45 protein-coding genes (1 of these 45 only partly in view) are annotated in these 57,009 nt (G+C 65.5%); 27 read left to right on the forward strand and 18 right to left on the reverse strand.

Annotated features, from left to right (window positions below):
* The 9 genes from RT460_RS07940 to RT460_RS07980 all read left to right on the forward strand — a co-directional run.
* On the forward strand, positions 1-919 hold the 3' portion of the coding sequence (locus RT460_RS07940) for a sialate O-acetylesterase (protein ID WP_313318324.1). The gene continues 986 nt to the left of window position 1, outside the view; only the last 919 of its 1,905 coding nucleotides appear in the window; its start codon lies beyond the left edge, outside the window; it ends in the stop codon at positions 917-919.
* A 39-nt stretch (positions 920-958) separates the two neighbouring features.
* Positions 959-2,662, forward strand: coding sequence for a DUF5597 domain-containing protein (locus RT460_RS07945; RefSeq protein ID WP_313318258.1), 1,704 nt, complete (start codon positions 959-961; stop codon positions 2,660-2,662).
* 55 nt (positions 2,663-2,717) lie between these two features.
* Complete coding sequence (locus RT460_RS07950; RefSeq protein WP_313318259.1) at positions 2,718-5,582, forward strand: TIM-barrel domain-containing protein; 2,865 nt, start codon at positions 2,718-2,720, stop codon at positions 5,580-5,582.
* Between the two features lie 61 nt (positions 5,583-5,643).
* Positions 5,644-8,061, forward strand: a complete 2,418-nt coding sequence (locus RT460_RS07955) for a glycoside hydrolase family 95 protein (RefSeq protein WP_345785082.1) — start codon at positions 5,644-5,646, stop codon at positions 8,059-8,061.
* A gap of 28 nt (positions 8,062-8,089) precedes the next feature.
* The gene (gene xylB / locus RT460_RS07960) at positions 8,090-9,580 is read left to right on the forward strand and encodes a xylulokinase (RefSeq protein ID WP_313318260.1); all 1,491 of its coding nucleotides are present in this window, start codon (positions 8,090-8,092) and stop codon (positions 9,578-9,580) included.
* Between the two features lie 35 nt (positions 9,581-9,615).
* Positions 9,616-10,950 carry a xylose isomerase gene (gene xylA, locus RT460_RS07965; RefSeq protein WP_313318261.1) on the forward strand — a complete coding sequence of 445 codons (1,335 nt, stop codon included), beginning with the start codon at positions 9,616-9,618 and terminating at the stop codon, positions 10,948-10,950.
* A 42-nt stretch (positions 10,951-10,992) separates the two neighbouring features.
* The gene (locus RT460_RS07970; RefSeq protein WP_313318262.1) at positions 10,993-12,402 is read left to right on the forward strand and encodes a sugar porter family MFS transporter; all 1,410 of its coding nucleotides are present in this window, start codon (positions 10,993-10,995) and stop codon (positions 12,400-12,402) included.
* Positions 12,402-14,981: an exo 1,3/1,4-beta-D-glucan glucohydrolase gene (locus RT460_RS07975; RefSeq protein WP_313318263.1), complete on the forward strand. Its 2,580-nt coding sequence runs from the start codon at positions 12,402-12,404 to the stop codon at positions 14,979-14,981. Before RT460_RS07970 ends, RT460_RS07975 begins: the two co-directional genes overlap by 1 nt.
* A gap of 117 nt (positions 14,982-15,098) precedes the next feature.
* Positions 15,099-16,661, forward strand: coding sequence for a sodium/sugar symporter (locus RT460_RS07980; RefSeq protein WP_313318264.1), 1,563 nt, complete (start codon positions 15,099-15,101; stop codon positions 16,659-16,661).
* Positions 16,662-16,857: 196 nt separating this feature from the next.
* On the opposite strand, the gene RT460_RS07985 is transcribed toward RT460_RS07980, so the two are convergent.
* From RT460_RS07985 to RT460_RS08000, 4 genes are all read right to left on the reverse strand, one after another.
* Complete coding sequence (locus RT460_RS07985; protein WP_313318265.1) at positions 16,858-17,448, reverse strand: TlpA disulfide reductase family protein; 591 nt, start codon at positions 17,446-17,448, stop codon at positions 16,858-16,860.
* The gene (locus tag RT460_RS07990; RefSeq protein ID WP_313318266.1) at positions 17,448-19,787 is read right to left on the reverse strand and encodes a protein-disulfide reductase DsbD; all 2,340 of its coding nucleotides are present in this window, start codon (positions 19,785-19,787) and stop codon (positions 17,448-17,450) included. The genes RT460_RS07985 and RT460_RS07990 overlap by 1 nt, the downstream gene beginning before the upstream one ends.
* A gap of 4 nt (positions 19,788-19,791) precedes the next feature.
* The gene (gene cutA / locus RT460_RS07995) at positions 19,792-20,115 is read right to left on the reverse strand and encodes a divalent-cation tolerance protein CutA (RefSeq protein WP_313318267.1); all 324 of its coding nucleotides are present in this window, start codon (positions 20,113-20,115) and stop codon (positions 19,792-19,794) included.
* A 282-nt stretch (positions 20,116-20,397) separates the two neighbouring features.
* Positions 20,398-22,149 carry an endonuclease gene (locus tag RT460_RS08000; protein WP_313318268.1) on the reverse strand — a complete coding sequence of 584 codons (1,752 nt, stop codon included), beginning with the start codon at positions 22,147-22,149 and terminating at the stop codon, positions 20,398-20,400.
* A gap of 211 nt (positions 22,150-22,360) precedes the next feature.
* Between RT460_RS08000 and RT460_RS08005 the strand changes: the two genes are divergently transcribed.
* Together RT460_RS08005 and RT460_RS08010 are read left to right on the forward strand one after the other, a co-directional pair.
* Positions 22,361-22,960 (forward strand): ECF-type sigma factor, encoded by a 600-nt coding sequence (locus tag RT460_RS08005; protein WP_313318269.1) that lies wholly within the window; start codon positions 22,361-22,363, stop codon positions 22,958-22,960.
* Positions 22,960-25,914: a serine/threonine-protein kinase gene (locus RT460_RS08010; protein WP_313318270.1), complete on the forward strand. Its 2,955-nt coding sequence runs from the start codon at positions 22,960-22,962 to the stop codon at positions 25,912-25,914. The genes RT460_RS08005 and RT460_RS08010 overlap by 1 nt, the downstream gene beginning before the upstream one ends.
* A 36-nt stretch (positions 25,915-25,950) precedes the next feature.
* Here RT460_RS08010 and RT460_RS08015 read toward each other — a convergent pair whose 3' ends face one another.
* The 5 genes from RT460_RS08015 to RT460_RS08035 are packed head-to-tail and all read right to left on the reverse strand — an operon-like array spanning position 25,951 to position 29,517.
* The gene (locus tag RT460_RS08015) at positions 25,951-26,493 is read right to left on the reverse strand and encodes a hypothetical protein (protein ID WP_313318271.1); all 543 of its coding nucleotides are present in this window, start codon (positions 26,491-26,493) and stop codon (positions 25,951-25,953) included.
* A gap of 26 nt (positions 26,494-26,519) precedes the next feature.
* Positions 26,520-27,167, reverse strand: coding sequence for a hypothetical protein (locus tag RT460_RS08020; RefSeq protein ID WP_313318272.1), 648 nt, complete (start codon positions 27,165-27,167; stop codon positions 26,520-26,522).
* A gap of 25 nt (positions 27,168-27,192) precedes the next feature.
* A complete protein-coding gene (locus tag RT460_RS08025; RefSeq protein ID WP_313318273.1) occupies positions 27,193-28,548 on the reverse strand; it encodes a M48 family metallopeptidase in 1,356 nt (451 codons plus the stop codon).
* Positions 28,541-29,035 carry a hypothetical protein gene (locus tag RT460_RS08030; protein WP_313318274.1) on the reverse strand — a complete coding sequence of 165 codons (495 nt, stop codon included), beginning with the start codon at positions 29,033-29,035 and terminating at the stop codon, positions 28,541-28,543. Before RT460_RS08030 ends, RT460_RS08025 begins: the two co-directional genes overlap by 8 nt.
* 17 nt (positions 29,036-29,052) lie before the next feature.
* Complete coding sequence (locus RT460_RS08035) at positions 29,053-29,517, reverse strand: DUF2628 domain-containing protein (protein WP_313318275.1); 465 nt, start codon at positions 29,515-29,517, stop codon at positions 29,053-29,055.
* Positions 29,518-29,811: 294 nt separating this feature from the next.
* On the opposite strand from RT460_RS08035, the gene RT460_RS08040 reads away from it, so the two are divergent.
* Together RT460_RS08040 and groL are read left to right on the forward strand one after the other, a co-directional pair.
* Positions 29,812-30,099 carry a co-chaperone GroES gene (locus RT460_RS08040; RefSeq protein ID WP_057626824.1) on the forward strand — a complete coding sequence of 96 codons (288 nt, stop codon included), beginning with the start codon at positions 29,812-29,814 and terminating at the stop codon, positions 30,097-30,099.
* Positions 30,100-30,183: 84 nt separating this feature from the next.
* Positions 30,184-31,833, forward strand: coding sequence for a chaperonin GroEL (gene groL, locus RT460_RS08045; RefSeq protein ID WP_313318276.1), 1,650 nt, complete (start codon positions 30,184-30,186; stop codon positions 31,831-31,833).
* A gap of 75 nt (positions 31,834-31,908) precedes the next feature.
* Here the strand turns inward: groL and RT460_RS08050 are convergent, their stop codons facing one another.
* The 7 genes from RT460_RS08050 to RT460_RS08080 form a co-directional block, all read right to left on the reverse strand.
* Positions 31,909-33,195, reverse strand: coding sequence for an NAD(P)/FAD-dependent oxidoreductase (locus tag RT460_RS08050; RefSeq protein WP_313318277.1), 1,287 nt, complete (start codon positions 33,193-33,195; stop codon positions 31,909-31,911).
* Positions 33,196-33,587: 392 nt separating this feature from the next.
* On the reverse strand, positions 33,588-34,481 hold the full coding sequence (locus RT460_RS08055; protein ID WP_313318278.1) for an AraC family transcriptional regulator: 894 nt from the start codon (positions 34,479-34,481) through the stop codon (positions 33,588-33,590).
* 160 nt (positions 34,482-34,641) lie between these two features.
* The gene (gene trxC / locus RT460_RS08060) at positions 34,642-35,091 is read right to left on the reverse strand and encodes a thioredoxin TrxC (RefSeq protein WP_313318279.1); all 450 of its coding nucleotides are present in this window, start codon (positions 35,089-35,091) and stop codon (positions 34,642-34,644) included.
* Between the two features lie 67 nt (positions 35,092-35,158).
* Complete coding sequence (locus tag RT460_RS08065; protein ID WP_313318280.1) at positions 35,159-35,695, reverse strand: type II secretion system protein N; 537 nt, start codon at positions 35,693-35,695, stop codon at positions 35,159-35,161.
* 44 nt (positions 35,696-35,739) lie between these two features.
* Positions 35,740-38,439: a M66 family metalloprotease gene (locus tag RT460_RS08070; protein WP_313318282.1), complete on the reverse strand. Its 2,700-nt coding sequence runs from the start codon at positions 38,437-38,439 to the stop codon at positions 35,740-35,742.
* 95 nt (positions 38,440-38,534) lie between these two features.
* On the reverse strand, positions 38,535-40,463 hold the full coding sequence (gene gspD, locus RT460_RS08075) for a type II secretion system secretin GspD (protein ID WP_313318283.1): 1,929 nt from the start codon (positions 40,461-40,463) through the stop codon (positions 38,535-38,537).
* Positions 40,460-40,915, reverse strand: coding sequence for a type II secretion system protein N (locus RT460_RS08080; RefSeq protein ID WP_313318284.1), 456 nt, complete (start codon positions 40,913-40,915; stop codon positions 40,460-40,462). Before RT460_RS08080 ends, gspD begins: the two co-directional genes overlap by 4 nt.
* Before the next feature lie 305 nt (positions 40,916-41,220).
* Here RT460_RS08080 and gspE point away from each other — a divergent pair, with 305 nt between their 5' ends.
* From gspE to RT460_RS08145, 13 genes are all read left to right on the forward strand, one after another.
* The gene (gene gspE / locus RT460_RS08085; RefSeq protein ID WP_313318286.1) at positions 41,221-42,732 is read left to right on the forward strand and encodes a type II secretion system ATPase GspE; all 1,512 of its coding nucleotides are present in this window, start codon (positions 41,221-41,223) and stop codon (positions 42,730-42,732) included.
* Between the two features lie 19 nt (positions 42,733-42,751).
* A complete protein-coding gene (gene gspF / locus RT460_RS08090; RefSeq protein WP_313318287.1) occupies positions 42,752-43,957 on the forward strand; it encodes a type II secretion system inner membrane protein GspF in 1,206 nt (401 codons plus the stop codon).
* 17 nt (positions 43,958-43,974) lie between these two features.
* Positions 43,975-44,391, forward strand: a complete 417-nt coding sequence (gspG, locus tag RT460_RS08095; protein WP_313318288.1) for a type II secretion system major pseudopilin GspG — start codon at positions 43,975-43,977, stop codon at positions 44,389-44,391.
* 2 nt (positions 44,392-44,393) lie between these two features.
* Complete coding sequence (gene gspH, locus RT460_RS08100; RefSeq protein ID WP_313318289.1) at positions 44,394-44,903, forward strand: type II secretion system minor pseudopilin GspH; 510 nt, start codon at positions 44,394-44,396, stop codon at positions 44,901-44,903.
* A complete protein-coding gene (gspI, locus tag RT460_RS08105) occupies positions 44,900-45,262 on the forward strand; it encodes a type II secretion system minor pseudopilin GspI (RefSeq protein ID WP_313318290.1) in 363 nt (120 codons plus the stop codon). Before gspH ends, gspI begins: the two co-directional genes overlap by 4 nt.
* A complete protein-coding gene (gene gspJ, locus RT460_RS08110; protein ID WP_313318291.1) occupies positions 45,259-45,864 on the forward strand; it encodes a type II secretion system minor pseudopilin GspJ in 606 nt (201 codons plus the stop codon). Before gspI ends, gspJ begins: the two co-directional genes overlap by 4 nt.
* Positions 45,861-46,802 (forward strand): type II secretion system minor pseudopilin GspK, encoded by a 942-nt coding sequence (gene gspK / locus RT460_RS08115; RefSeq protein WP_313318293.1) that lies wholly within the window; start codon positions 45,861-45,863, stop codon positions 46,800-46,802. Before gspJ ends, gspK begins: the two co-directional genes overlap by 4 nt.
* Positions 46,803-46,849: 47 nt before the next feature.
* Entirely contained in the window at positions 46,850-47,956 is a 1,107-nt protein-coding gene (gene gspL, locus RT460_RS08120) for a type II secretion system protein GspL (RefSeq protein WP_313318294.1), read from the forward strand.
* Positions 47,953-48,444 (forward strand): type II secretion system protein GspM, encoded by a 492-nt coding sequence (gene gspM / locus RT460_RS08125; RefSeq protein WP_313318296.1) that lies wholly within the window; start codon positions 47,953-47,955, stop codon positions 48,442-48,444. The genes gspL and gspM overlap by 4 nt, the downstream gene beginning before the upstream one ends.
* A gap of 252 nt (positions 48,445-48,696) precedes the next feature.
* On the forward strand, positions 48,697-49,770 hold the full coding sequence (locus tag RT460_RS08130) for a 3-deoxy-7-phosphoheptulonate synthase (RefSeq protein WP_313318298.1): 1,074 nt from the start codon (positions 48,697-48,699) through the stop codon (positions 49,768-49,770).
* Between the two features lie 147 nt (positions 49,771-49,917).
* Positions 49,918-50,361: a hypothetical protein gene (locus RT460_RS08135; RefSeq protein WP_313318299.1), complete on the forward strand. Its 444-nt coding sequence runs from the start codon at positions 49,918-49,920 to the stop codon at positions 50,359-50,361.
* 21 nt (positions 50,362-50,382) lie between these two features.
* Positions 50,383-50,640 carry a GIY-YIG nuclease family protein gene (locus tag RT460_RS08140; protein ID WP_313318301.1) on the forward strand — a complete coding sequence of 86 codons (258 nt, stop codon included), beginning with the start codon at positions 50,383-50,385 and terminating at the stop codon, positions 50,638-50,640.
* 130 nt (positions 50,641-50,770) lie between these two features.
* On the forward strand, positions 50,771-51,109 hold the full coding sequence (locus RT460_RS08145) for a YegP family protein (RefSeq protein ID WP_313318302.1): 339 nt from the start codon (positions 50,771-50,773) through the stop codon (positions 51,107-51,109).
* Between the two features lie 230 nt (positions 51,110-51,339).
* Here the strand turns inward: RT460_RS08145 and RT460_RS08150 are convergent, their stop codons facing one another.
* Positions 51,340-52,854: an acetyl-CoA hydrolase/transferase family protein gene (locus tag RT460_RS08150; protein WP_313318304.1), complete on the reverse strand. Its 1,515-nt coding sequence runs from the start codon at positions 52,852-52,854 to the stop codon at positions 51,340-51,342.
* A gap of 283 nt (positions 52,855-53,137) precedes the next feature.
* Here RT460_RS08150 and glnE point away from each other — a divergent pair, with 283 nt between their 5' ends.
* Positions 53,138-55,978 carry a bifunctional [glutamate--ammonia ligase]-adenylyl-L-tyrosine phosphorylase/[glutamate--ammonia-ligase] adenylyltransferase gene (glnE, locus tag RT460_RS08155; protein WP_313318305.1) on the forward strand — a complete coding sequence of 947 codons (2,841 nt, stop codon included), beginning with the start codon at positions 53,138-53,140 and terminating at the stop codon, positions 55,976-55,978.
* A gap of 57 nt (positions 55,979-56,035) precedes the next feature.
* Here glnE and RT460_RS08160 read toward each other — a convergent pair whose 3' ends face one another.
* On the reverse strand, positions 56,036-56,602 hold the full coding sequence (locus RT460_RS08160; RefSeq protein WP_313318306.1) for a queuosine precursor transporter: 567 nt from the start codon (positions 56,600-56,602) through the stop codon (positions 56,036-56,038).
* Between the last annotated feature and the right edge of the window lie 407 nt (positions 56,603-57,009).

The following is a 57,009-nucleotide window of genomic DNA, read 5'->3' on the forward strand; positions in this document are numbered from 1 at the left end:
GGCCCTGCATGCCGGCCTCAACCACGTTGCGGTACGCGTGCAGGACTTCGGCGGCGGCGGTGGCATCCATGGCGCGCCAAGCGAAGTATTCGTGCAGCCCAACGGCGCTGCCGAGCGCCCGCTGCAAGGCTGGAAGTTCCGCGTCGAGCGTGCCCAGGTGGCGCTGGTCGATGACAAGAACCAGCATCCGACGTTGCTGTTCAACGCGATGATCCATCCGCTGCAGGACTACGCGCTGCGCGGGGTGATCTGGTACCAGGGTGAATCCAATGCCAATACGCTGCCGCAGGCGCAGAAGTACCGCCAGCAGTTCCCGGCGTTGATCGCGCAGTGGCGCAAGCAGTGGCATGCGCCAACGCTGCCGTTCCTGTGGGTGCAGCTGGCACCGTTCTCGTCCGGCGCCGACCAGCGCGATGCCGACGATGTGGCCATCGAAAGCCCCTGGGCGCTGCTGCGCGAATCGCAGAGCGCCACGCTATCGGTGCCGGCAACGGCGCAGGCGGTGATCACCGACGTTGGAAACCTGGAGAACATCCACCCGGGCAACAAGCGCACGGTGGGCGAGCGCCTGGCGCTGGCCGCACGTCGGCAGGTCTACGGCGAAACCACGCTACTGGCATCGGGCCCTGTCCATGCCGGGCTGGAGGTGCGCGGCAGCAGCGTGCTGGTGTCATTCGAGCCGGGTGCCGGTGCGCTGCAGGTCAGTGGCGGCGGCGCGCTCAAGGGCTTTGAAGTGGCGGGCGATGACGGTCACTTCCATCCCGCACAGGCCCGCATCGAGGGCGACAAGGTGGTACTGCAAAGCGCTGCCGTCACCCACCCGCGTGCTGCCCGCTACGGCTGGAGCGACACCGTGCAGGGGGCCAACCTGGCCGGCGGCACGGGTCTTCCTGCATCCCCCTTCCGCAGCGAGCCATGACGGCCCGCGTTCCCCGCATGAAGCAATGAGGCAATGATCATGACGCAGTTTTCCACGCGCCATTTTTCCCGCAACGCCGGCCTGCTGGCTGCCGCCTTGGCCTTGCTGCTGGGCGCCTGCAGCGGTGCCGAGCCGGCCAGGGATGCAGGCAAGGCGCCGGCCGCGAGCGCCGCTGCGCCGGCTGCCGGCAACCCGTCGGCCAAGAGCACCGAGTTGCCGCGTGTTGTCACCGAGAACGGGCGCCATGCGCTGTTTGTCGATGGCAAGCCGTTCCTGATCCTGGGTGCGCAGGTCAACAATTCCAGCAATTACCCGCAAGCGCTGGACGATGTGTGGCCGGCGATCGAGGTGCTCAAGCCGAACACGGTGATGGTGCCGGTGGCATGGGAGCAGGTGGAAGCCAAGGAGGGCGAGTTCGATTTCTCCTTCGTCGATACCTTGTTGCAGCAGGCGCGCGAGAAGAAGGTCCGCCTGATCCTGCTGTGGTTCGCCACCTGGAAGAACAACGGCCCGAACTACGCGCCGGAGTGGGTGAAGCTGGACAACAACCGCTTCCCGCGCCTGCTCACCGCTGACGGCCGCACGCTGAACTCGATGTCCCCGCACGCGCAGGCCACGCTGGACGCGGACCGCAAGGCCTTCGTGCAGCTGATGCGTCACCTCAAGGCCAAGGACCCGCAGCACACCGTGATCATGGTGCAGCCGCAGAACGAGCCGGGCACCTATGGCAGCGTGCGTGACTTCTCGCCGCTGGCACAGAAGGACTTTGAAGCCGCCGTCCCCGAGGCCCTGCTGAAGAAGCTGGGCAAGCAGCCGGGTACCTGGCGCGAGGTGTTCGGCGCCGATGCCGATGAATTCTTCCACGCCTGGCATATCGCCCACTTCATCGACCAGGTCGCTGCGGCAGGCAAGGCCGAGTACAACCTGCCGATGCTGGTCAATGCCGCGCTGCGTGGCCCGTTCAATCCGTCGCAGCCGGGCCAGTACGCCAGCGGTGGCCCCACCGACAACGTGCTGGATGTCTACAAGGCCGCCGCGCCGCATATCGACATGCTGTCGCCGGACATCTACATGCCCGAGTACCGCATGTACACGACGGTGCTGGAACGTTACTCCCGCGCAGACAACCCGCTGTTCGTGGCCGAAACCGGCAACCGCGAGGAATATGCGCGTTACTTCTTCTCGGCGCTGGGCCAGCAGGCGATCGGCTGGTCGCCGTTCGGCATCGACTATTCCAAGTACTCCAACTTCCCGTTGGGTGCGCGTGCGATGAACCCGGAGACGCTGGAGCCGTTCGCGCTGAACTACCGGCTGGTCGGGCCGGCCGCCGATGTCATCGCCAAGGCCAGCTTCGAAGGCAAGGTACGTGCCACCGCCGAGCAGCCGGGCGAGCCGGTGCAGACCCTGAAGATCGACGACAAGTGGAATGCGGTGGTGACCTACGGCGTGCCGCAGTTCTGGTTCCAGGGTGAGCCGCCAGGCAACCCGGAACCGGTGGGGCGTGCGCTGGTGGTGCAGCTGGGTCCGGATGAATTCCTGCTCACCGGCGCGCACGCACGCATCAGCCTGGTTGCTGCCGACCCGGCGGTGGCTGACCGCCAGATCTACCGCTCGGTGGACGAGGGCACCTATGTCGACGGCGAATGGAAATTCCGCCGGCGCTGGAACGGTGACCAGACCGACTACGGCCTCAATTTCTCCAGTGCCCCGCAATTGCTGCGGGTAAAGCTGGCGACGTACTGATCCAAGGCATACAGCAAGGCGCCAGACAGGCGCCCCAACGGAGGGAGACCCAATGATGTTGCAGAACAAGCCCGCGCGCCTGCGCACCCGACTGCTGGTACTGGCCGTGGCTGCCGCGATGGCGCCGTTGGCCGGCGCGCAGACCGTGCAGAAGCAGGCCGATGGCGTGGTGGTGGCGCCCGCCGACGCCAAGGCCGCCAAGGTCCGCCTGCAGTTGGTGGACCAGAACATCATCCGCGTCAGCGCCGATGTCGACGGTGATTTTCAGCGCAGCACCAGCCTGATGCGCGTTGCCAACGCTGCGCCAGTGCCCAGCTTCGACGTCAGCCAGGATGCCAGTGCGGTCACCCTGAAGGCCGCCGGCATCTCCGCGCAGGTCGCCTTGGCCGATGGCCGCGTCAGCTTCTTCGACGCAGCCGGCAAGCCGTTGCTGGCAGAGTCGGCGGCGGCACGTGGCTTCACTGCCGAGCAGGTCGAAGGCAAGCCGATGTACAGCCTGCGCCAGCGCTTCGATTCGGTGGACGGCGAGGGCCTGTACGGCACCGGCCTGCACCAGCAGGGCTGGATGAACCTCAAGGGACGTGACGTCGAGCTGTTGCAGCACAATATCGACAACGCCATCCCCTACCTGATCTCCAGCCGTAACTACGGCATCCTCTGGGACAACAATTCGATCACCCGCTACGGTGATCCCAAGGGGCTGCGTCCGCTGCAGGAAGACCTGGTGGTCTACGACGCTGCCGGCAAGCCGGGTGCGTTCACCGCCACCTATTCGTTCGACGGCAAGCAGCGCGTGGTGCGCCGCGAGAACGAGATCAACTACCAGTACATCAAGGACCTGAAGGCCCTGCCGGCCGATGGCTGGAACACCGCGCAAGGCGGCCGCACCCAGGTGGTGTGGGAAGGTGCGATCGAAGCCAGGCAGGGCGGTCGCCACACGTTCTCGATGTACAACAGCGAGTACGCCAAGGTCTATGTCGACGGCAAGCTGGTGATCGACCGCTGGCGCCAGAACTGGAACCCCTGGCACCACGAATTCGCACTCGACCTGCAGCCGGGCCAGAAGCACCAGGTGAAGGTCGAATGGGATGCGATCGATCCGTCCTACATCGCCCTGCTGCACCGTGATCCGCTGCCGGCTGCCGAGGCGCAGGACCTGTCGATCTGGTCCGAGGCCGGGCAGATGATCGACTACTACGTGGTCGCCGGCGCCAATGCCGACGAACTGATCGCCGGCTACCGCGAGCTGACCGGCAAGGCCGTGCTGCTGCCGAAGTGGTCGTATGGCTTCTGGCAGAGCCGTGAGCGCTACAAGACCCAGGACGAGCTGACCGGCGCGCTGGACGAGTACCGCCGCCGCAAGCTGCCGATCGACGCCATCGTGCTCGACTGGTCGTACTGGCCGGAAGATGCCTGGGGCTCGCACGATTTCGACAGCAAGAACTTTCCTGACCCGACCGGCATGATCAAGCATGTGCATGACCAGCACGCGCAGATCATGATTTCGGTGTGGCCGAAGTTCTACCCGACCACCGCCAACTACAAGGAACTCGACGCTGCCGGTGCGATGTATCACCGCAACGTCGAAGTGGGCGAGCTGGACTGGATCGGCAAGGGCTACCTGAACTCGTTCTACGATCCGTACTCCAAGCAGGGCCGCGACATCTTCTGGCGCCAGGTCAACGAGAAGCTCAACAGCCGTGGCATCGATGCCTGGTGGCTGGATGCCTCCGAGCCCGACCTGCACAGCAATATCGACATCGGCGAGCGCAAGGCGCGTACCACCCCGACGGCGATCGGCTCATCGGTCGAGTATTTCAACTCGTATCCGCTGGTGCATTCGGAAGGCGTGTACGAAGGTTCGCGCGAGGTCGACCCGGACAAGCGCGTGTTCATCCTGTCGCGTGCCTACTTCGCTGGCCAGCAGCGCGCTGGTGCGGCGTTCTGGAGTGGCGACATCGTGCCGCGTTGGGACGATATGCGCGAGCAGATCTCCGGCCTGGTCAATGCCTCGATGGCGGGCGCGCCGAATGTCAGCTTCGATATCGGCGGCTTCGCACCGGAACAGCGTTTCATCGACAAGGACCCGGCGCACCTGCCGGAGTGGCGCGAAATGAGCCTGCGCTGGTTCCAGTACGGTGCCTTCGTGCCGGTGTTCCGCCTGCATGGCCAGTTCCCGTACCGCGAGATCTGGGAGATCGCACCGGAAGGCACGCCGCATTACGCCAGCTTCGTGCACTACCTGAAGCTGCGTTACACCTTGCTGCCCTACATCTACACGCTGGCTGGCGACACCTGGCAGAAGGACGGCACCATCCTGCGTGCGATGGCGATGGACTTCCCGGCTGATCCCAAGGTCCGCGACATCGCCGACCAGTACCTGTTTGGCCCGGCCTTCCTGGTCGCGCCGGTGACCGAGTTCAAGGCCACCAGCCGCCAGGTCTACCTGCCGGCTGGCACCAGCTGGATCGACTTCAACACCGGTGAACGTCACGACGGTGGCCAGACCATCACTGCCGCCGCGCCGCTGGAGCGCAGCCCGTTGTTCGTGCGCGCCGGTTCCATCGTGCCGCGCACCGTGGTCCAGCAGTACGTGGACGAGCAGCCCAACGCGCCGGTGACCCTCGAGGTCTACACCGGTGCCGATGGCAGCTTCTCGCTGTACGAGGACAACGGCCGCAACTACGGCTATGAGCGCGGTCAGTCCAGCCGCATCCCGCTGCAATGGGATCAGGCCAAGGGCGTGCTGAGCATCGGCGCGCGCGAGGGCAGCTACCCGGGCATGCAGGAGCGTCGCGAACTGCGCGTGCGCTGGGTCGATGGCCCGCGTGACGGCATTGGCGAACTGGAACCCAAGGCTGATGTCGTGATCCGCTACGACGGCAAGGCGCAGAGCGTCTCGCGGCCGGCGGCACGGTGACAGACGGCGCATAGATCGGCATTATGGAAACCGGTGGACATTTTCGCTTGGGAGGGCCGCGATGGACGCTGTAGCCGGTCCGTGCCCGATGGTCGGGATGGCCACTGAAACCGCCGGGCTGGTACAGCCCGGCCGCCGTGCGCTGTTCAAGGGCGCAGCGGCAGCGCTGGCCGTCGGCAACCTGCCGATGGCCGGCATGCTGCATGCGGCGACGCCGGAAGCGCCGGCGCCTGCTGCCGATCTGCTGTGGTACCGGCAACCGGCCCGCAACTGGGTGGAGGCCTTGCCGCTGGGCAATGGCCGGCTCGGTGCGATGGTGTTCGGCGGCGTCGCCAACGAACGCCTGCAACTCAATGAAGACACGCTCTACGCGGGCGGGCCGTACAACGCCATCAACCCGGGGGCGCGCGACAACGTCCAGCGTGTGCGCGACCTGGTTTTTGCCGGCGACTACGTGGCCGCCGAAGCGCTGGCCAACGAGACGCTGATCTCGCGGCCGGTCAAACAGATGCCGTATCAGCCGTTGGGCAACCTGTGGCTGGAGTTCCACCGGCTCGAAGGCATCAGCGATTACCGCCGCGAACTGGATCTGGATGCAGCCATCGTCCGCACCGGCTTTCGCGCCGGCGCTGCCCAGCATCGCCGCGAGGTGTTCATCTCGCCGGTCGATCAATGCCTGGTGCTGCGCTACACGGTGGAAGCGGGTGAGCCGATGGGCGGCTTCATCCGTACCGCCAACGAACATGCCACCACGACAACCGCCAGCGAGGACGGTTGGCTGGTCAGCGGCCACAACGTGGCGCGCGATGGCGTGCCGGGCAAGCTGCGCTTTGCCTTCCGCGTCGCGGTGCGGCAGACCGGCGGCACACTGCGCATCAGCCCCGATCACATCGCCTTTGATGGCGTGCGCGAGCTGGAGCTGCGCCTGGTCGCGGCCACCAGCTACCGCGACTTCGATGATGTCAGCGGCGATCCCGAGGCGATTACCGCTGCGCAGCTGGCCGCCGCCTCCGCCAAGAGCGTAGCGCAGCTCAAGGACGATCACCTCGCCGAGCATCGGCGGCTGTACCGGCGCATGCAGCTGCAGCTCGGCCACGCCGCCGCCGCCGACAAACCCACCGACGAACGCATCGCCGCCTTTGCCAGCGGCGATGACCCGGCCCTGATCGCGCTGTACCACGCCTATGCGCGTTACCTGTTGATCTGCAGCTCGCGCCCCGGCACCCAGCCAGCCAACCTGCAGGGCATCTGGAACGATCTGATGGACCCGCCGTGGGAGAGCAAGTACACGCTCAACATCAACACGCAGATGAACTACTGGCCGGCTGAAGCCGCCGCATTGCCCGAATGCGTGCAGCCGTTGCACGACATGATCGAGGCACTGGCGCGCACCGGTGCGGTCACTGCGCGGCAGATGTACGGCGTCGATGGCTGGGTGGTGCACAACAATACCGATCTGTGGCGGGTCAGCACGCCGCCCGACGGCGCGCAGTGGGCGCTGTGGCCGACCGGTGGCGCCTGGCTGCTGCAACAGTTGTGGGATCGCTGGGACTATGGCCGCGACCCCGACTACCTGCGCCGGATATGGCCGTTGTTCAAAGGTGCGGCGCTGTTCTTCGTGCAGACCCTGCAACGCGATCCGAGTACCGGCCATCAAGTCACGGTGCCGTCGATCTCGCCGGAGAACCAGCACCCACATGGCGCTGCAATCTGTGCCGGGCCGACCATGGATGCCCAGCTGCTGCGCGACCTGTTCGGCCAATGCATCGAAGCGGCGCGGCTGCTGGATACCGACCACGACCTTGCCGCGCAATTGGACACGCTGCGCGCGCAACTGCCACCCAACCGGATTGGCCGTGCCGGCCAGCTGATGGAATGGCAGCAGGACTGGGACATGCAGGCGCCGGAGCTGCATCACCGGCATATCTCGCAGCTGTACGGCCTGCACCCGTCTAGCCAGATCAATCGCCGCGATACCCCGGGACTCAGCGCTGCCGCGCGCCGCTCGCTGGAACTGCGCGGCGACGAGGCCACCGGCTGGGGCATCGCCTGGCGCCTGAACGTCTGGGCGCGGCTGGGCGAAGGCCAGCGTTGCCTGCAGATCCTGCGCCTGTTGCTGGCGCCGCAGCGCAGCTATCCAAACCTGTTTGATGCGCACCCGCCGTTCCAGATCGACGGCAACTTCGGCGGCGCCGCCGGCATCGTCGAGATGCTGGTGCAGAGCTGGGGCGGGTCGGTATTCCTGTTGCCGGCACTGCCTGCTGAGCTGCCGCAGGGCAGCGTGCGTGGTCTGCGCGTGCGCAATGCGGCTGTGCTGGATATGCAGTGGCGCGCAGGCCAACTGCAGCAGGTGAGCCTGCTGGCCGAACGCGGCGGCGCGTTCACCCTCGTCTACCAAACCCACGAACTGAAACTGGACCTGCATGCAGGGCAGCGCATCAGCGCGCAACTGCATGAAGGTCAATGGAGCATTGCATGAACAACTTCCTGTCCGCTGAGTGCGCAGCATGAGCGTCGTTGCCGGTATCGATGCAGGCACGCAGAGCCTGAAAGTCGTGATCTACGACGCCGCGCAACGGCAGCTGCTGGCCAGCGCCAGCGCGCCACTGGAGCTGCACAGCGCCGATGACGGCAGCCGCGAGCAGGACCCGGCTGCGTGGGTGGCGGCAATGGAAGACTGCTTTGCGCGCATCGACCCGCAACTGCGGCTGCAGGTACAAGCGCTGGCGGTGTCGGGCCAGCAGCACGGCTTTGTCGCACTGGATGCCGACGGCCAGGTCCTGGCACCGGCCAAGCTGTGGTGCGATACCAGCAGCAGTGCCGAGTGCGCGCAGATCATGGACGCCGTCGGCGGCGCGCAGCACTGCATCGAACTGGCGGGCAATCCCATCCTGGCCGGCTATACCGCGTCCAAGTTGCCGTGGACGGCCAAGCACCGGCCCGATGCATACGCAAAGCTGGCGCATATCCTGCTGCCGCACGACTACCTCAACTTCGTGTTGACCGGGCAGTACTACTGTGAGTACGGCGACGCCTCGGGCACTGGCTGGCTGGATGTGCGCACGCGCCAGTGGTCGCCGCAGCTGCTCAAGGCCACCGATCCGAACCGTGACCTGGGCCAGTGCCTGCCGCCGTTGGTTGATGCCGATGCCTTGTTCGATATCGCACCGGCCATGGCCGCGCGCCTTGGCCTGGCAAACACGGTGAAAGTGGGCGCCGGTGGCGGCGACAACATGATGGCGGCGATCGGTACTGGCTGCGTGGCACCGGGCAAGCTGGCGATGAGCCTGGGCACCTCGGGCACGCTGTTCGCCAGCTCCGATGTGCCGGTGGTGGATCCGGCGGGGGCGTGGGCGGCGTTCTGTTCGTCCAGTGGCGGCTGGTTGCCGTTGATCTGCACGATGAACTGCACGGTGGCCACCGAGCAGGTGGCGCGCATGTTCGGCTTCAGCAGCCGCGAGGGTGATGCGCATATCGCGGCCACGCCGCCGGGCGCCGATGGCCTGTTGATGCTGCCCTTCCTCAATGGCGAGCGCACCCCGGACCTGCCGCTGGGCAAGGGCGTGCTGGCCGGCCTGGATGCGCACACCATGAATGCCTCGCACTTCTATCGCGCGGCGATGGAAGGAGCCACCTACGCGCTGAAGTACGGCTTTGATGCCTTCGTCGTCGCCGGCATGCAGTTCGGCCGCATCGTGCTGACCGGCGGTGGCTCCAACAGCCCGGCATGGCGGCAGATGATTGCCGATGTATTCGGTCTGCCGGTGGAGGTACCGCAGCAGGCCGAAGGTGCCGCCTTCGGCGCCGCATTGCAGGCGCTGTGGGCGCTGCAGCGCAGCGCCGGCAACGACGTTTCACTGGCCGCCGTGGCGGCCACCCATGTAACCCCCGCCGCTGCCGCCACCACGCCCGATCCGGCGCGTGCGGCGGCCTATGCGGCGGCCTACCAGCGTTACCTGCAGCACCTGCAAGCCGTCATGCCGCTGTACCGCGGTTGATTATTTCCCCGTAAGTCGACACAGGAATTCGCACCATGAGCAAGCAGCCCTTCATTGGCGCCACCGAGTATTTCCCCGGCATCGGCCAGATCCCGTTCGAGGGTCGTGGTTCGGACAATCCGTTGGCGTTCAAGGTCTATGACGCGGACAAGGTGATCGGTGGCAAGACCATGCGCGAACACCTGCGCTTTGCCGCCTGCTACTGGCATACCTTCTGCAATGCCGGCGCCGATCCGTTCGGCCCGGGTACGCGCCGCTTCCCGTGGGAGAAGGGCGAGGCCATGGCCACCGCCGAAGCCAAGGTTGACGCCGCGTTCGAATTTTTCACCAAGCTCGGCGTGCCGTATTACTGCTTCCACGATGTGGACATGGCACCGGATGCCGACGACATCGGCACCTACGAAAAGAACCTCAAGCATGTCGTCGCCCTGGCCAAGGAACGCCAGCAGGCTACCGGCGTCAAGCTGCTGTGGGGCACGGCCAATCTGTTCTCGCACCCGCGCTACATGAACGGTGCCGCCACCAACCCGGACTTCAACGTGGTCAGCCGCGCCGCCGTGCAGGTCAAGGCCGCGCTGGAAGCCACGGTTGAACTGGGCGGCGAGCACTACGTGTTCTGGGGCGGCCGCGAAGGTTATGCCTGCCTGCACAACACCGACATGAAGCGCGAGCTGGAACACTTCGCCCGCTTCCTGACCGCTGCACGTGACTACGGTCGCAGCATTGGTTTCAACGGCAAGTTCTTCATTGAACCCAAGCCGATGGAACCGATGAAGCACCAGTATGATTTCGACTCCGCCACGGTCTCCGGCTTCCTCAATGCGCATGGTCTGCAGAACGACTTCATGCTGAATATCGAAGCCAACCACGCGACCCTGTCCGGCCACACCTTCGAACACGACCTGCAGGTCGCGTCGGACCACGGCCTGCTCGGCAGCATCGATGCCAACCGCGGCAATGCACAGAATGGCTGGGATACCGATCAGTTCCCGACCGACCTGTACGACACCGTCGGCGCGATGCTGGTGGTGCTGCGCCAGGGCGGCCTGGTCGGTGGCCTGAACTTCGATGCCAAGCCGCGTCGTGAGTCCACCGATATGGAAGACCTGTTCATTGCGCACATCGGCGGCATGGATGCGTTCGCACGTGGCCTGGAAGTGGCCCATGGCCTGCTCAACGATTCGCCGTGGGAACAGTGGCGCAGCCAGCGCTACGCAAGCTTCGATGCCGGCGCCGGCAAGGACTTTGCCAGCGGCAAGCTGGGCCTGGCGGATCTGGCCAGGCTGGCGGCCGGCAACGGCGAGCCGGTGCAGGCCAGTGGCAAGCAGGAACGTTACGAGAATCTGCTCAACCAATACCTGCTGCGCTGAGCATCAGGCCGAACGACATAACCAGACAGAGAGGGCGAGGGGATGGTGCAGTCAGCAGCAAACAAGGAAAACACCGCGCTGATCATTTTGATCAGCGTGGTGGCGACGATAGGCGGGTTCCTGTTCGGCTTCGACAGTGGCGTGATCAACGGCACGGTCGATGGCTTGAAGCAGGCCTTTGGTTCCACCGAAGCGCAGTTGGGCTTCGAGGTGGCGTCGATGCTGCTGGGCTGCGCGGTCGGTGCGTTCTTCGCCGGCCGGCTGGCGGATCGTTGGGGGCGGCGCTCGGTGTTGATCATCTCGGCGGTACTGTTCCTGCTGTCGGCGCTGGGCGCCGGCGCAGCGACCAACTCGCTGCTGTTCATCGCCGCGCGTCTGGTCGGTGGCTTTGCGGTGGGTGCGGCCAGCGTGATGTCGCCGGCCTATATCGCCGAGGTCGCCCCGGCCCGCTACCGTGGCCGCCTGGCCACGGTGCAGCAGATCGCGATCATCTCCGGCCTGTTTGCTGCCTTCCTCAGCAATTATCTGTTGGCCAAGGCCGCAGGTACCTCGACCGAGCCACTGTGGGCCGGTCAGGCGGCGTGGCGCTGGATGTTCTGGATGCAGGTGATTCCTTCGGCACTGTTCCTGGTGCTGCTGCTGGCCATCCCGGAAAGCCCGCGCTACCTGGTGGTCAAGCGTCGCAAGGATGAAGCACTGGCGGTGCTGACGCGCCTGTTCGGTGCCGAGCAGGCTTCGGCCACGCTGGTCGAGATCGATGCCTCGCTGTCGCAGGACCATCACCGTCCGCAGCTGTCCGACCTGATCGACAAGGCCACCCGCAAGATCCGCCCGATCGTGTGGGTGGGTATCGGCCTGGCGGTGTTCCAGCAGCTGGTCGGCATCAACGTGGTGTTCTATTACGGCGCGGTGCTGTGGCAGGCGGTGGGCTTCTCCGAGAGCGATGCGCTGCTGATCAATGTGCTGTCCGGTGCGCTGAGTATTGGTGCCTGCATCGTGACCGTGTTGCTGGTCGACAAGATCGGCCGCAAGCCGCTGCTGTGGGTGGGTTCGGCCGGTATGTCGGTCGCCCTGGCGTTGGTGGTGTACGCCTTTGCCAGCGGCTCCATGGTTGATGGTCACCTGCAGCTGCCCGGCCACATGGGCACCTTGGCGTTGGTTGCGGCCAATGCCTACGTGGTGTTTTTCAACGTGTCCTGGGGCCCGGTGATGTGGGTAATGCTGGGTGAGATGTTCCCCAACCAGATCCGTGGTTCGGCGCTGGCCGTGGCCGGTGCCGCGCAGTGGACTGCCAACTTCCTTGTCACCGTGACCTTCCCGATGCTGCTGGCCGGCATTGGCTTGGCGTCCACCTACAGCATCTACCTGGTGTCGGCGGTGATCTCGGTGTTCTTTGTGGTCAAGTTCGTGCGCGAGACCAAGGGTCGTTCGCTCGAGCAGATGGAGGGTTGATGATGACGACAATGTTCTCGAACCGACGCGTCGCCCTGGTCGGCGCCCTGGCGCTGGCCCTGCTGGCGGGTTGCAATGGAAGCGACAAGGCCGCGCCGCAGGCGCCGGCCAAGGCCGATGCCGCCTATGACGGCACCATCCATCCCGACCAGTGGCCGAGCGTGGCCTGGCCGCTGGCGGAGGATCCGGCGCTGGAAAAGCGCGTCAACGATCTGCTGGCGACGATGACGCTGGAAGAAAAGGTCGGTCAGCTGGTGCAGGGCGACCTCGGCAGCATCACCCCGGAAGACGTGCGCAAGTACCGGCTGGGTTCGATCCTGGCCGGCGGCAGCTCCGACCCGGGCGGCAAGTACAACGCGCCGGCCAAGGATTGGTTGAAGGTGGCCGATGACTTCTGGGCGGCATCGATGGATACCAGCGGCGGTGGCAAGGCCATCCCGCTGCTGTTCGGCATTGATGCCATGCATGGCCAGAGCAATGTGGTGGGTGCGACGCTGTTCCCGCACAACGTAGGCCTGGGTGCAACCCGCAACGCCGAGCTGCAGCGCCGCATCGGTGAGATCACCGCCGCGGAAACGCGTGCCACCGGCATGGAGTGGGCTTTCGCACCGACCGTGGCGGTGCCGCAGGACGTGCGTTGGGGCCGTGCCTATGAAGGCTATTCGGAGAACCCGCAGGTGGTGGCCGAGTTTGCCGCGGCGATGGTCGAAGGCCTGCAGGGCAAGGTCGGCGCCGCCGACTTCCTCGACGACAAGCACGTGATGGTATCGGTCAAGCACTACCTGGGCGACGGTGGCACCACCGATGGCAAGGACCAGGGCGATACCCAGGTCAGCGAGGCCGAACTGCGTGACGTGCATGCAGCCGGTTATGTCACCGCGATCAAGGCCGGTGCGCAGTCGGTGATGGCCTCGTTCAACAGCTTCCACGGCACCAAGATGCATGGCCACAAGCCGCTGCTGACCGACGTGCTGAAGGGCCGCATGAACTATGGCGGCTTCGTGGTCGGCGACTGGAATGGCCACGGCCAGATCCCGGGCTGCAGCACCACCGATTGCCCGGCAACCTATGACGCCGGGCTGGACATGGCCATGGCCACCGATAGCTGGAAGGGCATGTACGAAACGACGATTGCCGCGGTGAAGGACGGCAAGCTGTCGATCGAGCGCGTGGATGACGCTGTGCGCCGCATCCTGCGGGTCAAGTTCCGCATGCACCTGTTCGATGCGCCCCGGCCCTCGCAGCGTGCGCTGGGCGGCAAGTTCGAACTGCTGGGTGCGCCGGAGCATCGTGCGGTTGCGCGGCAGGCGGTGCAGGAGTCGCTGGTGTTGTTGAAGAACAACAACGGCATCCTGCCGCTGCGCACGCAGCAGCATGTGCTGGTGGCCGGTGACGGCGCCGACAACATCGGCAAGCAGGCCGGTGGCTGGACCTTGAACTGGCAGGGCACCGGCACCCAGCGTGCCGACTTCCCCAACGCCGACACGATCTGGCAAGGCCTGCAGCGTGGCGTCAGTGCCGGCGGTGGCAGTGCCGAGCTGGCGGTTGATGGCAAGTACAAGACCAAGCCGGACGTGGCCATCGTGGTGTTCGGCGAAGAGCCTTATGCCGAGTTCCAGGGGGATATCCCCAACCTGCTGTACAAGCCGGGCAACGATGCCGACCTGGAACTGCTCAAGCGCCTGAAGGCCGACGGCATTCCGGTGGTGGCGGTGTTCATCAGCGGTCGCCCGTTGTGGATGAACCGCGAGATCAACGCCGCCGATGCCTTCGTCGCCGCCTGGTTGCCGGGCTCGGAAGGTGCGGGTGTGGCCGATGTGTTGCTGCGCAAGCCTGATGGCAGCGTGGACCACGACTTCAAGGGCAAGCTCAGCTTCTCCTGGCCGCGCACTGCGCTGGATTCAGCCGTCAACAAGCCGGGCCACAACCCGCTGTACAAGTTCGGCTACGGCCTGACCTATGCCGACAAGGGCGATGTTGCGGCCTTGCCGGAAGTGTCCGGTGTAAGCGGTGAGCAGGCGGGCAGTGGCGTTTACTTCGCCAAGGGCCGGCCGTCGTTGGGTCTGGCCTTGCAGCTGTCCAGCGCGACGCAGCCGGATATGCCGGCCACCACCGTGCCGACCGTGTTGGCCGATGGCACCTTGCGGATGACCGCGGTTGATCACAAGGCGCAGGAAGATGCGCGTCGCCTGCAATGGTCCGGTACGGCGCCGGCCAAGCTGGCCCTGATTGCAGCGGCACCGCTGGATGTCACCCGCCAGAGCAATGGCGATGTGCAGTTGCAGCTGACCCTGCGTCGCGACAGCGACCTCAAGGCACCGCTGTGGGTTGGCGTTGGCTGCGGTGAAGGCTGCGCGGCCAAGGTGGATCTGCAATCCACGCTGTCGGCGATTCCGGCTGGCAAGTGGACGGTGGTTGGCGTGCCGCTCAAGTGCTTTGCAGTAGCGGGCGCTGACCTGTCCAAGCTGCAACGCGCCACCGAGCTGGAGACTGCTGCCGTTGTGGATATGTCGGTATCGCGAATCGCGCTTGGCGCCGCCGGCGAGGCCGAGGTAAACGTGGACTGCGCTACACGCTGAGGGGTGATGGCGTCGGCACGGAGGGTGCCGACGCTCTGATTGGTCTTGGCCTTTGGGGGCCGGTAGCGGAAGGGCGCAGGACGGCGCCCTTCTCGATGCATTGCAGGGAATCGACAGATGGGACTGGGAACACTGGATATCACGATCGTGCTGGTCTACCTGGCCGGCATCTTCGTGCTGGCGCAATGGGTATCGCGCGAGAAAGCCGGCCATAGCAAGGACGCCAAGGATTACTTCCTGGCCAGCAAATCGCTGCCGTGGTGGGCGATTGGCGCATCCTTGATCGCGGCCAATATTTCCGCCGAGCAGATCATCGGCATGTCCGGCTCGGGCTATGCGATTGGTCTTGCAGTGGCGTCCTACGAATGGATGGCGGCGCTGACCTTGCTGATCGTTGGCAAGTGGTTCCTGCCGGTATTCCTGCGCAATGGCATCTACACCATGCCGCAGTTCCTGGAGCAGCGTTACGGCAGCCGCATCCGCACGGTGATGGCGGTGTTCTGGCTGGGCCTGTACGTGTTCGTCAACGTCACCTCGATCCTGTGGCTGGGCGCGGTGGCGGTGAACCAGGTCACCGGCATGGACCAGATGACTGCGGTGGTGCTGATCGGCGTGTTCGCGCTGCTCTACCAGTTGTACGGTGGGCTGAAGGCGGTGGCGCTGACCGATATCGTGCAGGTCACCTTGCTGGTGCTGGGCGGTCTGCTTGTCGCCGGCCTGACCTTGAACCAGTTGGGCGATGGCGCCGGCATCGTCGCCGGTTTCAACAAGCTGTGGCAGGCACAGCCGGGTCATTTTGAAATGATCCTCAGCAAGGACAACCCGTTCTACAAGGATCTGCCGGGCCTGAGCGTGCTGCTGGGCGGGCTGTGGATCATGAACATCAGCTACTGGGGCTTCAACCAGTACATCATCCAGCGCGCACTGGCGGCGAAGGATATCGGCGAGGCGCAGAAGGGCGTGCTGTTTGCTGCGTTCCTGAAGTTGCTGATGCCGGTGATCGTGGTGTTGCCGGGTATTGCCGCGGTCATGCTGGCGCCGGACCTGAGCAAGCCCGACCAGGCCTACCCGACGATGATGCGCATGCTGCCCACCGGCATTCTTGGTCTGGTGTTTGCCGCGCTGGTGGCGGCGATCGTGGCCTCGCTGGCATCGAAGATCAACTCGGTGGCGACGATTTTCACTTTGGACTTCTACGCCAAGCGCAAGCCCGAGGCCGATCAGGCCACGTTGGTGCGGGTGGGGCGCGTGGCGGCAGTGGTCGCGGTGGTGCTGGGCATTCTTGCGGCCAAGCCCTTGCTGGGCAGCTTTGACCAGGCCTTCCAGTACATCCAGGAATACACCGGCTTCTTCACCCCGGGCATCGTGGTGATCTTCATGCTGGGCCTGTTCTGGAAGCGTGCCAATGAGGCCGGTGCCTTGTCGGCGGCGATTGGTTCGTTCGTGCTGTCGATCGTATTGAAGCTGGCTTGGCCGGCGCTGCCCTTCATTGACCGCGTCGGCCTGGTGTTCCTGTTGGCGCTGGCATTGGCGGTGGTGGTATCGCTGCTGACCCCGGCCGCGCCGCAGAAGGACATCATCAACACCCGTGACGTGGACTACAGCACGGGCACGGTGTTCAACCTGGGTGCGGTAGCGGTCAGTGCGATTCTGATCGCCTTGTACGCCGTGTTCTGGTGAGTTGAGTGGTTAGCCCCTCTCCCATCGGGAGAGGGGTTGGGGAGAGGGGAAGCTGCGGTGCGCTGAGCAGAAGCCAAGCGCAAAGCTGCCCTCATCCGCCCCGTAGGGGCGGATGAGGGCGCTCCTCGCTTCTCGCGCGAAATTCAAACCCCAGATGCAGCACGCCCACCGTTGTTGCGCAGCCAACGATAGAACGTCACTCCCTGGCGGCTGCCCCCACATCCGCCACCCACGCATCAATCTCGCCTGCCTTGAACGGCCCCAGCTTCTGCTTGAGCACGCGTCCCTGCGCATCAACCAGCACGCTGTAAGGCAGCAGACCCTGCGGATTTCCCAGCTTGACGCTGGCATCGTTCGGCCCCGGCGTCTCGATCACGACCGGGTAATACACCGGCACGTTACCGAGGAAATCCAGCACCGCGTCGGGCGTATCCAGCGCCAGCCCAACCACCTGCGGGCCGTCATCGGCATGGCGCGCGGCAAAGCGCGCCAGCTCCGGCATTTCTTCGATGCAGGGCGCACACCAACTGGCCCATACATTGATCAGCAGCGGCTTGCCCTTGAAGTGATCCGGGAACTGCACCGGCATGCCATCCAGGTCGGGCAGGGTGAAGGCGGGCAGCAGCTCGCCAACCTGCACGCCCTGCACCGGCGTGGCTGACTTCAGCGGTGCGGCAGGTTCATTCATCGAAGGCACGGGCGGTGACGTGGGACGGGTCAACCATGCGCCGGCCGACAAGCCGGCGGCTGCGGCAATGCCTATTGCCCACCACCGCGCCCGCTGCATCAGCGGGCGGCGCGCAGCAGCGCGTCCTCAGCGACCGATTGGGTCAACACGGTCGGCAGCACGCGCGGCGGTGCCCCCGGGCCATAGACCACATACAGCGGCACGCCGACGGCCTTGTGCTTGTCCAGGAACTCGCTGATCTGCGGGTCAACATTGGTCCAGTCGCCGCGCATGTACACCGCATCCACGCGCTTGAGCGTGTCGCGGAACGCATCGCGATCCAGCACATTGCGCTCGTTGGCCTTGCAGGTGACGCACCAGTCGGCGGTCATGTTGACGAAGATCACGCGGTTGTCGGCGCGCAGGCGGTCCAGCATCTGCGGCGAGTAGGCGACGGTGCCGACGTGCGCGCTCTGTGCCTGCGGCGACATGCGGGTCACGCTCCAGACCGGGATAAGCGCCAGCACCGCCAGCACCGCGCCCAGCACCATGCCGACCTTGCGGCTGCGCCAGCGGCTGCGTTCGAACAGCCACAGGCCCAGGCCCAGCACGGTCAGGCCGGCCAGCAGCAGTGCGATCGCATCCACACCCCGCTGCTTGCCCAGCACCCACAGCAACCAGATGGCGGTGAGATACATCGGGAAGGCCATCAGCTGCTTGAAGGTTTCCATCCATGCGCCGGGCTTGGGCAGGCGCCGGGCCAGGGACGGTACAAAGCCGATCAGCAGGAACGGCAGCGCCAGTCCCAGCCCCAGCGCCAGGAACACCAGCATCGCCAAGGCCGGCGGCGCGGTGAACGCATAGGCCAGCGCCGGGCCCATGAACGGTGCGATGCAGGGGCTGGCCACCACGCAGGCCAGTACCCCGGTGAAGAAGTCGCCGGCCCGGCCGCTGCGGCTGGCCAGGGACTGCCCCAGCGCACCGGCGCTGCCGCCGAGGGTGAACACCCCGGACAGGCTCAGGCCCACCAGGAACATCAGGTAGACCAAGGCCGCAATGAACCAGGGATGCTGCAACTGGAAGCCCCAGCCAGCCGCTTGCCCGGCTGCGCGCAGGGCCAGTACCAGCCCGCCGATCGCCGCAAAGGCCACCAGCACGCCAGCGGTGTACCACAGCGCATGGCTGCGCGCGTGGGCACGGCTTTCCCCGCTCTGCGCCAGGCCCAGCACCTTCAGTGACAGCACCGGCAGCACGCAGGGCATCAGGTTCAACACCAGGCCGCCGGCCAGTGCCAGCAACAGGATCCACCACAGTGCCTGGTCGTTGTCGGTAGTGCCCGGCGGTTGGCTGCGCTGCTCATTGTCGGCGGAGGCGTCCGGCGAGGCTTCGGCCAGGCTGGCTGCTTCGCTGGACGGGCGCACCACCAGCGGTTGCGGTGCAGGCGGATTGGCCGGGTCGATCAGTGGCAAGGGCGTGGGCTCGCCCTTCTTGCCACTGGCCAACGGCGGGATGACCAAGGGGGCGACGGTGGCCTCCTCTTTCACCGAAACCTCGCCGGCAGGCAATGACAGCCGCACCCGGCGCGTCATCGGCGGATAGCAGATGCCGTCGGTCTGGCAGCCCTGGAAGGTGACGACCAGGGTGGCCGGGGTGGCGCGGGCATGGTCGCGGCGCAGCGGCAGCGGCACGTCGACCTGGTCGAAGTACACCACCACATTGCCGAAGTGCTCGTCCCGGTGCGACTTGCCGGCCGGCCACTGCGGGCGCCCGGTGCGAATGCCGTTGGCGCCCTCCAGTGCCAGCGAGGTGCGGTCGCGATACAGGTAGTAACCCGGTGCCGGCGAGAAGCGCAGCAACAGGCGGTTGCCGGTATCGACGATGGCTTCAAAGCCGAATGCCTTTTCCGACGGCAGCGGCAGGGCCTGGCTGGGCGCCGCTTCGGTACCGGGCAGGCGCAGGCCGCCACCATTGCTGGCCGCCAACGGGTTGAACATGGGGGCGGCGGCGGGGGCCGTGCTGGCAGCGCCTGAGGGCAAGCGGACTTCCACGGTGCGCTTCTGCGGCGGGTAGCACACGCCGGCATCGGCACAGCCCTGATAGCGGACTTCCAGGGTCACGCTGTCGCTGCCGGCCGCGGCGGTTCCGGGCAGGGTCGCGCGCAACTGGCGGTGGTAGGTTTCCACGTCGCCGAAGAATTCGTCGTGCTTTTTCTCGCCCTGCGGCATCTGCAGCGGGCGGGCATCGAAACCCGGGCCGGCCTTGACGCTGGTGCGGTGGCGATAGAGGTAGTAGCCCGGTGCGATGTCCCAGCGCAGCTCGATCTGGTCACGGCTGCTGGCTTCGGCGGTCAGCGCAAAGGCCTGGTCAACCGGCAGCAGGTCCTTCTCACTGACGGCGAGGGCCGGCAGGGCGCTGAGCGAGAGCAGGCAGAGGGCGGCGATTCGTTGCAACAGCATCATCTATCTAGGTTTCCTCCCGGGTCTGTGCCCGGATCCAATCCAGGTACGGCGGCAGGCCGGCACTGGCGGAGACCGCGAGGATCTCCGGTACGTCGTAGGGGTGTTGCTCGGTGATGGCGGCGCTCAGCGCCTGTAGCCGGTCACCGCAGGTCTTGATCAGCAGCTGCACTTCCTGCGCCTGCTCGATCTGACCCTGCCAGCGGTACACAGACCGCATGGGGGGCAGCAAGTTCACACAGGCGGCCAAGCGGCGCTCCACCAGGTGCTGGGCCAGCGCCTGGGCAGTGTCGTCGTCGGGGCAGGTGCAAAAGACCAGGATTACGTCCATCCGGCCATTGTCGCAGAAGCGGCCAGGACACTTTCGGGCGGAAGTGTTGACAACGTTGTCATGCTGGCTAGAGTAGGGCTGGTCCCGCATGCGGCGACGCCGGTTCAGCTACGGCAAGACCGGGTCCCGGGTGCGCCGCCACGACAGGGTCATGCCTGCCGCCGCGGTTGTGGCGATCCAGTTTCTCTCCCTTGCTGGCGCACCTCGCCGATCCCCCGAGGTGCGCTTTTTTTTGCCTGGAGAGTGCGGGTGCTGGCCGTTTGGCCTGCACCCGCGGTTGCCTCAATTCAATTGGCAGGTGGCCGGTTTGGCTGAGGTGAACAAGGCTTCGCTGACCCATTCAGGATGATCGATGAAGGGGTTGCGGTTGCCCTGGAAGCTGTAGACCACCTCGTTGCGCTCCCGCTCCCTCGCGCTTGGTGGGTCGGCCAGGTGCCATTGCAACAGGGTCGACAGCAGGCCCATGTAGGCCGGGGAACTGGACGTCAGCACGATCTTGCTGCGGTCGTTGGTCAGCTCCAGGTCCGGCTCGCCCTGGCCGGTAACCGGGTGGGCATCACCTTCATAGCGGATTGCCATGTACATCACCGCGCGTGCGATGTCGCCCTTGCGGCCATCCCAGGTTTCAAAGCTGCCGGCGTTGCCGTCTGGGCCGACGAACCAGTTCTTCTGGCCGCGCGCGCTGCCGCCGCCATCGCCGGCGTTGGCCTCGGTGGCCAGCGCGGTGCAGCCGCTGCTGCAGCCGGCCAGCGGCTTGTTGCCACGGCTGGAGTTGAAGTTGGTATCGCTCAGGTAAAGCATGTGTGCGTCGGTGTGCGGCGCATACGGCAGGCCCTTGTCACCGGTGGCCGAGGAGAAGCCCAGCGACTTGGGCCAGGTGTGCTCGCGGTTGTAGGTCAGGCCCGAACCCGTGCCGGCCCGCGCCGACACCTTGGGGTAGCTGCGGTTGCGGTAGATATCCAGGATGTTGTTCGGGTTGTTGGGGTCCTCGTCGGCAATTTCGAGGATGGTCCAGGTATTGGTGCCGGTGCCGCTGTACGGGTAGGAGGTGTGGCCCTTGATCGTTGCATGCAGGGAGCAGCGCAGCTGCGACGGACTGCTGCTGTTGACCTTGGACCAGTAGCCGGCAGTGCTGTTGTTGGCAACGCTGAAGGACACCACGGTGTTGCTGGCCGGGGTCAGACCATCGGCATCGGTGATGCGGCTGGCGGTGACGGTGAGCTGGCAGTTGTCGCCTGCATTGAGCAGGTTCTGCGGGCTCAGCGAGAAGCTGGTGCCGTTGCCGGGATAGGCAAGGCTGACGGCCCCTGCCTGCGTGCATTGCAGCGCGAACGCCCCGCTGGCGGCGGAGACTGCCTCGCTGAATTGCACCTGCAGGTCGGCGGCTACCGCGACATTGTTGGCGCCGTTGGCCGGCAGGGTGCTGGTTACCGAAGGACGCGTCCCGGTGCCGGTGCCGGTACCGGTGAAGGTCTGGTTGAGGTTGCACTGGCCAAAGGTCTGTGCGGCGGAGCTGCGCCAGCTGAAATCGCTGGCTGCCTTGCCGCTGCCGCCCAGTTGCAGCGAGGTGCCTTCTGGCGTGCTGTTGGTTTCCGCCACCGGGATCGTGGCGCTGGTCATGCCGGCGGCCGGACCATTGCTGGCCTTCAGCGACCCCTCGTAACTGAGGAACTGCACAACCTGGCCGTTGCCATCCACCAGGGCGATGCCGTCGTTGCCGCCGTTCTGGATCAGGTTGGTCGAGCGCAGGCTGGCTATCGCAACGTTGCTGCCACAGCTGACCGCACTGCCTGCTGGCAGGCTGCGCGTGCTGTAGGTGGTGCCTGCGCTGGCGCTGGCGCCGTTGTAGAGCACGATCTGGTAAGTGGACAGATCCTCGCCGGCGGTGGCGACGACTTCGATGCCTTCGCCGATATCGCCGTTGCTGTTGTCGTAATGCAGTTCATTGACGAACACCGCTGCGGCGGCGGGTGCGCTGGCCAGGGCGGCGAGCAGGGCCACGGCGGATGGCCGCGTGATCGAACGGATGGTCATGGCATTGTTACCCCATTGGTGGTGGATCCCCGCCAGCGCCAAGGGTAGGCGTTGTAGATGACGGGTTGAAGCAAGCGCTGCCCGGCAAAGGGTGACCGGTACGGCATTACCGCCAATTCCGTAGGCGTCGGTGCTGCACGCGGCCATGTCAACGGCGCGAACACAGGACAACTGTTAAGGTCGCGTGCACAGTGCAGGGCGCGGATGACGCATGGAAATCCCCGGGCAGGATGATTACGAGATCGAGATCGGGTTGCGCCTTGAAAGCCTGCTCGGTGGTCGTGATGTCGATCTTTCGCAATTGATGACCGATATGCAGGGCGAGCTGCGGCAGATTGCCCGCTATCGGCGTCGCCACGGCGCGGTGGGCGAAACCCTGTCCACGACTGCATTGGTCAACGAGGCCTACCTCAAGTTCGCCGCATCGCCAGAATTGTTCGGCGGCATCGATCGCAACCACTTCCTGGCCATTGCCGCGCGCGCGATGCGCAACATCGTGATCAACCATGCACGTGACCGCGTGGCGCAGAAGCGCGGCGCCGGGGCCCGCCACGAAACCCTGAGCAAGGCCGAGCTGGCTGATGTCGATGCCGACATCGCCGAGGCCAATCGCCTGCTCGAACTCAACGACGCGCTGGAACGCCTGGAAAAGGTCCGCCCACGCCTTGCGCGGGTGGTGCAGCTGCGCTACTTCGCCGGCCTGAGCGAGGACGAAACCGGCGAGGTACTGGAGATAGACCGCAGCACCGTGCGCCGCGACTGGCTCAAGGCGCGCGGTTGGCTGTACGACCGCCTGCACACGGAGGATTGATGGAATCCACCGCCGAGGATTGGCTGCGTCGCGAAGCGTTGCTGGATACTTTGCTGGACCTGCCCGAGCCCGAACGCGCCGGTTTCATTGCCCGTGTCGCGGCCAGCAATGCCGATGACGCCGCAGCATTGCGTGGCTGGCTGGCCGGTATCGAACGTTCGGCGGACTACCTGCTGCCAAAGGGGCAGGCCGAGGCCATCGGCCATGCCGGCGAGCTGGTCGGCAACTGGCGTGCCTTGCAGATGATCGGCCGTGGTGGCATGGGCGAGGTCTGGTTGGGTGAGCGTGCCGATGGCCTGTTCGAACGCAAGGTGGCGATCAAGTTCATCCGCGATGACCGGCCGGCACTGGCACGCAACATCGAGTCCGAGCGGCAGGTACTGGCCGGGCTGCAACACCCGGGCATCGTGCGCCTGCTGGATGCGGGCACGCTGGCCGAAGGCCAGCCTTATCTGGTTACCGACCTCATCGAAGGCCGCACCCTGGATGCCTGGTTGCAGCACGCGCAACCGGGTATCGACGTGCGCCTGGACCTGTTCGTGCAGGTGGCCCAGGCCGTTGCCTATGCGCATGAGCGGCTGGTGATCCATCGCGATATCAAGCCGGGCAACATCCTGGTCGACGCGCAGGACCGCGCGCACCTGCTGGATTTCGGCATCGCCCGCGTGCTGGCGCACGACCAGGCCGATGCCGCTGGCGCAACCCAGGTGGCCTTGACCCCGGAATTCGCCGCGCCCGAACTGATCATCGACAACAGCGCCAGCGTGCGTTCGGATGTCTATGCGTTGGGCGGTCTGCTGTACTACCTGTTGTGTGGACGCGCGCCACTGGAACTGGGCGGCCTGGCGCTGGGCGCGATGGTGGCGCGCATCCGCGATGAACTGCCACCGGCACCGGCGGCACAGGGTGTGGCAGCACTGGCGGGCAGTTCGCGTGCGCTGCTGGATGATCTGGATGCCATCGCGCTCAAGGCCCTGGCCAAGCGGCCGGAAGACCGTTATGGCTCGGTGGATGCGTTGTTGGCGGATGTCGCCGCCGCGCGCGCACAGCGGCCGATCGTGGCGCGTACGGCGGATTGGCGCGATCGTTGCCGGCGTTACCTGTACCGGCACCGCATCGGCGTATCAGTGGTCAGCCTGCTGCTGTTGATCCTGGTTGCCGGCCTGGTAGGCACGCTTTGGCAGGCGCATGAGGCGCGCCTGCAGCAGCAACGTGCCGAGGCCGAAGCGCGGCGCGCCACGCAACAGGCAAACACGGCCGGTGCAGTACGTGACTTCCTCATCAGTGTGTTCGAGGCCGCCAACCCGGAGTTGACCGGCGGCAAGACACCGACTGCGCTGGAACTGGTGGACGCCGGCGTGCGCCAGGCCGAAACCACCCTGGCTGGCCAGCCGGAAATGCAGGCGCGCCTGTTCGATGCATTGGCACGCACCTATATTGGCCTGGGCGAATATGCCAAGGCCGAAGCGCTGTCCAAGCGCGGATATGACGCTGCGGTCACCGCGTTGGGCGAAGAAGCGCCATTGGCGCTGGAGCTGGCCATCACCCACGCGCGCACGGTGGGGCAAGGTGATGGCCCGGATGAATCGGCCGCGCAGATGATTGAGAATATTCTGACCAAGCCGGTGCCTGCAGCGCCTGGATCGGGCCGGCAACGTGGTATCGCCGCGTATCAGCTGGCAACCCTGCGCAAACGCGCAGGGCAATTGGATGAAGCCGAACGCTGGTTCACTTATTCGGTCAAGCAACTGCAGGCGCTGGGCGTGCAGGGCGAAATGCCACTGGCCGAAGCGCTGCATCAATACGCCGGGCTGGACGAAGCCAAGGGCAGCCGGGTCGACGCGATTGCACATCTGCGCCAGTCCCTGGCCTTGAACGAGCGGCAGCGGCCGCAGCCGATGTCCGAACTGAACATGGTCCGTGAGGACCTGGCAAACCTGCTCAGTGCGACAGGCGACACCGCCGGTGCGGTGGCGCTGCTGCGCCAGGTGGTGGATGACAACCGTGCCCTGTACGGGCCGGTGCATCAACGCAGCCTCACCAGTGCGGCGTGGCTGGGCCGCGCGCTGGTGAAGCGCAATGAATTTGCCGAGGCCGACGCGCTGTTGACGCAGACGCTGGCAGCGGCACGCGCGCAGTACGGTGATGATGCCGAGCCAACTGCAGCGGCCACGGTTGCCTTGGCCGCGTCGAAGTTGTCACAAGGCGATGTCGATGCGGCCATCGAACTGAGCGAAGCCTCGCACCGCTATGCGGTGGCCAATGGTGGACCGGACAGCTTCCGCGCCATCATCACCACCCAGAATGGGGCGCGCCTGCATATGTTCAAGGGCGACTACGCGGCCACCGAGCGCATCGCCCGCGAGGTATTGGCCTCGCTTGAACGCATCGGCTCGGCCAATACCAACGATGCGCTGGAACTGATCGGCGACAGCCTCAGCTACCGGGGTGACGCTGCCGGGGCGCTTGCCATGCACCAGCAGGCCTTGGACGTGCTGGCGGGCAATGGCGACAACAGCAGCATTGATGTGCAGATGCTCAAGCTGTCGCTGGCAGAGAACGAGCGTGACCTGGGCGAGATGACACTGGCCCGGCAACACGCAGCCGAAGCCTTGGCCGGACTGCAGGCATTGGGCCAGACCGACAAGGATGACCTGGTGGTGAGTACCCGCTTCCTGCAGGCCGAATTCGATCTGCTGCAGGGCAACTGCACTGCGCCAGGAGCCATCGAAGCGCAGGTCGCACAGTACGCCGCCAAGCCGGGCCTATCGCCACTGGCCCAATGGCGTGCGGCCTACGCGGGCTTGTTGCTGGGCATGTGCCAGCGCCAGCAAGGCACGGGCGGCAATGGCGCGACGGCACTGATTCAACGTAATGCGCGGGCATTGCTGGAGTCTTCCATCGCCTCGCCGCAGGCCAAGCAGGTAGCCAGGCAGGCACAGCAGTCACGCTGAACCTGCCTGGCAAGGCATCGCAGGCGGGCGGTGCGCTTACTTGTCGTGCATGGACGGGTCTTCGTTGCGGTGCAGGTTGATGCCGTGCTTGGCCGCATAGGCGTCCTGCAGCTTGTCCAGCGCATCGGTGAGCGTGTCGAACTGGGAGCCCTGCACGTCCATTGCTTCCAGAAGCGGGGCGGCCTGCTCGTCGCTGAAGCCATCGGGCAGATCGGTCAGCTTGAGCATCGCGTCATACCAGCGCACCGCGACTTCCAGTGACGCCACCAGTTTGGCGTGAACTTCGGTGGCGTCGTCCGGCGTTTTCAGTGCCTTCATCTGGTCGCGCATGTCGACGGCTTGCTGGCGCGCGTTGCCCATGCTGAACTTGAAGTCGGCCACGCCTTTGCGTTCCACCATTGCTTCGGTCAGCCGCTCTGCGTCGGCACCGGCACTCCATTGATTGACCTGGGCGATCAGGCTGTTCCAGACGCTGACATTGCGCTCCAGATAGTCGCTGGCCGACGGCCCGATGAGCTGGCTGCAAGCGGCCAGCAGGAGCAGCAGGAGGACGGGGGCAAGGCGATACAGGGTTTTCATTGGTGTTTTCCTTGGCGTGTGCCGGGTCAGTTGCGTGTTACTTGGTCGGTAGCCTGCATACGCGAGAGTTCGTCGCGGGCGTGGGAGGCGGCGAGAAAGTCGCCGATGCGGTTGGCCAGCTTTTCGCAGTTCATGCCGCGGGCACCGGCGTGCAGGGTCAGGCGGGTCTCGTACTGGCCGGTCTTGCGGTTGTGGCTATGCGCGCCAAACAGGTACATCAGCCCCAACGGCGGCGGGGTGAAGCCCGGTGCATGCAATACCGTCACCGAGGTGTGGGTGCTGAAGCCGTTGTACGAGTTCTCCACCACGCCATAGTCTTCAACGCAGACCCAGGGCAACAAGGCGTCGTTGACCACGATGCCGCGCTCGGTCAACGAAAAGCGTGCCTTGCGTGGACCCAGCATCGCCCACAGGCCACCGAGCACCATCAGCGCTCCCAATGCGAAAGCACCGATGGCGCCTGGCCGCGACATCGCGCCGGAGGTAAAGGCGCCGTAGACGAAGATCCCGCCGCACAGGATGAACAATGCCGGCAGCATGATGGCGTGCGGCTTGATGTCGACGCTGCCACGTCCTGCAGCCTCGCACTTGCGCAGTTCGGCGATCGCCGCTTCGCGTTCACTGTGGGATACATCGGCAAATTCCCTTTCCAGCGAGCTTGCAATATCAGTCATGGGATTCTCGTGGTTGACGTGAGGGTTACGCCGCTTCCAGGCCAAGCTCGGCGAGCAGGCGGGAAGCGCGGGTATCGCGGGCGCGGACAATCAGCTCGGGCGTGATCGAAATGCCCAGGGCCTGCAGGCGGCTGCGCAGTGGGGGATGCGTATCCAGGGGGTGGGCCTGCTGGTCCTCCAGGTGTTCGCGGGGATCAGGCAGGCCGCGCTCGTTGACCAGTCGCCGGACCATCGGCAACACGCCTTCGCGTTGCTGCGCTGGCGCATTGCGGTTGTGTGCCAGCACTTCCTCGATGAGCCCCTGCAATACCGCGCTGCGCAGCAACGCCGTTGCCGCCGGCAGGTTGCCGGCTACCTGGGTACTGAAGGCGTCGGCGGCCAGTTCGCGCTTGCGGCTCCAGTGGTGCACGGCTTCATCGAAGCTGTGCAGGAACCACTTCCCGAACAGCGTGGCTGGGGCCGATGCCCATGCCCGCCATCCATCGTCGTCGGCGTCGTGTTCGTTGGTCACCGCCAGGATGCTGCTGACCAGTGATTGATAGATCGGTGCGAAGCGTTGGCCATAGGCGGTGTCTTCGCCGCTGAAATGGCCCAGTTCGTGTGCCACCACCGCCGCTACTTCGCTGCGCTGCATGAAGTTCATATAAGGCAAGGGCAGGTACAGCACGCGCCCTTGCTGCAGCCGCTCGCCGTTGACCAGCGCCACCGGGTGTTCGGTGACGAAGAAGCCCTCGTTCAAGCCGACCACGACCGTGTCAGGCAGGCGTGCACCGGTACGTTGGGCGACGTCGCCCACGAACTCCCACAGCGCCGGTGCCTGTGCCGCCGACAGGGCCTGGCCCATGACCAGGATGGGTTCGGACACGGGACGGCGCAGGGCGGTTCGCAGGGTGTCCCAGATGATCCGCGCGGCATACCAGAGCAAACACAGGGCGATCAGGCCGGCGAGCACCACCAGCTTCATCGCGCCATCGGAAATATACGAGCGATCGATGGCCCGGCCTGCCTCGAATGCCAGCAGCCCAATCAAGGTGGCGAAGATCAGCAGGGTCTGCATCACCATGAAGACCGGCAGCCAGCGCCGGCCCGCCCCGAAGGCGCTGACCAGTGCATCGCGTGATTGCAGCGCACGCCGTGCCGCATTGCGCATCAGGGCCCAGGCGATGCAGAAACTGACCGTTGCCAGCAATGCCAGCGCCAGCGAGAGCTGGGCCAGCGGGCCCAGGTACAGGCCTGCATCGTGGCCATGGGCCACGACCAGCAGCCAATGGCTGGCGCGGTACCACTGCCAGGCGGCGAGCAGGGCAAGCGTAATCGGCAGGCCCAGCCCAACCCATAGCGCCGTCGGTATGCTGCGTGTCGGCAGGCTGCTGTCATCCATGCGCGGCCTCCGTGTCCGTTGCCGTCAGGCAGCGCCAGGCGCCACGCAGTACGAAGGCATAGCCGAGGTTGAACAGCCAACGCCCCACCAGGGTGGCAACGAAGCCGAACAACAGCGGTACCTTCCGTTCGGCCTCCAGCCCCTCCACGACCACCGGTAGTGCCTTGAACGCCATCGCGATGCCGGCGCAGACAAACACCAGGGCCACACAGGCGAACCAGAAGCCGCTGCGCTGGCGGCGCAGCAGCAGGAGGTTGCCGGTAACGCCGAAGCCGGCAATGCCGTACTGGATGGCCGCTTCGGTCCAGGCCTGTGCGGGCGGGTAGGTGCTGGCGGCGCCATTGGCCAGTTGCACGGTCGCGGCCAGGGCCAGCAGGCCCATGACCACGCACAGCGCCAGATCCACTGACAGCCCCGCCTTGACGAGGGTTGGATAGGGCCGCGGCGGGGCGGGCGGCGGTTCTGTAACCAGGGCGATTGCGTCCACTGTGCGCGATCCCCCGGTCAGAACGGGCGCGACGGCAGCCAGCCGTTGTCGCCGTTGACCTTGGAGGCGTAGAAATCGCGGGGCGCCATGAAACCGAAGATCAGCCCGCCGAGGAAGCGCGCGCCATTGGCCAGGGTTTCACCGCCGATCATGTAAAGCACGGTGACGATTACCAGGACAATCGGGATCACGATGGCGGTCAGTACCAGGCCCTTCTTCCACATGCCCTTGGCCAGGTAGTAGAAGAAGCCGAAGGCGAAGGCCAGGGCAAAGCTGGAGATGGGCGGCTTCATCTCCTGGTACGCGGCCTTGCGCTCCGGGCCCTTGGGCAGGGCCTTGAACAGCGGCAGCTGCAGGCCGCCGTACTTCTGGATGCCCTTGAAGTACTGCTTCCAGCGGTCGGAGACATCCAGCTGGTCGATATTGGTGCTGGTCTGGGGGATGGCCGGGGCGGAGCTGGCGGCGTAAGGGTTCTGGTCCATGACGATTCCTCGGTGGTCGGCGCAGGCGGGCGAAGTGCCCCCTTGCCAGATGAATCACCGGACAGGGACCAATTGCGTCATTTTTCTTTCGCGGCCAGCACGGCGGCCCATCTGCGTGCCGGCAAGGGACAGCCAATCAATTTGCGGTGCGGCCCTTGAAAGCCCCCCCGCGGGCCCCAACCTCCCGAACAAGCCCGTTCGACGGGTCTTTTTACGCGTGATGCCGGCATCCCCTTGGTTTTACCGCTGGTGTCGCCGGAATTTCAGGCCAATCAATTACTTAAGAGGTCTTTCATGAGCATCAAGCCGCTTCACGACCGCGTTGTGGTCAAGCCGATCGAAGCCGACGAAATCTCCGCCGGCGGCATCCTGATCCCGGATTCGGCCAAGGAAAAGTCCACCAAGGGTGAAGTCGTGGCCGTGGGCCCGGGCAAGCCGCTGGACAACGGTTCGGTGCGCGCCCCGTCGCTGAAGGTTGGCGACAAGGTCATTTACGGCCAGTACGCCGGTTCGTCCTACAAGGCCGAAGGCGTCGAGTACAAGGTGCTGCGCGAAGACGACGTGCTTGCCGTCATCGGCTGAGCCGCCGCGCTGCCTGTTCCTGTAATACCCCTTTCCCGATAAAAGCAGCCGAGCTTGGCTCGGCTCTACTCAGAGGTAATCGCAATGGCTGCCAAGGATATTCGTTTCGGTGAAGACGCCCGTTCGCGCATGGTGCGCGGCGTCAACGTTCTCGCCAATGCCGTCAAGGCAACCCTGGGCCCGAAGGGCCGCAACGTCGTGCTCGAGAAGAGCTTCGGCGCCCCGACCATCACCAAGGACGGCGTGTCCGTTGCCAAGGAAATCGAACTGGCTGACAAGTTCGAGAACATGGGCGCGCAGATGGTGAAGGAAGTTGCTTCGCGCACCAATGACGACGCTGGCGACGGCACCACCACCGCCACCGTGCTGGCCCAGGCCCTGATCCGCGAAGGCGCCAAGGCTGTTGCCGCCGGTATGAACCCGATGGACCTCAAGCGCGGTATCGACAAGGCCGTGATCGCCGCCGTCGCCGAGCTGAAGAACATCTCCAAGCCCACCGCTGACGACAAGGCCATTGCCCAGGTCGGCACCATCTCGGCCAACTCGGACGAGTCGATCGGCAACATCATTGCCGAAGCGATGAAGAAGGTCGGCAAGGAAGGCGTGATCACCGTTGAAGAAGGCTCGGGCCTGGAAAACGAGCTGGACGTCGTCGAAGGCATGCAGTTCGACCGCGGCTACCTGTCCCCGTACTTCATCAACAACCAGCAGTCGCAGACCGCTGACCTGGATGACCCGTTCATCCTGCTGCACGACAAGAAGATCTCCAACGTGCGTGACCTGCTGCCGGTGCTGGAAGGCGTCGCCAAGGCTGGCAAGCCGCTGCTGATCATCGCCGAAGACATCGAAGGCGAAGCGCTGGCTACCCTGGTGGTCAACACCATCCGTGGCATCGTCAAGGTCGTGGCCGTCAAGGCGCCGGGCTTCGGCGACCGTCGCAAGGCGATGCTGGAAGACATGGCCGTGCTGACCGGCGGCACCGTGATCTCCGAAGAAGTTGGCCTGTCGCTGGAAAAGGCCACCATCAAGGACCTGGGCCGCGCCAAGAAGGTGCAGGTTTCCAAGGAAAACACCACCATCATCGACGGCGCTGGCGAAGCAGCCGGCATCGAGTCGCGCGTCAAGCAGATCAAGACCCAGATCGAAGAGACCTCTTCGGACTACGATCGCGAGAAGCTGCAGGAACGCGTTGCCAAGCTGGCCGGCGGCGTTGCCGTGATCAAGGTCGGTGCCTCGACCGAAATCGAAATGAAGGAAAAGAAGGATCGCGTTGACGACGCCCTGCACGCTACCCGCGCAGCCGTCGAAGAAGGCGTGGTCCCGGGCGGCGGCGTCGCCCTGGTGCGCGCTGTCACCGCACTGGCTGGCCTGAAGGGCAACAACGAAGACCAGAACCACGGCATCCAGATCGCCCTGCGCGCGATGGAAGCGCCGCTGCGCGAAATCGTTGCCAACGCCGGTGAAGAGCCGTCGGTCATCGTCAACAAGGTCAAGGAAGGCACCGGCAGCTTCGGCTACAACGCCGCTTCGGGCGAGTTCGGCGACATGCTGGAATTCGGCATCCTGGACCCGACCAAGGTGACCCGTTCGGCGCTGCAGAACGCAGCTTCGATCGCTGGCCTGATGATCACCACCGAAGCCATGGTTGCCGAAGCTCCGAAGAAGGACGAGCCGGCAATGGGCGGCGCAGGTGGCATGGGCGGCATGGGTGGCATGGGCGGCATGGACTTCTAAGTCCGCCGCAGCCTCACCGCTGCTTGTAGTACACAAAACCCCGCCGAAAGGCGGGGTTTTGTTTTGCCGGGATGATCAATCCAGGCGTATCGGTGCGCGCAACCGTGCATTGAGGCGGTCCACCCACCAACGCAGTCCGCCGCGCCAGAAGCCATGCAGGCGTGCCTGGTGGCTGCGGTACAGCAGGGTGTGGCTGAACTGTGCCAGGCGGCCACGGATCGTGCCGCCTTTGAAAAAGCCGAATTGGCCAAGTGAGCCGAAGGCGTCGTAGTCGCCCAGCGAGACCAATGCGCCGAAGTCGCGATAGCGGAAGTCCGGCGCACGCTTGCCGGCCAGAATACTGGGCAAGGTGCGGATCAGGTGGCGGGCCTGCTGGTGCGCCACTTGTGCGGTGGGCGGGAGCACCCTGCCTTCCAACGCTAGGCAGGCGCAGTCGCCGACAGCATGGATGGACGCGTCGCGTGTGGTCTGCAGATTGCCCAGGATCCGCAGTTGGTTATTGGCGTTGACCTCCAGCCCATCCAGATCGGCCAGCAGATTCGGGGCCTTCACGCCGGCCGCCCAGACCTTCAATGAAGCGGGCAGGGTGCCGTTGTCCAGAACCAGGCCGTCAGCGGTAGCCGCCTTGACCCGGGTATTCAGCATTACCCTGACGTCCAGGCGGTGCAGCCGCGCGCCGGTGGCGGCGGAGATGTCCTCCGGGAAAGCAGGCAACAGCCGTGGGCCGGCTTCGATCAGGGTGATCGACATCCGGGTGGCCAGGCCTTCGATGCCGTAGGCATCGGCAGTCTGCGCCAGCTGCACCAGCTCTGCGGCAAGCTCGACGCCGGTAGCGCCGCCGCCGATGATGGCAATCGACAACGGCGCTTGCCGCGTCATGCTCTGCAGCATGCGGATGCGCACTTCCTGATTGAAGGCGATGGCCAGCCGTCGCGAGTCGATCCTGAAACAATGAGCGGCGACGCCGGGTGTGCGGAAATCATTGGTCTGGCTGCCGACGGCCAGTATCAGGCGGTCATAGCCCAGGCGCCTTGCCGGCATCAGCACGCGGCCATCGGCGGCGTGGATGGCGGCCAGTTCGATCTCGCGTGCGCTGCGATCCAGCCCGCGCAGTTCGCCCGGCTCATAGCGAAAGCCGGCGTCGCGCGCCTGCGCCAGATACGTGGTCTGCTGCTGCGAGACATCCCGCGTGCCAGCGGCGATGGTGTGCAGCATGGGTTTCCAGACGTGCGCGGTGTCGTTGTCGACCAGGATGACCTGCGGGTCCCCCGGCCACCGCCGCCAGCGCCTGCCCAGCGCGGTGGCGATCTCGATCCCCGCCACGCCGCCGCCCACGATCACGATCCGTTGTTGCTTCTGCATCAGCACTTGCTCGCACGCTTGCGGCCTGGTGGCATTCACTGCGCCAGGCAGGGGTTATTCCATCGGTATTCGATCCGGGCGGTGACAACGTGGTTGGTCGCGCCTCCCTCAACAGCACGTGGCTCCCACTGCTCTGCTGCCGTGTAGCCACAGCCGCCGTGCTGCACTGTTGCCGCAGCACGGCGGGTTGTCCGCCTGACCTGCCGCCCCGGCAGTGGCGACGTCGCATCGTTGCCCGCGGTCTGCATCACGGGGGAGAGGGCAGTCGCGACATGCGATGGCGTGGAGTGATCTTAGGTACCCGCCAGCGTGCGCGGAGGTGGGATTTCGGCAGAAACTTGCCTGTTCCTGTCAGCCGCGGCGGCGACCTGGTTGCAGTGTCTGCGCCAGGTTCATGCCTCGATGCCCAGCAGCCTGTCGCGAAAATCCACTGCGTCACGCGATGGTGGTACCCCGAACAGCCTGCGGTAGTCGCGGCTGAACTGTGAGGCGCTTTCATAGCCCACCGCATAGGCGATGCTGGCAGCGCTGTCCTGGCGCGCGCTCAGGCGGCGGCGTGCCTCCTGCAGCCGCAGCCGCTTCTGGTACTGCAAGGGGCTCATGCCGGTGACGGCCTTGAAGTGCCTGTGCAGCGAGGACAGGCTCATGCCCGCCCTGCGCGCCAACAACTCCACCCGCATCGGCGCGGCATACTCGCGACGGATATGGTTGATGGCGCGGTTGATCCTGGACAACCGGCTGTCCGACAACGCCAGTTGGCGCAGCATGCCGGCCTGTTCGCCCAGCAGCAGGTGGTAAAGGATCTCGCGTTCGATCATCGGTGCGAGCATGGCGATGTCGCGCGGATGGTCCAGCAGTTGCACCAGCCGCGTCAGCGGGTCCAGCAGGGTGCTGCCCAGGCTGCCAACCGCCATGCCAGCGGACGGCGGGCGATCGAGCAATTGCGCGCCCATATCGTGCATCACCGAGGCCAACAATTCCGGCTGCAGGCCCAACGCTGCACCCAGGTAGGGATGCGATGGGCTCGCTTCGCGGATGTCGCCACCCAGTGGAAGATCAACCGATGTCACCGCATAACGCGCTGCATCCAGTTCAAGTGGCTCGGGGCCGAGCATCAGGCGCACCCGCCCTTGGGCCACCACCAGCAGCCACGCCGCATACACGGACTCTGACGTGCTGATGATCCTGTCCCTGCGCATCAATGCCAGGCGCGGTATGCAGGTGCGGGTGAAGCCTTCACCGGCATGACGTGCGATGGCGTCCTGAAGTTCGCCCAACGAAGCCATGGGCGAAGTCTAGGCCGCAACACCGGGCCGTGGTCGGCGGTCACACATGAACGATGGTGTGGGCCCGGACCAGCACGGGTACGCGCGGGCAGACCACCATCAACGCGTCGCTGTACCCGCGAAGGATGCGTGCGACGAAGGTATCAATGACCGATCCGCCTCAGCGAGGCAGCTGCGCCGCAGCCCACTGCACGATGCTGCTGGCCGGCATGGCGCCGGATTGGCGGGCGATTTCGCGGCCACCGAGGATCATCACCATGGTTGGGATGCTGCGGATGCCGTAGCGCGTGGCGATGGCGGGCTCGGCCTCGGTGTCGAGCTTGCCCAGGCGCAGGCGTGGTTCCAACTGGCCTGCTGCTTTGGCGAACTCCGGTGCCATCTGCCGGCAGGGGCCGCACCAGCTTGCCCAGAAATCCACCAGCAGCGGTAGCTGCGAACGGTTGGCATGGGCATCGAAGGCGGTGGCATTCAAGGCGATGGGGGTGGCGGTGAACAAGGCCTGATGGCAACGGCCGCAGGACGGCGCCTGCGCCAGCCGCGCGCTGGGCACGCGGTTGATGGCATTGCAGTGTGGGCAGGCGATCTGCAGCAGATCGGCGGTGGTGTTCATCGGACAACCCTGGCAGCGGCGAGCGAGTGCTCAGTATGCCGCGCTGCAGGTGAAGCCCGCTGCGTGCTCAGTGCGGCGTGCACACGCCCAATGCGTCCAGCTCGGCCTTCTGGCCGGCGGGCAGTGCCTGCATCAACGAGGCGTCGGCACAGGCGGCGCGTACGTCGGAGATGTCATTGGCGCGTAGCTGTGGTGAGGCAGTCCGCGCGGGCGTTTCGTTGGCAGCGGCCTTGATCGTGCCGGTGGGGCCTGAAGCCGACGCTGCGCGCGTGCGGGCGGTCCCCGCTTGTCCCGACAAGGGCAGCGCGTAGCGTTGCGTACCGCGCGTGACCACCACGTAGTCATTGGCAATGGCCTCCAGTCGCAATCCTGCGCCCACGTCGTCACCGACATGCAGGGTCTGGGCGGATTGCCCGACGACGCTGAGTACGGCCAACGAACGTTCGGCCTGTGCATGTACCACGGTGCCAAGCAGGCGCGGCGCAGTGGCGCCACTGTTGGCCAGCAACGGCGGTCGCGAGGAACGGTCGGATGCAGCGGCGCCATCGACCAATAGCAGGCCGATCCAGCAGGTCAGTAGCGGCGACAGGAGGCGTTTGTCCATGGTTGCAGGCAAAGCCCGGGGCACCAGGCCCCGGGCGAGCGTACTTACTCGATGTTCAAGCCGCGCATGACGACCAGGTTGTTGGGGCTGAGCAGCGCCATCAACGCATTGTCATTGGCGGTAATGCCGGTCCACTGCTGGTTGCCACCACCACTGCAGTTGTAGGTGATCAGCTTGCCGCGTCCGTTGGTCAGGTAACCGCTGGAAAGGTCAAGGCAGGTGGTGTTACGCACGATCTTCGGCAAGGCGCTCAGGTCGAATACCTGGGTATCGAGCGTGCGATCGCAACGGGTCAGCGTCACTGCGCCATTGTTGCCACCGTTGCCGGTCAGGCACATGGCGGGGTTGGCCAGGCTGTGGATCGCGCCGCGCAGATCAGGCATCCACTTCTCGTTGTCGGCACCGGTGCAATCACTGGCCTGGGCGATGAAGACCGACAGTTTGCCATCGACGTCCTCGGTCTTCAGGCAGTGCTTGTTGGCGGTCACCAGCATCTGCTGGCCAGCCGGCAACAGCGGCGTCTGCCGCAGCCCCAGGGTATCGAGCAACTTCTTCAACGCGTCCACCGCGGCGGTGTTGTTGCTGGCCTGCAGGTCGCTGCGGTAGCGGTTCATCCAACGGTTGAGGCGGGTGGCCTTGGTCTCCTGGGCGATATAGGCATCGCGCACGCTCCTGGCCTCGCTGGACAGACCCGTCGCATCGGAGCCCCAGCTGGCGTACAGCAGGTTGCCGCGCGAGCCCAGGTTGACCAAGGGCTTGCCACCGGCAGCCACCAGCCGCGTGTCCAGCTCCGGCAACTCGACGGCACGCAGGGCGCTGTAACCGGCTTCCTTGCCCACCACCACCGGCGCCTTCATCGGCTCCAGGTTCTGCGGGAAGGTCATCGTTGCCAGGGTGCTGACGGCAGCGCCCGGCTCCTGGCATTGCAGGCTGGCTTGCTGCGGCTTGTCGGCCTGGGCCAGGTTGATGTGCAGCTTGTTGACCGAGCCGCTCTGCAACACGGTGCCGGCTACGGCAATACGCTTGCTGCTACCACCGTTGAAGCCCACTTCCAGCCAGCACTGGCGGGCGGTGGCGTTGGCCACCGGCGTTGGCAGGTCGAACACATTGCCCCAGTTGCCCCGAAAGGCGGGATACAACAGGGCCTTGCCGGTGCTCGGATCGTAGCCACCGAGCACGGTGAACACCGGCGCCCCGACCAGGCGCGGCTTGAGGTAGTTGCCGGTGGGCGAGTTGAAGAACAACTGCGCGTTGTTGGGTACCGCGCCGGTTACCGGTTCCATCTTGCGGGTATCTTCGTTCCAGCCCAGATAGCCGGTGGAGGATTCCATGCTGGGCACCGGCTTGTTCAAGCGCGGCTGGATGGCGATCTTGGTGCTGTAGCCGGTGTAGTGCGTATAGCGCGACAGCGCGCTGGTGAAGCCACCGCCGGCCATGGCGTCGGCGGCGAAAGCATAGGTATCGTCATAGATCGGCATGCCGTTCAGGCCGCCGGTCTTGGCGCTGGTCCAGTGCAGGTTGGCGCGCATGCGCTTGCGGTAGGAGATGTAGCCCCAGCCGCTGTCATGGTGGTGGCCGGACAGGAAATAGTTGTCGCCGTTCTGGCCCGGGTAATGGCCAAGGCCGTAGTGGTGGCCGATCTCGTGGCTGAACTCGTTGCCGCTGGTCGAGTACAGCGTCAGCATGCCGTTGCCACCGCTCAGGCCATGGGTCTGGCGACCGTTGCTATACATGCCGGCGGCGTGGTGTGCAATGACGTTCTGGAACCACTGTGGCTGGTTCTGCCCGGCCATGCCGGATGCGGTGGCACCGAAGTTGGCCAGGTTGATGCCCACGCTGACCGTGGACTTGCCGGTGTTCTCGCGCATGTCGCCGGAGTACACACCGCCTTCGCCGGTACTGGCGGTGTCATAGATGGTGCCGTTGGCGACCATCACCTTGTCCAGCCTCATCGGCTCGTAATAGGCCACGGTGAAGCGTGCCGCCGGGATGGTCTGGAAGTAGTCGGCCGCGCCCTGCTCGGGATTCTTCAACAGCCAGAACGCATCGCTCTCGGCCGGCGGATCGGTCAGCATGCCCAGGCGGATGTTGTGGACCACCAGCTCGGCCGGTGCGCCGAAGTCGATCTTGTCGGCAGCCAGTGTGCCGTTGCGCGCGGCGTTGTCGGTGATGCTCAGGCTCATGCCCGGCTTGACCCAATCCCAGGGCAGCTCGACCGACCAGGCGCGGCGCGAATAGTTGTAATCGGGGCGACCGTCGGTGTTGGCATAGTCCGAGCGGTACATCGCGTTGGGATGCAGCAGGTCCAGGCTGCCCTTTTCGGTGCCATCGATGGAAACGGTGACCTTGACCGACGTGATGTCCTTCAGCGACGGGTCCGGGGTGACCAGCAACAGCGCAGCGCGCTCGGTGGTCAGGCGCGGCATGTTCTTGGCTTCGTTGCCGCTGGGGTCGACCGTATGGCTCTGGCCGAACTGGATCATCGCCGGCAGGGTGCCTGCCAGGTCATTACGTACCGCGCGCGTGGCGCCAGTGGCGTCGACGTCGTAGAAACCCTTGAGGTCGACTTCGTCATAGGCGGCGCTGGTGGGCTCGGGATAGGGATCGGACGGCGTCGGCGTGGTGGGGCCGGTACCGCCGCCGGTGCCCGTATCGGCGTCGCCACCACCACCGCCACCACAGGCGGCCAACAGGGCGGTGGATAGCGCAAGCACGAGCACGCGCGGGTTGAGTGCGTTCTTCAAGAATTACTCCCCTTGGTTTTTGAAGTACTACAGGTAGGTGCGGGCGCGGGCATCCGGATCCCAATGTCCGGATGCCTCAGCGGCCGCCTGCCGCATCAGTTGCCGGCGGTCCGGTTGCCTGCGCGGTCGGGTGCTGCGTCGGCGTTGAACAGTTGTTCGGCCGAGGCAGGCAACGGGTTGGCGTACTTGCCGGTGTTTGCAGGCGCGCCGCGCAGGTCCAGGTACTTGCGCGCGCTGATGTCGCCGGCAGCTGCCTGCCCCAGGATCACGGTCGGTCGCAGGAACACCATCAGGTTGCGTTTGACCCGGGTATCACGCGTGGAACTGAACAGTCGGCCGAGCCCCGGGATGCTGCCGAGCAGCGGCACACTGGAGCGGCCATGGGTGACGTCGTCCTGGATCAGGCCGCCGAGCACGATCACCTGCCCATCGTTGGCCAGGATGGTGCTCTTGATCGAGCGCTTGTTGGTGATCACATCGGACAGGGTGATGCCGCTGGGCGTGGCGGCCAGCGAGGAAATCTCCTGTTCGATCTCCAGCCGCAGGGTGCCGCCGTCGTTGATGTGCGGCGTCACCTTCAAGGTCACGCCGATGTCCTGGCGCTGGATGGTGGTGAAGGGATTGCTGGTGCCATCGCCGGTGGTGGTATACGAGCCGGTCTGGAACGGCACGTTCTGGCCCACCAGGATCTCGGCCGGTTCGTGGTCCAGCGTCAGCAGGGTTGGGGTGGATAGCAGGTTGTTCTTGGAGTTGGTCGACAACGCCGTCACCAGCGCGCCGAAGTTGCTGTTGCCGATACCCAGGATGGCGCCGGATGGCAGCGAGGTCGGGGTGGTACCCGCGGCCAACGCACCCAGCAAGGTGCCGATCGACAGCCCGGTGTCGTTGTGGTTGATGCCCCCCACGCCATTGCTGCGCGAGCCGCCGTCCAGCGCCCACTGCACGCCCAGCGCGTCCTCGATATCACCGGATATCTCGACGATCGCCGCTTCCACCAACACCTGCGAACGCGGGATGTCGAGCTGGCGGACGATGTCGGTGAGGATCTGCAGCATCTCCGGCTTAGCGTGGATCACCACCGCGTTGAGGCTTTCATCGGCGCGGATCAACGTGCCGGTGGGTGCAGCCTTGGCGTCATCTTCCTGCTTGATCGAATCGCCGATGGCGCCCAGGGTCTGCGCCATCTGCTTGGCATCGCCGTGTTGCAGGCGGATCACCTGGGTGGTGGTGGAGCGGGGCGCATCAACGTCCAGCGAACGTGCCAGCTCGAGCAGGCGCTGGCGGGCCTGCTCCGGGCCGAAGATCAACAGCCGATTGGTGCGGGTATCGGCCAGTACCCGTGTGCTGGATCCACTGGTGGTTGCGCCGACGCTGGCCTGCAGCAGCTTCTGCAGGCTTTCGACGCTGGCATGTTGCACGTCGTAGTCGCTGTGCGAATGCAGCCGGGGGGCATCCAGCTGCCGCACCAGCGATTCGATGCGGGCGATGTTGCCGCGTCGATCGCTGATGATCAGCGCATTGGAAGTGGGAACCGCTGCCAGGTAGGCATTGGCGGGCACCAGTGGGCGCAGCGTTGGCAGCAGGTCGGCGACGCTGCCGTTCTGCACGGTCAGCACGCGGGTTTCGATCGCATCGGGGCCACGGTTGCGGCCGTCGGCGAATACGTGCGCCTCGTCATTGGGCACCACCCGGGTCTGGCTGTCCTCTTCGATTACCGCAAACCCATGCACGGTCATCACCGACAGAAACAGGCGGCGGACCTCGGGCAAGGTCATCGGCTCCTGTGCACTGACGCTGACCTGGCCGGTGACGCGCGGGTCCACGATCAAGGTATCGCCAGTGATGTTGGCGACCGCGCCGATGAAGTCACGGATATCCGTGTCCTTCATGTTGATCGTCCACTGCTGTGCGGCTTCGGCTTGTGCGGCGGCATCGGCGCGGTTGGCTGCCGATGCGCGCGCTGCCATCGGCTGCATGGCGAAGATCAGCATCAGGCCAGCCAGGACGCCCGACAGCGACCTCATGGTGCCTGCTCCCGTGGCACGGCCTTGTTGTCCGCGTCGAATTCCAGCCTGCCGCTGCTGCCGGCACGCTGGAACACAACGTGGTCGTGGGTGATCTGCGTGGCGCGGGTGCCCGGCAGGAATTCATCGCCGATGGACACGGTGACAGCGCCCAGGCCTTCAATCCGCAGCAGCGCCTGCGACTGCGCGGGGTTGGCCGCGACGATGCAGCCGAGCAGGGTCACCCCCTGCAGGCGGGCGGTGGCGTTGCCCGCGGCAACGCCGAACAAGCGCTCCAGCAGTGCCGGATCGGTATCGCCGCGCGGCGCAGGGGCACGGTGGGTGGCCGCGGGAAGGCGGGTCATCTGCAGGTACAACTGACGTGACTGCCAGCCCAGCAACGCCACGCCGGAAAGTGTGACGATGATCGTCAGGAGCCTGGGCAACAGATTGGAAGTATCGGCTTGAAGCATGTGTAGAGCGCTGTTCCCGTTGCGGGATCCGCGCACACAAGGGCTTCGCCATTGCCATGGAAAGGCAACGACAGGCTCAAAAACCACTGGTTTTCCCCTGTTTTCGCGCTGCGGATCGGCGAAGGCAGGTACTCTATCGGTGCCTGTCCGATTGCGCGATGCATACAGGTGAAGAACTGTGACATGGCCCAAGAAAATGAAGTGCGCGTCACGCTTTTTCGATGCGAACGTGGCATTTTTCCGGCCACACTCTTGGGGGGAAAGTGTGACGTCGCGAGATTCGCCGATGTCACCTTGATTGATTGATGCTCAAAGAAGAGCTCTCGGCAACGATGGCTTGCGGCAGTGCCGTGTCCGCAGCGCGCCTGCCGCTGGCATTCGCGCGCAGGCACGGCGTGGTGTTGCTGGACGATGGGGCTGCGCGCATTGCGTGCCGAGCCGACGCGGCGATCACCGCCGTGGCCGAGGCGCAACGCATGGCGGGGGCGCCGTTGCCCTGCGAGATCGTGGCCGACGAGGCCTTCGAAGCGCTGTTGCAGCACAGCTACCAGCAGGATTCCAGCACCGCGATGAGCATGGCCGACGAGCTGGGCGACAGTCTGGACCTCGCCAGTCTGGTCGAGGGACTGGATCAGGTCGAGGATCTGCTGGACCAGCAGGACGACGCGCCGATCATCCGCCTGATCAATGCCCTGCTGGGTGAGGCCGTGGCCGAGCAGGCCTCCGATATCCATATCGAAACCTTCGAACGCAGGCTGGTGGTGCGCTTCCGCGTGGATGGGATCCTGCGTGATGTGGTCGAGCCCCGGCGCGAGCTTGCGACCCTGCTGGTGTCGCGCATCAAGGTGATGGCGCGGCTGGACATCGCCGAAAAGCGGCTGCCGCAGGATGGCCGCATTTCGGTAAGGGTGGGTACGCGCGAAGTTGATATCCGCGTCTCCACGCTGCCGGCCGCCAACGGCGAACGGGTGGTGCTGCGCCTGCTGGACAAGCAATCCGGGCAGTTGTCCCTGCAACACCTGGGCATGCGCGTGCGTGACGTCGGGCTGATGCAGGAAATGCTGTGTCGCCCGCACGGCATCGTGCTGGTGACCGGGCCTACCGGCGCCGGCAAGAGCACCACCTTGTATGCGGGGTTGCGCGCCATCAATAACCGGCAGCGCAATATCCTCACCGTCGAGGATCCAATCGAATATCACCTGGACGGCGTCGGCCAAACCCAGGTCAACAGTCGCATCGACATGACCTTCGCCCGTGGCCTGCGCGCCATCCTGCGGCAGGACCCGGACGTGCTGATGGTGGGTGAGATACGCGATGGTGAAACCGCGCGCATTGCCGTGCAGGCGTCGCTGACCGGTCACCTTGTGCTGTCCACCCTGCATACCAACAGTGCGGTAGGCGCCGTGGCGCGCCTGCTCGACATGGGCGTGGAGTCCTTCCTGCTGTCGTCCTCGCTGCTGGGGGTGCTGGCACAGCGGCTGGTGCGCAGGATCTGTCCGAACTGCCGGGTCGCGGTTCCCGCGTCCACCGCAGAGTGCGCGCAACTGGGCATGGAAGCATGGCAGCGGCCGTTGCTGTTCCGTCCGGTGGGCTGCGAGCATTGCAATGGCCAGGGCTATCGGGGGCGCACCGGCATCTACGAGCTGGTCGAGTTTGGCCCCGAGCTGCGCGCCCTGGTACATGCCGGTGCCGGCGAGGCTGCGCTGCTGGAGCAGGCGCGCTGTCAGGGTCCGTCCATCCTCGATGATGGCCGCGCCAAAGTGCTCGATGGCGTGACCACGCTGGAGGAAGTCCTGCGCGTGGGTCGCGACCCGTGATGACGGCGGTGACCTGCTGATGGCCGCATTCGATTACCTGGCCCTGTCCGCAGATGGCCGCCGCCATAGCGGCGTGGTCGAGGCCGACAGTGCCCGCCTGGCCCGGCAACAGCTGCGCGAGCGCAACCTGGCCCCGGTACGGGTTGAACCGGTTGCCAGCCGCGAAGGTGCTTCGCCCATCGCGCGCTGGGGCCGTGTCGGCAGTGCTGACCTGGCCCTGCTGACCCGCCAGCTATCCACCCTGATCCAGGCTGCACTGCCGGTGGAAGAAGCGCTGCGGGCGGTGGCAGCGCAGTCGGGCAGGGCGCAGGTCAGGAGTACCTTGCTGGCAGTGCGCAGCCGCATCCTTGAAGGTCATGGCCTGGCCGCAGCGCTGGCGGCGCATCCGCGCGTGTTTCCAACGATCTATCGCAGCATGGTTGCTGCTGGCGAGCGTGGTCACCTGGGCGTGGTGCTGGAACAGCTGGCCGACTACACCGAACAGCGCCAACAGTCGCGGCAGAAGATCCAGCTGGCGCTGTTGTACCCGCTGATCCTGCTGGTAGTGGCAACGCTGATCGTTGGCTTCCTGCTCGGCTACGTGGTGCCCGATGTCATCCAGGTCTTCGTCGACTCCGGCCAGAGCCTGCCCTTGCTGACCCGCGCGCTGGTGGCGGTGAGCCATGCGGTATCGCACTGGGGACCATGGCTGCTGCCGCCGTGTGCCGCGGGCGCGTGGCTGGGCTGGCGGCGCCTGCAGCAACCGGCGCTACGCCTGCGTTGGGATGCAGCCCTGTTGAAACTGCCGTTGTTCGGCCTGCTGATGCGCGACCTGGAGGCGGCGCGCTTTGCATCGACGTTGGCGATCCTGGTGCGCAGCGGCGTGCCCTTGGTTGATGCCCTGCGCATCGCCAGCCAGGTGGTTGGCAATCAATCGATCAAGGCCGGCCTGGCCCAGGCCGAGGTGATGGTGCGCGAAGGCAGCAGCCTGACCCGCGCGCTGGAGCAGCACACACCGCTGCCGCCGATGTTGCTGCACATGGTCGCCGCCGGTGAGAAATCCGGCAGCCTGGATTCGATGCTGGCCCGCGCCGCACGCAACCAGGAGACCGACCTGGCCGCGCGCATCGCGATGCTGGTCGGCTTGTTCGAGCCCTTCATGCTGGTGCTGATGGGCGTGGTGGTGTTGTTGATCGTGCTGGCCATCCTGCTGCCGATCATGTCCCTTAATCAATTGGTTGGATGAGCTGCACGATGAAAGCAATGACGCGACGACAGCAGGGCTTCACCCTGATCGAAATCATGGTGGTGGTGGTGATCATCGGCATCCTCGCCGCGCTGGTGGTGCCCAAGGTGATGGGCCGCCCGGACCAGGCCAAGGTCACCGTCGCGCGCGGTGACCTGAAGGCCATCGCCTCGGCGCTGGAGATGTACCGCCTCGACAACCGCCGCTATCCCGATACCCAGCAGGGGCTGGAGGCCTTGGTGCAGCGCCCGGCCGCTGGCGCGGACAACTGGAACCCGGAAGGCTATCTGCCCAAGCTGCCGATCGATCCCTGGGGCAAGCCATACATGTATCTGGCGCCAGGCAGCAAGGCCGCCTATGACCTGTGGTCCTACGGCGCGGACGGTCGCGAAGGCGGCCAGGCACTGGATGCCGACCTCGACAGCCGGGATTGAGCATGCGTCGCGCGCAGGGCTTCACCCTGGTGGAGATGCTGGTGGTGGTGGTGATCGTGGGCGTACTTGCCGGCGCGGTCGGCCTCGCCGCTGGCGCGCGGGGCAGTACCTATCAACTGCGTGAGGAGGCGGACCGCTTTGCCAACGTCGTGCGGCTGGTAGCCGATGAAGCAGTACTGGACAACCGCGAGTACGGCATCAAGGTTGATGCACAGGGTTATCAGGTACAGCGCTACGACGCGCAGGCTGGGCGTTGGCAAGCGGTCGCCGACTGGCAGGCGTATCGGCTGCCCGATGACATCCAGCTAAGCCTGGCGGTGGAGGGTAGCCTGCTGCAGCTGCCTGCCCGTAGCGGTGAAACGGTCCGCTCGCCGCAGGTGCTGCTGTCCTCGGCAGCGCAATGGACGCCATTCGTCGCGCGTCTGCAAAGCAGCGCCGACCGTAGCCGCGCCTACCATGTGCACAGCGATGGGCTCAACGATCCCCAGGTGAGCGAGGTTGGCACGCCGTGACGCGCGCGCGGGGCTTTACCCTGCTGGAAGTGATGGTGGCGCTGGCTGTGTTCGCGCTGGTCGCGGCCATGGTGCATGCCACCCTGCAGCGCCACGTGCGCAATGCGGGCCTGCTGGAGAACCGTGCCCTTGCCGGTTGGTTGGCCGACAACAGCCTGGCCGAACTGCAACTGCAGGGCGCCACGCAGCCGGGCATCCATGAAGACATCCGCGAGCAGGGCCATCGTCGCTGGCGCGTGGTGCAGGAAGTCCAGGCCACTGCCGATCCCAGCCTGCGGCTGGTGAAAGTGCGGGTGAGCGCGCTTGAAGGCAACGAGGGCGGGGCAGTGCTGACCGGCTTTGTCGGCGTGCGCCAATGAACCGTGCGCTGGGTTTCACCCTGCTCGAAGTGCTGGTGGCGGTGGCGATCTTCGCCCTCGTTGGCATCGCCAGCCATCAGCTGCTGGCCAGTACCGTGCGCGTGGACGCACAGACGCGTGAGCAGGAGTTGCAGTTGCGCCAGCTGCAGCGCGCCCTTTCCAGCCTCGAGCGCGATGTTGAGCAGGCAGTCGAGCGGCCGGTGCTGGACGTCGCTGGCGGCAGCGAACCCGCCTTCTGGAGCGACCCTGACGGGCAGGGACTGCAGTGGACCCGGGGCGGCTGGAGCAACCCCTTGGGCAGCACTCGCGCCCAGTTGCAGCGCGTGCGTTGGTACTTCGATGGCAAGGCCCTGCATCGCCACTATTGGCCGGTGCTGGACCGCGCCGACGGCACCGCCCCGCAGCGTCAGTTGGCGCTGCAGGACGTGAGCGCCGTGCAGTGGCGTTACCTCGATCGCCAAGGCGTCTGGCGCACGCAATGGCAGACGGGCGGGCAGGCGCTGCCACGTGCGCTGGAGGTGCGTATCGAGCACCGCCGGTTCGGGCCGGTGCGGCGCGTGTTGCTGTTGCCGGACGGTGCGAACTGGAGCCAGCAGTCATGAACGGCCAACGCGGTGTCGCATTGATAACCGTGTTGCTGGTCGTGGCCTTGGCGGCCACGGTCTGTGCGACGCTGGTGATGCGCCAGCAGTTGAGCATCCGCACCACCGGCAACCAGCTGCAGGCGCGTCAGGCCTGGCAGTACGCGCGGGGGGGCGAGCAATTGGCGATGGGCGCGTTGCGCGCTGATCTGCATGGCGCAGCGGCGGTTGATCATCGCGGTGAGGCATGGGCGCAGCGCTTTCCCACCTACCCGGTCGAGGGCGGTGAGGTCACGGTCGGTATCGACGACCTTGCCGGCCGGTTCAACCTCAACAGCGTGGTCAACGCGGGCCAGCTCGATGCCGAGGCCTTGGCGCGGCTGCAGCGGTTGCTGGTATTGCTGCAGCTGGATCCGCAGCTGGCATGGCGGTTGGTCGATTGGGTCGCGCCGGGCCTCGCACCGGAAGCGCTGCACCGGCAGGCCGAACGTGAGTATCAATCGCGCAGTCCGGCGTACCGGGCCGCAGCGCGGTCACTGCGCGACCCCACTGAACTACGCTTGCTGGCCGGCGTCGATGACGTGGTGTACCAGCGTTTGTTGCCGCATGTCAGCGCCTTGCCCGGCAACACCACGCTCAATCTCAATACTGCCGACCCCTGGGTGCTGGCCTGCCTTGCTGAAGGGCTGGGCATACAGGATGGCCAACGTCTGGCAGCCGCCCGTGGCGCGAGTGGCTTCGGCAGCGTCGATGCCTTTCTGGCCCAGCCGTTGCTGCAGCACCGGCAACCGTCACGCAATGGCCTGGCGGTGCGCAGCAACTGGTTCCTGGTCAGCAGCGAGTCGGCGATTGGCGAGCGTAGGCTGCGCCTGCTCAGCACCTTGCAGCGCGATGGCGGTGATATCCGCGTGGTCAACCACCAACTGGCCCCCCCTCTTGTTTCGGAGAACCACCCATGAAGCCGCAATCGGCTCCGCCCTGCCTGTTCCTGCCGCCATGGTGTCCAATGCAACTGACGCCGGACCTGGAGGTCGGCTGCAGCGATGGGCAATACGCCGGTACGCTACCGCTGGCCGATGCAGTGCGGCGTTTGGGGCGAGCGGCGGTGGCGCTGGTGCTGCCGGTTGAACAGGTGGCCAGCTGTGCCGTTGCGTTGCCAGCCGGCAGCGCGCATTGGCAACGCCAGGCCTTGCCCTATGCCGTGGAACCCATGCTGGCCGAAGACGTGGATGCGCTGCACCTGGCGATGGGTGCGCAGCGCAGCGATGGCCGTTACCCGGTGCGTGCGATCAATCGCAACCTGCTGCAGGCGTGGTTGGATCACCTGCGCGGGCAAGGCCTGCGCATCGCAGTGATCCATGTCGATGCCGATCTGCTGCCGCTGGGGCAGGCCACATTGCTGTGGGACAGCCAACGTTGCCTGCTCGCCGCGGCCGATGAAACCCGCCTGGCCTTGTCACCGGCACAGCTTTCGCTGGCAGGCGTGGCCATGGCCGGTGATCTGCATGTCTACCACGGTGCAGAAGCCACCCCGTGTCTGCCGATGACGGCGGAGTACAAGCTTCAGCCGATCAGCCTTCCACCGCTGGCATGGATGGCCACGCAGCATGCCCAGGCAATGGATCTGGCCCAGGGTGCGTTTGCGATGAAGTCGCGCATGCAACTACGGCAGTGGAAGCCACTGGCTGCTGCGCTGGCATTGCTGGCGTGTGCACAGCTGGGCTTCGATGGCGCGCAGGCATGGCTGTTGAACCAGCAAGCCGATGGCTATCGGCAGGCCAATGAAGCCATCTACAAAGGGCTGTTCCCGCAGGAGCAACGCATCGTCAACCTGAAAGCGCAGTTTGACCAGCACCTGCAACAGGGCACCTCCGCGTCGCGTTTCAGTGATTTGCTGGGCAGTGTCGCAGCCGCAATGCCAGCCGACGGCGCGCTTCAGCTGCAGCAGTTGGCGTTCGATGCGAGCACTGCGCGCATGGAGCTGCAACTGCGCGGCGACGACAGCGCGGCGCAGCAGGCGCTGCAGCAACGCCTGCAGACGGCGGGGTTGCAGGTGCAGAGCAAAAGCCGTGCTGCCGGAACAATGCAGCTCAGCGTCGGAGCGGAGCAATGAACATGGACAACGATTGGAAGAAGCCGCTGCAAGCACGCTGGCACGCAATTGCCGCACGTGACCGGCTTGCCCTGGTTTGTTTGGGCGCCTTTTTGCTGATGATGGGTTTTTGGTGGGGTGCCTGGTTGCCGGTGCAGGCGGCGTTGCAGAACGCACGTGCCAACGTTGCCGATCAGCAGGCATTGCAAGCGCATCTACGCAGCCACGCCGCGCAGCTGGTAAGCCGTGGCAAGGCGGTTATGGCAACGGATACCTCGGCGTTGCCTGCACTGCTGACTGCCAGCGCGCAGCGGCGCGGACTTGCGGTGGCGTTGCAGCCGACGCGTCCGGATCAGTCCTTGTCAGTGACCGTGCAGGGCGCGCCCACCGACGTGGTGGCATGGTTGCGTGAACTGCAGGAGGCCGGCGTAGCGACCCGGCAACTGCGTTTGTCACGCGATGCCGAGACGGGCTGGCAAGGCGAAGTGGTGCTGGCCGCTGCAAGCTGAACGAGAGGTCTGTTGCCTCTGAAACTGTCGCATCGCACAAAAAACCGTGTTATCAATGCTCCCCATGAACGCAGCCCGCGCCAGCTTTTACTTTTGGTATTACTTTCCGAAGCCGCTGGCGGAGGAAGGACTGCGCTCACCCTGAAGAAACTTTCAGACGCATTCCCGAAAAGCCGCCAGCGAACCTGGCGGCTTTTTTCATGCCGCCTCGCTGGGGCAAAACCTTTCACGCTTTGAACTGGAGCCCCCGCAATGCCCCCGCACACCGATGATCTTCGCATCCGCAAACTGGAACCGCTGACCCCGCCGGCACAACTGCTGGCACTGCTGCCCTGCGATGACGAAACCTCGCAGACCGTGGCCGATGCCCGCAGCGCCCTGCACCGCATCCTGCATGGCCAGGACGACCGCCTGGCGGTTGTGGTTGGCCCCTGCTCGATCCATGACCCGGTAGCAGCGATGGAATACGCCCAGCGGCTGCGCCCGTTGCGTGACGCATTGGCCGGCGAGCTCGAGATCGTCATGCGCGTGTACTTCGAGAAGCCACGCACCACGGTTGGCTGGAAGGGCCTGATCAACGACCCGGACCTGGACGGCAGCTTCAACATCAACAAGGGCCTGCGCGTTGCGCGTGGCCTGCTGCGCGACATCAACCGCCTGGGCCTGCCGGCGGGCGTGGAATTCCTGGACGTGATCTCGCCGCAGTACATCGCCGACCTGGTGGCCTGGGGCGCGATCGGCGCACGCACCACCGAAAGCCAGGTGCACCGCGAGCTGGCTTCCGGCCTGTCGTGCCCGGTCGGCTTCAAGAATGGCACCACCGGTGACGTCAAGATTGCCGCCGATGCCGTGGGTGCTGCGTCGCACCCGCATCACTTCCTGTCGGTCACCAAGGAAGGCGGTACTGCCATCGTCGCCACCCAGGGCAATCCGGATTGCCATGTGATCCTGCGCGGTGGCAAGACCCCCAACTACGATGCCGCCAGCGTGCAGGCTGCCAGTGATGTCCTGGGCAAGTCGCAACTGCCGGCGCGGCTGATGATCGACGCCAGCCACGCCAACAGCAGCAAGAAGCCGGAGAACCAGCCCAAGGTGATCGACGACATCGCCGTGCAGTTGGAGGCAGGTGAGCAGCGCGTGGTCGGGGTAATGATTGAAAGCCACCTGGTGGCAGGCCGGCAGGAGCTGGTCGAGGGCCAGCCGCTGGTCTACGGCCAGAGCATCACCGATGGCTGCATCGACTGGGACAGCACCGTCCAGGTACTGGAACGCCTGGCCGACGCGGTCCGCGCCCGGCGGCGCGTACAGCTGGAAGCCGCGGCCTGAGCAACGTGACACTTGCACTGGCACGCTGAGGGCAAGCCAAGTACTTTACGCGGCGGGAGTCGTAAGACCTCCCGCCTGCTGCGTATCAGGGGAACGCCTCAGCCGGCAGGAAGCCAATCAAAATCACCGCTTAGGGAGAAGGAAGTGATGCGTATCCGTACGTGCAGTGTGGCACTGGCATTGATGCTGGTGCCGACCATGGCGCTGGCCAAGAAGGAAGTTTTCGATTCGGGCAGCGGCTGCCTGCAGAATCTGTCCGTCACGGGTGGTTTCACCACCGGCAAGCAGTTCCTGGCATCCACCGACCACGAAGGCATCAGCTACGCCGATGCATTCGCCAAGACCTTGGCCGCGATCGAAGCCGAGGGCATGGTCGGCATTTCGCCGAATGAGACGACCGGTTATATCGCTGCCGAAAACCCCGTGCGCGGTGGTGGTGGCTCGACCGTGCCGCTGCGTACCACCGTGCGTCGCCAGGACGGCGGGGCGATACGCGTGGAAGTCCGCTTCAGCATCAAGGGCGGACAGATGACCTCCAACAAGGCCGTGGGCGAGGGTCTGTGCAAGATCGCCGACGCCGCCAGCCTGTGACGCGTTGAGGCGTCGGGCCTGGTGAAGGGCAACTGGTTCCTGTACTTGCTGGAATGCCGTGACGGCAGCTATTACGCCGGCATCAGTACCGATGTGGAAGCCCGCTTCCAGGCCCATGCCGCTGGCAAGGGTGCGCGCTATACCCGCGCGCACCCGCCGCTGCGCATCCTTGCCAGTCGCCCTTACGCCGACCGTTCGTCGGCCTCACGGGCGGAATGGCAATTGAAGCAGCTACCGCGCACCCGCAAGCTGGCCTGGCTGGAACGCAGCGAAGATTGAGGTAGAGTCTGACCCGTAGCCGCGGTATCTAACGGCTTCCAACGTCCGGTCATCCGGACTAACAGCCACGCATGCAGCTGCGGTAGCAGGGCGGCGGTGTGCCGGCATCATCCTCAAGTGGGGTATTGCGATGGCAGGTTGGTACGAGTTGGAGAAGAGCAGTGACGGTCAGTTCTATTTCGTGCTCAAGGCGGGCAACGCCGAGGTCATCCTGACCAGCGAGCGTTACACCACGCGCGCGGCGGCCGAAGGCGGCATTGCCTCGGTGCAGGCCAACAGCCCGGACGAAGCGCGCTATGAGCGCAAGACCGCCAGTGATGGTCGCCATCATTTCAATCTGAAGGCCGCCAATCATCAGGTGATCGGCAGCAGCCAGATGTATGCCTCGCAGGCGGGGCGCGAAGCCGGTATCACCAGCGTCAAGGGCAATGGCCCCAGTACCACGATCAAGGACAAGACAGCGGGGTAGGGCGCACCCTCTCCCCAACCCCTCTCCCGTAAAGGGAGAGGGGCTATGAGATCACGCGTGCTGAGACATGCAGACGAAGTCGATTGAGCTTTGAAGCCCCTCTCCCTTTACGGGAGAGGGGTTGGGGAGAGGGTTAGCCGAAGACCGTTGCCTTCGAATCGCACAGCACTCCCCGAAGAAAGAAAAAGCCCGGCGTTGCCGGGCTTTTTCATGCCTTCAAGAACGATCAATCAGCGTTTCATCGTGCCGGTATCGATATAGCGCTGATGCCACGACAAGGCTTCCGGCAACAGGTGCGGCGTGTGCTTGCCGTAGCTGTCGCGGCAGGCGCGGTCGAAGTAATCGTTGAGCTGATCGCGATAGTCCGGGTGCGCACAGTTGTCGATCACCGTGCGCGCACGCGCACGCGGCGGCAGGCCGCGCAGATCGGCCAGGCCCTGCTCGGTGACGATGATGGAAACATCGTGCTCGGTGTGGTCGACGTGGCTGACCATCGGCACGATTGCCGAGATCGAACCACCCTTGGCCATCGACGGACTCAGGAAGGTCGACAGGAAACCATTACGGGTGAAGTCGCCCGAACCGCCAATGCCGTTCATGATGCGGCTGCCCATCACGTGGGTGGAATTCACGTTGCCGTACAGGTCCACTTCGATCATGCCGTTCATGCCGATGCAGCCAAGACGGCGCACCAGTTCCGGGTGGTTGGAGATCTCCTGCGTGCGCATGATGATGCGCTCACGGTAGAACTTGATGTTGCGCTTGAACTCTTCGTTGGCTTCCGGGCTGAGTGCGAAGCCGGTGCACGAGGCGTAGTCCAGCACGCCGGACTTGAGCAGATCCAGCATGCCGTCCTGGATCACCTCGGTGAAAGCGCTCAGGCCACGCAGTCCGCTTTCGGCCAGGCCCGCCAGCACGGCGTTGGGGATATTGCCCACGCCTGACTGCAGCGGCAGCAGGTTGGCCGGCAGCCGGCCCTTGGCTACTTCGTGCTTGAGGAATTCGATCAGGTAGCCAGCGATCTGGCGGCTGTCATCGTCGATCGGCTTGAACGGGCTGTTGCGGTCCGGGCCGTTGGTGCGCACCACCGCCACGATCTTGTCCGGGTCCACGTTGAGCGTGGTCTGGCCAATGCGGTCGTTGCCATGGATCAGCGGGATCGGCTTGCGGTGCGGCGGCAGCGCGGTGCCGTAGTAGATGTCGTGCATGCCCTCGATGCCATCGGGCTGCCACTCGTTGACCTCGATGATCACCTTCTTGGCCAGGTCCAGCCAGGTCTTGTTGTTGCCGACCGAGGTGGAGGGCACCAGCGCACCGTCTTCGCGGATGGCCGACACCTCGACCACGGCGGTATCGATGTCACCGTAAAAACCAAACCACACGTGCTGGGCAACGTGCGACAGATGGATATCGATGTAATCCAGCTTGCCCTCGTTGATGCGCTTGCGTGCATCCGGGTCGGTCTGGAAGGGCATGCGCATGGCAATGCCATCGGCCTTGGCCAGCGCGCCATCGAGTTCCGGCGCGGTGGACGCGCCGGTCATCAGCTTGATCTGGAAGGGCTGGCCAGCCGCGTGCACGTCTTCAATACGACGTGCCAAGGCGATCGGTACGGCCTTGGGGTAACCGGAGCCGGTGAAGCCGCTCATGGCCACGGTCTCGCCGGGTTGGATGAGCGCCGCGGCTTGTTCGGCGGAAACGATGCGGTCGCGCAGGCGCGGGTCCAGGATGCGTTCGACAGACATGACGACTACGGTTTTGTTGTGGGGACTCCCGATTATCCCGGATCGGCGTGAAGTGGGGGGTTCTACCTTGGTGGGATGGTCTTTGCTGATCGAGTCCTCTTGTACTGCCCAGTATTGTTTTGCACTGCAGCGTGCAAAGTGCTCGAACAGAGATCAGGATCGCCCTGCATCCCGACGTGGGGGAGGGAGCAAAGCCCGCTGACAGTTCGCTGTCAGCGGGCTTTTTTAATGCCTGATCGCCGGAGATGGCGACCTTGGGGCCGTCAGATGCCAGAATCGGTGGATGAACCAAACCGCCCCCGCAGTACCTGAAGCCATTCAGCAAATCAGTGATCGCGCCTTGGCGCGTCTGAAACTGGCCGCCCCCGATCCTGCGCACTGGTCGTCGGCACCGGGCTTCGAGGCGGCGCTGCGGCAATTGGCGATCACCAGCGACTTCGCCATCGACACCCTGTGCCGGCAGCCGGAGCTGCTGCAGTTGCTGGGCCAGGCCGATCCAGGGCCATTGCCGCTACCGCATCTGGACCCGCTGCACCCCAGCGATTGGCCCACCCAGCTGCGCCGCTACCGCACGGCAGCTTCCACCCGGCTGATCTGGCGCGATCTGCTTGGCCTGGACGACGTGGACGCCACCCTGGCCGGCGCAACCCGCCTGGCCGAGGATTGCCTGCAACTGGCGCTGGCCGCGCTGGAGCAGGAATTCGCCAGCCGCCATGGCGTGGTACGCGCCGCCGATGGCAGCGCGCAGCAGCTGGTGGTGTTTGGCTTGGGCAAGCTCGGCGGCGGTGAGCTGAATTTCTCTTCCGACATCGATCTGGTCTACGCCTTCCCGCAGAACGGCGAATCCGATGGGCCGCGCCCGCTGGCTGGCGAGGAGTACTTCGCCCGGCTGGGCCAGCGCCTGGCGCGGCTGCTGGACGAAACCACCGCCGAAGGCTTCAGCCATCGCGTCGACCTGCGCCTACGGCCGTTCGGCACGGCCGGGCGGGTGGCGCTGTCGTTTGCCGGCATGGACCAGTATTTCCAGCGTGAAGGCCGCGACTGGGAGCGCTATGCCTGGATCAAGGCGCGTGCCGTGGCCGGTGACATCGCCGCCGGCGAAGCCTGGCTGGAGACACTGCGGCCCTTCGTCTATCGCCGCTACCTGGATTTCACCGCGCTCGATGGCCTGCGCGAAATGAAGGCCGCGATCACCGCCGAGGTTGCGCGCAAGGACCGCCTGGACGATATCAAGCGTGGCCCCGGCGGCATCCGTGAGATCGAGTTCCTGGCCCAGGCCCTGCAGCTGATCCGGGGTGGCCGTGAGCCGGCGCTGCGCGAACGCCGGCTGCTGCCCGCGCTGCACGCGCTGGTCGCCGGCGGCCAGATGGCCGCCAGCGACGGCGACGACCTGATCCAGGCCTATCGCTTCCTGCGGCGCGTGGAAAATCGCCTGCAGATGCTGCGCGATGCGCAGACCCACTGCCTGCCCAACGACCCGCTGGACCGCGCCCGCATCGCCCACGGCCTGGGCTATGCCGACTGGGAGGCCTTGCTGGGCGCCTTGAACGAACAGCGCCAGCGTGTGGGTGTGGAATTCGGTGCCTTGCTGGCCCCGCGCCAAGGCCAGGCCGCGCCGGATGTGCTTTCAAACTATTGGCGCGTGCTGCCTGATGGCGGCAGCGCCGAGGTGCTGGCCGAGGCCGGCTTTGCCGATGCAAACGGCGCCGACCAGTCGCTGCGCGAGTTTGCGCAGTCGCTGGGGGTGAAATCCCTGTCCGACAGTGCGCGTGCACGATTGGACCGGGTGTTGCCGGCCCTCCTGCACGCCGCCACCCGCTCGCCGCAGCCCGATGCCGCGTTGCGCCGTGTGCTTGGCCTGCTGGCGGCAATCCTGCGTCGCACCAGCTACCTGGCGTTGCTGGACGAACAGCCCAGCGCCCTGAACCGCCTGGTCAACGTGCTGGCGCGCAGCGCGCTGTTGTCCGAGCGGTTGGTGGCCTTCCCGCTGCTATTGGACGAACTGCTGGATACCCGCGTCGCCGGGCCCATGCCGGAAGCGCAGGAAATGCACGACGCCTGCGCTACCGCCCTGGCGATCGACGACCCGGAGGCTGCATTGCGTGCGCTGAACGAAGTGCGGCTCGCCCTGAGTTTCCGCATGGCGTTGGCTTTCCACGATGGCCGTCAGCGCGCCGTGGATTGCACCCATCAACTGGCGCTGCTGGCCGATGCGGTGGTGGTGACCGTGTTGCAGATGGCGCAGGCCGACATGCGCCAGGCCCACGGCGAAATCCCGGGAGCGCGCTTTGCCATCATCGGCTACGGCAGCCTGGGCGGGGTGGAACTGGGGTTTGGCTCCGATCTGGATCTGGTGTTCCTGTATGACAGCCCGGCCGGCGTGGAGGACAGCAATGGCCCGCGCCCACTGGATAGCGGGCGCTGGTTTGCCCGTTTGGCGCAGAAGGTGATGGCCTTGCTGGGCGCGGTAACGGCGGCGGGGCGTCTGTACGACATCGACGTGCGGCTGCGCCCGGACGGTGGCAAGGGCGCGCTGGTGTCATCGCTGGCCAGCTACACCGAATATCAGCGCGAACGCGCGTGGACCTGGGAGCACCAGGCCTTGGTACGTGCGCGTGGCGTTGCCGGTGATGCATCGCTGCTCGCGGACTTCTCGCAGGTACGAAACACGACCCTCAGCCGCCCGCGCGACCACGACACCTTGTTCGGCGACGTGTTGAAAATGCGCACGCGCATGCGTGCCGAGCTGGACCGCAGCGATGCGGGCCGCTTGGACCTGAAGCAGGGACCAGGCGGGCTGGTGGATCTGGAGTTCGTGCTGCAGACCGGCGTGCTGTCGCAGGCGCAACACAACCCGGCGCTATGCGAGCCGAGGGAAACGCCCTACCTGATCGCCGCGTTGGCGGCCGCCGGCTGGCTGGATGGCGAAACCGCGATGGCGCTGCACGCCGCCCATGCCACGCTGCTGGATGTGGGCCTGACCTGCACGCTGGACCGCCGCCCGCGCATCGCCATACCCACGCCGGAGATCGAAGCCGCTTGTGCAGCCATCACCGCGGCGGCGGTTGCCCAGGGTTTGCCTTTCCCTGCATCCAAGGGGCAGGAGTTGACTGCCAGGAACTAGAAATCAGGAACCAGCAACGTAGGGAGAGCGGATTCGCTCTTTACCGGTTCCTCGTTTTTAGCCTCTGGTTTCTGGCTTCAGCGGCGCCATCTTCCAGAGCAGCGCGCGGAAAGGGGCCAGCAGGCACACGCCGATCGCCAGCTTCACCGCCAGATCGCCAGCCGCCCAGCTGATCCAGGGCAGCTGCGAGCCGGCGAAGGCGATCGACCAGAAGATGGCCGTATCCACCGTAGCGCTGCAGGTGGTGGCCACCATGGGTGCGCGCCACCAGTTGCCGGCGCGCAGGCGGTCGAACACGGTGATGTCCAGCAGCTGCGCCACGATGAACGCCGAGCACGAGGCAATTGCAATGCGCGGTGTGGCGATCCAGATCGATAGCACCACGGCTACCGCGAAACCCGCCCAGGCCACGCGGCGTGCGGCCTGCGGGCCAAAGCGGCGATTGATCAGGTTGCTGACCAGGAATGCCACTGGATAGCTGAAGGCACCCCAGGTCAGCCAGTCATTGATCGGGTACTGCACCAGCACATTCGAGCCCAGCACCACGGCACCCATCGCCAGCACGGCCAGCAGCAGCGAGGTGGGGGTCAGCGGGGCAAAGCGGATGGGCGGATACGAGGACATGGACGGGCACAGGCAGCGCCGGCAGGCACTGCATCAATCAGGGAGGGGAGGCCGTACCCGGAAGGGCGGGCAGGCGCCTATTGTAACGGGTGTGGGTCCGGGGGCATGTCAAGGGTGGCAGGACCGCACGCCGCCTGCGCTCAACAAGGCCAAAGGCCCAAGAGAACCAAAGGCCCAAGAGAACCAAGCCCCTCTCCCGTTCACGGGAGAGGGGTTGGGGTGAGGGCAAGCTTCTGCTTGTGCCGTTGGCCTCGCTGGCGTTCTGAAAGTGCCATGCATTGCGTGCACTGCAGTCGGCTTGCGATCTGGCAGACCTGGCCCCTCTCCCGTTCACGGGAGAGGGGTTGGGGTAAGGGCAAGCTTCTGCTTGTGCCGTTGGCCTCGCTGGCGTTCTGAAAGTGCCATGC

The organism is Stenotrophomonas sp., from assembly GCF_032061965.1.
Taxonomy (GTDB): domain Bacteria; phylum Pseudomonadota; class Gammaproteobacteria; order Xanthomonadales; family Xanthomonadaceae; genus Stenotrophomonas.

Bases quoted from the DNA above. Each gene is read 5' to 3' on its own strand.
- RT460_RS07945 (WP_313318258.1), top strand. From the start codon at position 959: ATGACGCAGTTTTCCACGCGCCATTTTTCCCGCAACGCCGGCCTGCTG.
- RT460_RS07950 (WP_313318259.1), top strand. From the start codon at position 2,718: ATGTTGCAGAACAAGCCCGCGCGCCTGCGCACCCGACTGCTGGTACTG.
- RT460_RS07955 (WP_345785082.1), top strand. From the start codon at position 5,644: ATGGACGCTGTAGCCGGTCCGTGCCCGATGGTCGGGATGGCCACTGAA.
- xylB (WP_313318260.1), top strand. From the start codon at position 8,090: ATGAGCGTCGTTGCCGGTATCGATGCAGGCACGCAGAGCCTGAAAGTC.
- xylA (WP_313318261.1), top strand. From the start codon at position 9,616: ATGAGCAAGCAGCCCTTCATTGGCGCCACCGAGTATTTCCCCGGCATC.
- RT460_RS07970 (WP_313318262.1), top strand. From the start codon at position 10,993: ATGGTGCAGTCAGCAGCAAACAAGGAAAACACCGCGCTGATCATTTTG.
- RT460_RS07975 (WP_313318263.1), top strand. From the start codon at position 12,402: ATGATGACGACAATGTTCTCGAACCGACGCGTCGCCCTGGTCGGCGCC.
- RT460_RS07980 (WP_313318264.1), top strand. From the start codon at position 15,099: ATGGGACTGGGAACACTGGATATCACGATCGTGCTGGTCTACCTGGCC.
- RT460_RS07985 (WP_313318265.1), bottom strand. From the start codon at position 17,448: ATGCAGCGGGCGCGGTGGTGGGCAATAGGCATTGCCGCAGCCGCCGGC.
- RT460_RS07990 (WP_313318266.1), bottom strand. From the start codon at position 19,787: ATGATGCTGTTGCAACGAATCGCCGCCCTCTGCCTGCTCTCGCTCAGC.
- cutA (WP_313318267.1), bottom strand. From the start codon at position 20,115: ATGGACGTAATCCTGGTCTTTTGCACCTGCCCCGACGACGACACTGCC.
- RT460_RS08000 (WP_313318268.1), bottom strand. From the start codon at position 22,149: ATGACCATCCGTTCGATCACGCGGCCATCCGCCGTGGCCCTGCTCGCC.
- RT460_RS08005 (WP_313318269.1), top strand. From the start codon at position 22,361: ATGGAAATCCCCGGGCAGGATGATTACGAGATCGAGATCGGGTTGCGC.
- RT460_RS08010 (WP_313318270.1), top strand. From the start codon at position 22,960: ATGGAATCCACCGCCGAGGATTGGCTGCGTCGCGAAGCGTTGCTGGAT.
- RT460_RS08015 (WP_313318271.1), bottom strand. From the start codon at position 26,493: ATGAAAACCCTGTATCGCCTTGCCCCCGTCCTCCTGCTGCTCCTGCTG.
- RT460_RS08020 (WP_313318272.1), bottom strand. From the start codon at position 27,167: ATGACTGATATTGCAAGCTCGCTGGAAAGGGAATTTGCCGATGTATCC.
- RT460_RS08025 (WP_313318273.1), bottom strand. From the start codon at position 28,548: ATGGATGACAGCAGCCTGCCGACACGCAGCATACCGACGGCGCTATGG.
- RT460_RS08035 (WP_313318275.1), bottom strand. From the start codon at position 29,517: ATGGACCAGAACCCTTACGCCGCCAGCTCCGCCCCGGCCATCCCCCAG.
- RT460_RS08040 (WP_057626824.1), top strand. From the start codon at position 29,812: ATGAGCATCAAGCCGCTTCACGACCGCGTTGTGGTCAAGCCGATCGAA.
- groL (WP_313318276.1), top strand. From the start codon at position 30,184: ATGGCTGCCAAGGATATTCGTTTCGGTGAAGACGCCCGTTCGCGCATG.
- RT460_RS08050 (WP_313318277.1), bottom strand. From the start codon at position 33,195: ATGCAGAAGCAACAACGGATCGTGATCGTGGGCGGCGGCGTGGCGGGG.
- RT460_RS08055 (WP_313318278.1), bottom strand. From the start codon at position 34,481: ATGGCTTCGTTGGGCGAACTTCAGGACGCCATCGCACGTCATGCCGGT.
- trxC (WP_313318279.1), bottom strand. From the start codon at position 35,091: ATGAACACCACCGCCGATCTGCTGCAGATCGCCTGCCCACACTGCAAT.
- RT460_RS08065 (WP_313318280.1), bottom strand. From the start codon at position 35,695: ATGGACAAACGCCTCCTGTCGCCGCTACTGACCTGCTGGATCGGCCTG.
- gspD (WP_313318283.1), bottom strand. From the start codon at position 40,463: ATGAGGTCGCTGTCGGGCGTCCTGGCTGGCCTGATGCTGATCTTCGCC.
- RT460_RS08080 (WP_313318284.1), bottom strand. From the start codon at position 40,915: ATGCTTCAAGCCGATACTTCCAATCTGTTGCCCAGGCTCCTGACGATC.
- gspE (WP_313318286.1), top strand. From the start codon at position 41,221: ATGCTCAAAGAAGAGCTCTCGGCAACGATGGCTTGCGGCAGTGCCGTG.
- gspF (WP_313318287.1), top strand. From the start codon at position 42,752: ATGGCCGCATTCGATTACCTGGCCCTGTCCGCAGATGGCCGCCGCCAT.
- gspG (WP_313318288.1), top strand. From the start codon at position 43,975: ATGACGCGACGACAGCAGGGCTTCACCCTGATCGAAATCATGGTGGTG.
- gspH (WP_313318289.1), top strand. From the start codon at position 44,394: ATGCGTCGCGCGCAGGGCTTCACCCTGGTGGAGATGCTGGTGGTGGTG.
- gspJ (WP_313318291.1), top strand. From the start codon at position 45,259: ATGAACCGTGCGCTGGGTTTCACCCTGCTCGAAGTGCTGGTGGCGGTG.
- gspK (WP_313318293.1), top strand. From the start codon at position 45,861: ATGAACGGCCAACGCGGTGTCGCATTGATAACCGTGTTGCTGGTCGTG.
- gspL (WP_313318294.1), top strand. From the start codon at position 46,850: ATGCAACTGACGCCGGACCTGGAGGTCGGCTGCAGCGATGGGCAATAC.
- gspM (WP_313318296.1), top strand. From the start codon at position 47,953: ATGAACATGGACAACGATTGGAAGAAGCCGCTGCAAGCACGCTGGCAC.
- RT460_RS08130 (WP_313318298.1), top strand. From the start codon at position 48,697: ATGCCCCCGCACACCGATGATCTTCGCATCCGCAAACTGGAACCGCTG.
- RT460_RS08135 (WP_313318299.1), top strand. From the start codon at position 49,918: ATGCGTATCCGTACGTGCAGTGTGGCACTGGCATTGATGCTGGTGCCG.
- RT460_RS08145 (WP_313318302.1), top strand. From the start codon at position 50,771: ATGGCAGGTTGGTACGAGTTGGAGAAGAGCAGTGACGGTCAGTTCTAT.
- RT460_RS08150 (WP_313318304.1), bottom strand. From the start codon at position 52,854: ATGTCTGTCGAACGCATCCTGGACCCGCGCCTGCGCGACCGCATCGTT.
- glnE (WP_313318305.1), top strand. From the start codon at position 53,138: ATGAACCAAACCGCCCCCGCAGTACCTGAAGCCATTCAGCAAATCAGT.
- RT460_RS08160 (WP_313318306.1), bottom strand. From the start codon at position 56,602: ATGTCCTCGTATCCGCCCATCCGCTTTGCCCCGCTGACCCCCACCTCG.